Raw genomic sequence first — 56815 nt, forward strand, 5'->3', positions numbered from 1 at the left:
GGTTTGAAGGATATGTTGGAACATGTCACGCCTTGCGAGATGCCGATCTGACGGGGAGCAGCGCCAAATTGCAAATGCCGACTTTGTGTCTGGTGGGGGATCAGGATGGATCCACGCCGCCAGAAATGGTGAAAGAAACAGCTGACCTTATTCCAAACAGCAGTTTTGCCATTATCGAAAAGGCGGGACATATTCCCTGTGTAGAACAGCCTGCTTCACAAATTAAAGTGATGAATGAGTTCTTGCAGCAAAATGGACTGCCGGGAGGACAGGTATGAATAATAATCGCTTCCAACAGGGGCGAGAGACACGCAAATCTGTATTGGGTGAAGCCCATGTAGCGCGTGCGGATGCTAATAGTACTGAATTTGATCAGCCCTTTCAGGAGCTGATTACGGAAAGCGCATGGGGGACAGTGTGGTCGCGGGACAACTGGACCAAGCGGGAGAGATCCATGGTGACCATTGCCTTGCTTGCAGGGTTGGGTCATCTGGATGAGGTTGCCATGCATGTGAGGGCTGCTGTGAATACAGGGGCCACAAGGGATGATATCCGCGAAGCGATGCTACATGTGGCAATATATGCGGGGGTTCCTGCGGCAAATAGCGCCATCAAAGTAGCGAAAACAGTTTTTGCCGAATTGGATCGGGAAGACACAGAAAATAAACGGGAAAAGTCATGAGCAACGAAAAAAGGGAAAGCGGTGCTTTCTTTCAGCGCGACCGTCGCTGGCAACCACCCGCCTACACGCCGACATATAAAACCAGCATCTTAAGATCACCGCAAAAGGCATTGTTATCATTAGATAATACTGTTAGTGAAATGACAGGTCCGGTTTTTGGTCACAATGATATTGGTGAATTGGACAATGATCTACTTTTGAATTTCTCCCAAAATGGAGAACTGCCGATTGGTGAGCGGATTGTCGTTCATGGACGCGTCATCGATGAACGTGGCGTTCCGGTGCCGGGTGCATTGCTCGAATTTTGGCAGGCAAATGCTGGTGGTCGTTATCGCCATAAGAAAGAAACCTATCTAGCACCGCTGGATCCTAATTTTGGCGGTTGCGGCCGCACTATTACGGATGAAAACGGTGGATATTGTTTCCGGACCGTCAAGCCAGGCCCTTATCCTTGGCCAAATGGCGTGAATGACTGGCGTCCGGCTCATATCCACTTTTCAGTATTTGGGCATGGTTTTGCGCAGCGCCTCATCACCCAAATGTATTTCGAAGGTGATCCTCTCGTATGGAGATGTCCTATCGTTCAGGCAATTCCAGACGAAGCAGCGATTAAGCAGCTTATCGCACCGCTGGATATGGGAAATACCATTCCAATGGATAGCCTTGCTTATAAATTTGACATTGTCCTTCGCGGGCGCAGATCCACGATGTTTGATAACCGGCGGGAGGGGAACTAATGACTCAGCCACTTGATTACCTGAAAGAAACCCCGTCGCAAACTGCTGGCCCTTACGTTCATATTGGATGCACGCCGAACTTCACCGGGATCACCAACGTCTTCAAAGAAGATTTAGGTAGCCGGATGGTCAATGATCAAACAGAAGGGGAGCGTATTACGGTTCGCGGCACTGTTTTTGATGGTATGGGAGCACCAGTTAAAGACGCTCTTGTCGAAATCTGGCAGGCAGATACAAAAGGTCTGTACAACAGCCCAGACGAAAAACGTGGTCAGGCGGATCCCAATTTTGCAGGTTGGGGCAGATGTCCGGGTGACATGGATACCGGCGAATTTACCTTTGAAACGGTGAAGCCTGGTGTTGTTCCGTTTAAAGACGGCCGCCCAATGGCACCACATATCACTTTTTGGGTGGTCGCGCGTGGTATTAACATTGGCCTGCACACCCGTATGTATTTTCCAGAAGAAGAGGCGGCGAATAAGGCTGATCCAATTCTAACACGCATTGAACATCAATCACGCGTTCCTACATTGATCGCAACGAGGGAAGAGGATGGCTATCGTTTTGATATTCATCTTCAGGGCGCGCAGGAAACCGTGTTTTTCGATATCTAAGGACGTGTATTAAATGACAAAATTTATTCCCTTAAAGCAGGCAGTAGAAGAGAACCTGCATGATGGTGACACTGTCGCCTTTGAGGGGTTTACCCATCTTATTCCTCACGCGGCGGCCCATGAGGCTATTCGTCAAGGTTTTAAGGATCTGACATTGATCCGGATGACCCCTGATCTGGTTTATGATCAGATGGTGGGAATGGGAATGGTGAAGAAAATGATCTTCTCTTACGCCGGTAATCCCGGCGTCGGGCTGTTACGGCGGGTTCGCGATGCCATTGAAAACCAGTGGCCAGCTCCGCTTGAGATTGAGGAACATTCCCATGCTGCTATGGCCAACGCATATGAGGCAGGCGCTGCAGGTCTGCCTTTTGCAGCCCTTCGTGGTTACAAAGGCGCTGGTCTGAAAGAGGTGAACCCCAACATCCGTGAAGTTACTTGTCCGTTCACGGGTGAAATCCTTGCAGCAGTTCCTTCAGTCCAGCCCGACATTACTTTTATCCATGCACAGAAGGCCAATAAAAAGGGCGATATTCTGGTTGAAGGCATTATCGGTGTTCAGAAAGAAGCCGTTCTTGCCGCCAAACGTGCGGTGGTAACCGTTGAAGAAGTGGTGGATGACTTTGATGATGTTCATCCTAACTGTTGTGTTCTGCCAAACTGGACAATAGATGCGATTTCTGTGGTGCCGGGGGGAGCTCATCCTTCCTATGCTCACGGCTATTACATCCGTGACAATGTGGCCTATATCGATTGGGACAAAACCGCAGCGGATCGCGATCGTTTTCAGGAATGGATGAAAGAGCATGTGCTTGATCAGGACGAAAGTGTATTTGAGGCACGTATCTCAGGACTAAAGGGAAACTAAAATGACAGAGATTAATTTTACTCCCGATGAGATGATGACAATCGCGGCGTCCCGTGCTCTTGGGAATAACGATATTTGTTTTGTTGGTATCGGTGCGCCTTCAGCGGCGTGTAACGTTGCCCGCCTGACCCATGCGCCAGACATCACGCTGATTTATGAAAGTGGAACCATTGGCACAGCACCAGATGTCCTTCCGCTATCCATTGGGGACGGGGAGCTGTGTGATACAGCGGTGACCACTGTTTCTGTCCCCGAAATGTTCCGCTATTGGCTACAAGGTGGCCGAATTAGTGTTGGGTTTCTGGGGGCAGCTCAGCTTGATAAGTTTGGCAACATCAACACAACAGTGATCGGTGATTATGGTGATCCGAAAACACGCCTGCCGGGCGGTGGCGGGGCGCCTGAAATTGCCTCTTCCTGCGGTGAGATTTTTATCACCATGAAGCAATCCTTGCGTGGCATGGTGGATAAAATCGACTTCTTTACGTCTTTTGGACATGGGGAAGGCGGCGATCATCGTCAGCGTCTTGGTATTGAGACAAAAGGGCCAACTCTGTTAATCACTGATCTTGCTGTTTGGCGTCCGGATCCAGTGACTAAGGAATTCACAGTCGTGTCTTTGCATCCGGGTGTGACCCGTGATCAGGTGCAGGCGACTTGCGGATGGGAAGTTTCCTTCAGGGATGATCTTGAAGAAACCAAATGGCCAACAGAAGAAGAGCTTTCAACGCTTCGCGATTTGAAAGCGAGAACTAAAGCAGCCCATGAAGGGGCAGCTGCTTAAAGCGGATGAGTGTTAAGGCATGACAGTTTCGGTATTTGAACATCCCTACTTGAAGGAGCTTCTTGGAAACGAAGCTGTCTCCGCTTTCTTTTCTGTTGAAGCGGATGTTAAAGCAATGCTTCAGTTTGAAGCAGCGCTTGCAAAAGTAGAAGCGGCGCAAGGTATTATTACTGCCAAAGCGTCAGAAGCTATTTCTGTGTGCCTGGGCAATTTTACTCCAGATCTTGAGCAGTTGAACTCAGCTGTTGCAAGAGACGGCGTTGTGGTTCCAGAGCTCATTCGGCAAATTCGAGTGAAACTTCCTGTAGAATTTCAAGCAAGCTTGCATTTTGGAGCAACCAGTCAGGATGTGATCGATACCTCCCTTGTTCTTCGATTGAATAAAGCGATTCTTCATTTACTGGGGGATTTTGATGTCTTTCTAGAGAAGTTGGCGGAATTGAATACTCGATTTGGAGATCGGGAAATAATGGGAAGGACCCGGATGCAGCGGGCGTTACCCATTCCTGTATCTCATAGAATTGATGCCTGGAGGCGACCGCTTGAGCGTCTTCGCAGACAGGCAGAAACTCTTATAGAGGAAATCAATCAGCTGCAATTTGGCGGGGCAGTCGGAACGCTTGACAAGTTGGGCGCAAAAGGTGCTGATGTACGAAATGCTTTAGCGCGTGAATTGGGGCTGAATGACCCCGGATATTGTTGGCATACAGACAGAACAACCCTGATTAATTTGGTAAATTGGCTGAATCTTGTTGCTGGTGGTCTTGGCAAGATAGGTCAAGACGTGATACAGATGTCGGTGAATGAAGTGAGAGAAGTGTATCTAATTGGGGGTGGTTCTTCTTCAGCAATGCCGCACAAGCAAAATCCGGTTTTGGCCGAGATTTTAGTGTCGCTTGCGCATTTCATTGGGGTAAATAGTTCGGCGATGCAGCATGTTATGCAGCATGAGAATGAGCGATCAGGCTCAAGCTGGACATTGGAGTGGATGACAGTCCCACAGATTGTGGTGTCGGCCTCCGCAAGTTTGAAGAACGGGATCAGGTTGCTGGATCAGATTGAGGATATCCCTGATATGGCCAGCTAAAAACCCGAAAGCAACCGAACGCAGCAAAATAAGCGGCGAACAAAATCAATTTTGGAAAAACTACGCGAACTAATAACCGTACGGGAGAGAGCGAAATGAAATTTACGAAAAAGATGGGTACACTGTTGGCTGGTGTTACTCTGGCAGCACTGACAGCAGGTAGTGTTTCTGCTGCTGATATTACACTAAAATTCCATCACTTTTTGAGCCCGAAATCTTCAGCTCACAAGAACATGATTGTTCCTTGGGCGGAAAAAATCGAAAAAGCCTCAGGCGGTCGCGTAGATATCGAAATCTACCCGGCGATGTCTCTCGGTGGTAAGCCGCCGCAACTTCCGCGTCAGGTCCGTGACGGCGTTGTAGATTTGGCCTGGTTTGTAAACGGCTATGCTGGTGGTCTTTATCCGCGCACAGAAGTTTTCGAGCTTCCTGGTGTTCACCAAGGTGATTCTTCTGCGACTAACCGTGCGATGCTGGAAATGTTCGATGAATATCTTTCCCCAGAATATAAAGGTATTGTTCCGATGACATTACATGTGCATGGCGGTAACGCGTTGCACATGGTGGATAAGGAAGTCCGCTCTCCTGATGATGTTAAGGGTGTGAAACTGCGTATTCCATCCCGCACAGGTGCATGGGTTCTTGAAAGCTTGGGCGCTGCACCAGTTAAGACATCCGTTCCTGAACTGCCATTGGCCCTGTCCAAGAAAGTTGTTGAAGGTGCTTTGATTCCGTTTGAGATCATTCCGCCACTCAAAATTCAGGAACAGACCCAGTACCAGATCGAAGGCCCTAACGGCATGCGTTTCGGTACAACAACCTTCCAGATCGGCATGAATAAAGGTACTTGGGACGGCCTTCCTGAGGACATCAAGAAAATCTTCCGCGAAAACTCAGGCATGGAATGGCACAAAGAAGTCGGCACGGTTTGGGATAACGCTGAAGCTGGCGGTATTGGCGTTGCGACAAAAGCAGGCAACAAGCACATCCAGCTGACTCCAGCTGAATGGGCGAAATTTGAAACAGCGATGGCCCCAGTGGTTGATCGTTGGATCAAAGAAGTTTCCGCGAAAGGTATTGACGGGCAGAAGCTCTATGATACAGCGGTAGCTACAGTTAAGAAGTACATGAAGTAAGTAGACGAAATGACTGGTAATCTGTCAGGTTGGGCAAGGGTTCATACCCTTGTCCATCGCATATGTGAGGGCTGGGCCCTTCTCGGCGGCATCATATTGGGCATTGTCGTCTTGATTAATGCCTATTCCATTATTGCTGATTTGTTGTTTGGAACACCGTTTCCCGGGGATTTCGAATTGACAGAAATGGGGGTCGCTATAGCGGCGTTCAGCTTCCTTCCTTATTGCCAGATTACCGGCTCCAATGTGACGGCGGATCTTTTCACAATGAACGCTGGTCGGGCGGCAGTCGCCGCGATGACGTTGTGCGCTAGTGTTATCGCCGTTACTTTCGCGATCTTTATGATTTGGCGAATGAATGCGGGCTTGCACGATTATCTTGAATATGAAGAGGTAACCGGCATTTTGAGCATTCCTATTTGGTACGGTTTTGTTCCGGCCTTGATTTCTCTTGTTTTGTTGGGCGTGGCATCTGTGATGTCTCTGGCTGACATTTTCGGCATCCATCGCAGAGCGTAAGTTAGGAAATCCCCGTGGAACAGAATTTGTTCATTGGCCTGATCGGTCTTGGCACACTGATAGGCCTTATTGTTATCCGTGTCCCAATTGCTTACGCCATGATTGTGGTAGGTGCAATAGGGACAGCAATTCTAAACGGTCCAGAGATCCTTCTCAGTCAGATGAAGGATCTGGCATGGGCGCAGTTTTCCGTTTATGACCTGTCGGTTGTGCCGATGTTTATCCTGATGGGTAACATTGCGACCCGGGCGGGCCTGTCCAGTGATCTATTTCGTGCAGCAAATGCTTGGCTTGGCCGATTTCGCGGTGGTGTCGCCATGGCGGCGATCGCGGCGTGCGCCGGATTTGGATCTGTTTGTGGCTCCTCATTGGCAACTGCTTCGACCATGGGTCAGGTGGCCCTTCCGGAGTTGAAGCGCTACAAATATTCAGGTGAACTTGCTACAGGTACATTGGCAGCGGGTGGCGTGTTGGGTATTTTGATCCCGCCATCTATTGTTCTGGTGATCTATGCGGTCATCGTAGAGGCAAACATCGTTACCATGTTCATGGCGGCCTTTATCCCGGGTATTCTGGCGGTAATGCTGTTTTTGCTCACCATCGCGCTTTATGTTCGCTTGCGTCCAGAGGCCGGCCCAAAAGGTGAGGTCATCACACGTGAGGAGTTTATTTCCGCTACATTGGCTATGGTACCTGTCCTTATCATCTTTGGATTGGTGATTGGCGGTATTTATTTTGGTTTCTTTAACCCAACGCCAGCCGCTGCCGCTGGTGTGTTTCTGGTGGCGATTTATGGTATCGCGCGCCGGGTTGTTGGGTGGCAAGATCTGAAAGCAGCGCTTATGGAAACCGCCAAAACATCAGGTATGATTTACCTCATTCTGCTGGGCGCTGAACTTCTCAAGATCTTTATGTCGCGCGGCGGTGTGCCTCAGGCAGCGGCTGAATTGATGCTGACATCAGGTATGGACGCTCATTTAATCCTGATCCTTCTTCTGGCGGCTTTGATTGTCCTTGGGTGTCTTATGGATAGCCTCAGCATGATCTTGCTCGCCATTCCATTTTTCTGGCCTGTGATTTCCGGTCTTGATTTTGGAATGACAGAAGACGATTTGAAAGTCTGGTTTGGTATTCTGGCGCTTATCGTGGTGGAACTTGGGCTTATAACCCCGCCCGTTGGGATGAATGTATTTATCATATCGGCGCTAGATAAAGAGACCCCCATGAGCAAGACCTTTAAAGGGGTGGCGCCTTTCTTTGGGGCAGAACTTGTAAGGGTTGGCCTGTTAGTCGCTTTCCCTTCAATTACTCTTTGGCTGCCCGGCTTTTTGCAAAGCCTGTAGAATACGTTCTGCAGGCTGAACCGGTTTAGCTCCTTCCGCTTTCACGCGATATGCGGAAGGAGATTGCCCTGTCCCCGTTCTAAAAAATTTCGAAAAATGTGCAGGGTCATTAAATCCCAAATCATAAGCCAACTCTCCAATGGAAATGCGCGTGTAGACCAACGCTCTCCGCGCTTCCAGAAGCAGGCGTTCCTGGATGAGTTCAGAGGCTGGCTTTCCCAAAACCTGTCTGCATACCCGTGTTAGATGGGGCAGAGTAATATGTTGCTGGTCTGCATAGAATTTAGCCTTGTGCTCTGATCTGAAAGATACCTCTACATTTTCCATGAATTGTTGAACCTGGATTTGTTTTTTTTCCAGTTTATCTGGGTGAGACGTATGGTGAGGCTTATGGTTTCGCGCGATTTCAAGCGCGAGCAACACGGTAAGGTGTTGCAGTACCTCAGGGCGTCCCTGAAGGGAGCGTTTATGCTCTTTTGAGATTTGTTTAAAGTAAAATGACAATGTGTCGTCGGCATTTGCAAGCAGTGGTTTTTCAAGCTGAGTGGAGAATTCAGGCAGGGTCTGCAAGCCGACACGGAGTTTCTGGTAGGGAACAGTTATCACATACCCTTTGGTATTCTGGATAAATTCGAAACCGTGTACTGCGTTCGTTGGGATCGAAATAACATGATCGGATTGAAGGTCATATCGCTGGCCGTCAATTGTCATCTCACCACCGCCAGCTTCAATCCAGAAAAACTGATGAAGCGCGTGATGACGATGAGGGGAAATGACCCAATTATGCCCGGAGGATCGTGCCGCAATGGATTCGCAATGCAGGATATCTGGAAACCCAGAGCGACGCTCTTCGCCATATAAATGGTAATTTGGTATCATATATCCCCTCCCTAATGTTCGAAATATACAAAATGTCGATCGAATATGCCATTCAGAAGTTAAGGAGAAGCACTATTATTGAAACAGGATGGAAATAAATCAAAACAGGTGAAAAATGCGTACTCAAGTTGCCATTATTGGCGGTGGCCCTTCCGGCCTGCTGCTCTCTCAAATTCTGCACCTCAAAGGAATTGATACTGTCGTTCTGGAGAAGCATAGCGAAGAATATGTGCTTGGGCGTATTCGCGCCGGTGTGTTGGAGCAGGGCTTGGTTGACATTTTGCGGGCAGCAAATGTCGGTGCGCGCATGGATCAGGTTGGTCAGGTGCATGAGGGGTTTGAAATCTCTCATATGAACGGATGTCAGCGGATCGACCTTGAGAAGCTGACCGGTGGCAAAACGGTCATGGTTTATGGTCAAACGGAGATCACAAAAGATCTGTATGACGCAAGACGCAAAATGGACGGTAAAGTGATAACTAATGCCGAAGATGTTGCGTTACATGATTTGGAGACAACCTCTCCATCCGTGACCTATAAAAAGGACGGGGTTACTCAGACCATCCAGTGTGACTATGTGGCGGGCTGTGATGGCTTCCATGGTGTGAGTCGCAAATCCATTCCGTCAGATATTCTGCGCGAATATGAAAAAGTTTATCCGTTTGGTTGGTTGGGAATTTTATCAGAAACGCCGCCTGTTTCTGATGAGTTGATCTATTGTCAGCATGATCGCGGCTTCGCATTATGTTCCATGCGAAATGAGAATTTAAGCCGTTACTATGTTCAATGTTCACTTAACGACAAGGTTGAGGAGTGGAGCGATGAGCGATTTTGGGAAGAGCTGAAGCGGCGTTTGCCAGAGTCTGCAGCCGATCGCATTGTCACCGGACCCTCAATAGAGAAAAGTATTGCACCACTTCGTTCATTTGTGGCGGAACCACTAAGCTATGGACGTTTGTTCCTGGCAGGTGATGCGGGTCATATTGTGCCGCCTACAGGGGCCAAAGGTCTGAACCTTGCCGCCTCAGATATCCACTACCTTTCAGAAGCATTGATTGCAAAATATGACAGTGGGGAAGAACAGCTCCTTGAGCAATATTCAGAAACCGCACTGAAGCGCATCTGGAAGGCAATGCGGTTCTCCTGGTGGATGACGACCCTTCTTCACAAATTCCCTGAAAATGAGGGGTTTGGGGACAGAATCCAGCAGACAGATATTGATTATCTATTCTCATCTGAAGCGGCGCAGGTCTCACTTGCAGAAAACTACGTTGGGCTTCCCTATTAGGAAATGACGTCAGTTCGGCCGATGTCATCTGGATAGTTTCCTACCAGAATTCGGTCGATTTTACCGCCTTTGTTCTTCATCGGCATGATGAGGCGGCACCAGAGGGTGCGGGCATATTCTTCTTCATCATTGATATAGGAATGTTCGCTATAGACCGGACATTCCTTTGTCGCACTCAATGAATATTGTGTAATGGAAATGTCTTTTTGAACGCCGTCGAACTCGCTTGTCCATCTTCCGTTCATTTCGTGTCCAAATCTATTGGCAATGCGCGAACCATAGACCCGATACTTGAAATCGCTGAAGTCGTCATTTGGCTCCATTAACAGGACATATCCCATCGCCTTAATGAAATCTGCAGGGTTGATCCAATCATAGGTGGGGATGCTGTCACTACCCCGCATTTTTTGCCAGTAGTTCCAGAGTATTCTGTGTTCTTCAGCCGCAAAATTCGTGTCTGATACGGTGTCGGGGTCTATGTAGCATGACCGGTAAATATCACCCTCATGGGCGACAGTTTTTTCTTCAACCGCATCCAATCTTTCGCTGGGTGAGGTCGGGCCAGAGTAGTTCTTGAAATTCAAGTCTGCTGTCATGCTAATTGCTTATTGGAATGAGCCATTCGATATACTCTTATACAACAAATATTAATAAAATGTGGTGTAAAATAAAACACCTAAACACCCTTGTGTTTTTCCATATAAAAAGCATATTCTTGAGCAACTAATTTTGCCGCAATAATCCAATTAAATTAAGGACCAAGCATGAAATCGGATCCTCGTCAGAGTGCTCTTGACTATCACCGTTATCCGGAACCAGGAAAACTCAAGATTTCTCCGACAAAGCCGATGGAGACCCAATCCGATTTGGCGCTCGCTTATTCTCCGGGGGTTGCTCATCCTTGCATGGAAATCGCCGAAAATCCCGCTGCCGCTGCAGAATTGACCGCGCGAGGAAATCTTGTTGGTGTGATATCCAATGGCACGGCGGTTCTGGGGCTTGGCGCAATTGGTCCTCTGGCCTCAAAGCCGGTGATGGAAGGTAAGGCTGTTCTTTTCAAGAAATTTGCGGGTGTTGATGTTTTTGACATCGAATTGGATGAAAGAGATCCGGAAAAGCTCGTAGATATTATCGCAGCAATGGAGCCGACTTTCGGTGGTGTCAATCTGGAGGATATCAAGGCACCTGAATGTTTCATCGTTGAAAAGCTGTGCCGGGAGCGGATGAATATTCCTGTCTTTCATGATGATCAGCATGGAACTGCAATTTGTGTGGCCGCTGCGGTTTACAATGGCCTTCGGGTTGTCGGTAAAAATATCGAAGATGTCCGGCTTGCCGCATGTGGTGCAGGCGCGGCGGCCCTTGCTTGCTTGAAGCTGTTGGTCAGTATGGGACTTCCAAAGGAAAATATCATCGTTAGCGATATTCACGGCGTGGTGTATGAAGGTCGTGAGATTGAGATGGACCCCTATAAATCTGATTTTGCCGTTAAGACCGATAAACGTAAATTGGCGGAAGCTGTCGAAGGCGCCGATATTTTCCTCGGCTGCTCTGGTCCAGGTGCGCTGACCAAAGATATGGTTGCCACAATGGCGGACAAGCCAATTATTATGGCGCTGGCCAATCCAACACCAGAAATTCTGCCGGAAGAAGTGAAGGAAGTACGCCCGGATGCTGTGATTGCGACTGGTCGATCCGATTATCCAAATCAGGTCAACAATGTCCTTTGCTTTCCATATCTTTTCCGTGGGGCCCTAGATGCAGGGGCTACAGAAATTAACGAAGAAATGAAAATTGCGGCGGTGAAAGCCATCGCGGATCTTGCAAAAGCAGAACAGTCTGAAGTCGTGGCGCGCGCTTATGGTGGTGTGCAGCATTCTTTTGGACCTGAATATCTTATTCCAACTCCATTTGACCCTCGTCTGTATGTGGAGGTTTCTTTTGCCGTTGCCAAGGCCGCAATGGACAGTGGAGTTGCCAGCCGTCCGATTGAAAATCTGGACCAGTATTACGAACAGCTGACAAATTTTGTTTATCGAACTCAGTTTGTTATGAAGCCGTTGTTCGATGTGGCCCGTACACAGAAAATGCGTGTCATCTATGCAGAGGGTGAGGATGAACGCGTTCTCTCCGCTGTACAAACAGTTGTGGATGAGAGATTGGCGAGCCCTATCTTAATCGGTCGTCGTAAGGTGATTGAGTATCGTCTGGAAAAAATGGGGCTCCGTTTGAAAGCGGACGAAGATTTTGAAATTGTAGACCCTGAAGATGATCCAAGGTACCGAGAATATTGGACGTCCTACCATGAAATTGCCGAACGCAATGGTGTGGATCCGGATACAGCCCGCGCGCACATCCGTACCAACACAACAATCATTGGGGCCATGGCGGTGCACTTAGGGCATGCAGATGCAATGGTTTGCGGAACCTATGGTAAATACAGCAAACACTTCCGCCGGGTCTCGGGCATTATTCCTTTGCGGCAAGGGGTTCGTTATGCGTCAGCTTTGCATTTGCTGATCCTAAACGGTCGCCCTCTGTTCTTCTCCGACACTCAAGTTCGCGAAAGTCATACGGCGGAAGAACTCGCGGAATTGACAATTCTGGCGGCGGATGAAGTGCGCCGGTTTGGCATTGAGCCCAAAGCGGCACTCATCTCCCATTCCAACTTTGGATCTTCTGATATTCCAAGTGCGCTTCGTGCCAAAGAGGCGGTGAAGATCATTCGCGAAATTGCGCCAGATTTGGAAGTCGAAGGAGAGATGAAAGCGGACACAGCTTTGGTGCCAGAAATTAGAGAAGCGCAGTTTCCTAATTCCAGATTAAGCGGTGTCGCCAATCTGCTGATCATGCCAGATCTGGAATCAGCCAATATTGGTTATAATATTGCGAAAAGCCTGGCCCATGGTATCGCCGTTGGGCCGATCCTTATCGGTATGTCGAAATCTGTTCATATCACAGTGCCATCTGTAACAGTGCGGGGTCTGGTCAATATCACAGCTATCGCGGCTGTGGATGCCCAGCATCATCAGGCTGGTGATATGATGCCTGGACCCATTTGCCGCCGCAACAGCATGATGGGCGAAGAGTAGAGCGCATGAACCAGCTGCCTGAACAACATACAGGCCGCACAGAAGCGGAGGAGCGGGAAGAGAGTGCCATCTCTTACGGGCTGAGTGATGATACCGTCCAATTGATCCGTGAGTCGTTAAATTCAGGAAATCACGTTCTTGTCCGTCAGGAGTTAGCTGAACTTCACGCCGCCGACGTCGCAGACCTTATTGAGCAACTAAAACCTGCTTTGCGTGTCCAGTTGATGGAAGTGGCAAATGATCTGGTTGACGCGGAAGTGTATTCTGATCTTGACGAAACCGTTCGTGATGATCTGGTTGAAGAGATGGATCCCGCCGAGATTGCGGAGCTGGTAACAGATCTGGAACTGGATGATGCGGTCCATGTTCTTGAGGATCTTGAACATAAAGAGCAGCAGGAAGTTCTAAAAGAGCTGTCCGCAGAAGATCGTGTTGTTATCGAAGAAGGCTTGTCTTATCAGGAAGATACAGCCGGCCGTTTGATGCAACGTGACCTGATTGCGGTGCCGGAATATTGGGATATTGGTCAGACAATTGATTTTCTTCGTGAAACAGAGGATCTGCCTAACGAATTTTACGAGATTTTTGTTGTTGATCCGCGTCACAAACCCATCGGAACAATTCCACTTGATAAAGCGATGCGAAGTCGCAGGGCTGTCCCTGTAACTGACATCATGATTAAAGAACAGACTCTGATCCCTGTGACGATGGATCAGGAAGAAGTGGCCTATCTGTTCCAACAATATCGCCTGACGTCAGCCGCTGTTGTAAATGAGCGCGGCGGTCTGATTGGCATGATTACCATTGATGATATTGTTGATGTTATCAATGAAGAAGCAGAAGAAGATATCCTGCGCCTCGGTGGTGTCGCAGAAGATAATCTTTTTGGATCCATCTTGGAGACGACAAAGACGCGCTTTACGTGGCTTCTTGTGAATTTGGCGACCGCGATTTTGGCTTCAATTGCCATTGGTTTTTTTGATCAGGCGATGGAAAAGGTAATCGCATTGGCTGTTCTGATGCCTATTGTGGCGAGTATGGGCGGGAATGCTGGAACGCAGACCTTGACGGTTGCTGTTCGGGCGCTCGCCACAAGAGAGCTGACAAGCAATAACGTCGGCCGAATAGTGAGTAAAGAGGCCTTGGTTGCGACACTTAATGGAAGTGTGTTTGCCCTCCTGATCGGGGGAGTGGCCTGGGCCTGGTTTGGGGATTTTAATATCGGCTGGGTCATTTCTGTGGCAATGGTCATCAACATGTTCGCCGCAGGGGTTGCGGGCATGGTTGTGCCAATCACTTTGGATAAATATGGTGTTGATCCAGCCGTAGCCTCCAGTGTGTTCGTGACCACAATTACAGATGTGATCGGCTTCGTTGCCTTTCTCGGTATTGCCAGTCTTGCGCTTTTGTAATTATCGCGCCCATTCCAGATTTTGTGGTCCGGCAACCCGGCCTTTCCATCTGTGGCTGCTGGCAAAATGCTGAAAGCCGTTAACCAGATCATTCATTTTGTCTGCTGACCAGCTTATTCCAATTGTGCGGCTGATATCGACGCCTTCAACCGGTGTCATAACCATGCTGGAGGCATGCAAGATATCGGGCATCACGCAGATACCTACTCCTTCGCTTACCAGGCTTATGGCTTTGTCGTCTTCATTTGTTCTAAAAACAATGTGCGGGTTAACACCTGCGCGTGCAAAAGTTCTGGTGACCTCCGTTTCTGTCACGCAATGGCTGCGGTGGATAAAATCGCGGCGCGACAATACCTGCATAGGAATAACGGCGCGACTGGCAAGTGGGTGATTGCGGGCCATGGCCAAAACACATTTTGTGGTGAGTAGTTTTTCAAACTGAACCTTACCTTCTGTAGATGGCGGCAAGCCAATTGAGATATCGACGCGGCCCTCATCAAGCCAACCTTCCAGTTCTTCAGCACTTCCTTGTTTCAGGGCAATTTGGACCTCAGAATGGGATTTCTTATAGTCAGACAGAAGCCGTGCAATCTGTTTAATGGGAAGCAGGGGGTGAATGCCGACCTGCAGGCGCTGTGTGGCGCTATGATCAGACGCGTCCATCTTTGCCGCGTTACATTCATATATGATTGTGCGAGCACGCGGCAGAAGGCGGCTGCCAGCAGCGGTAAGAGTAATTCTACGTTTATCGCGATTAAACAGAGGGGAGCCCAGCTCTTCTTCCAGTTTTTTGATGCCGGTTGAGAGGGTGGGTTGACTAACAAATGCGCGCTCCGCAGCGCGTGAAAAATTCTGTGTCTCTACGACTGCCAAAAAATATCGAAGTTGATATAGATCCATAATTATTCACAGTATCAATAGTTTTGATTTAAATAAACGATTTTATCAATATTGCCGAAATGCGGTATAGTTCCTTTAAGGACTGGAGGAAACAAATGCCGTTTAATAAGGCAGCGCAAAATCCGAATTTTGAAGCGGTGGTACGGGACAGCTTTGCCCGTCAGCCTTTTATGGAGCATGTGGGTGCCCGCATGACTGCGATCGAGCCCGGTATTTGCGAAATATCTCTAGATCACGACAAGGCGCTTACTCAACAGCATGGTTTTTTTCATGGCGGTCTGGTGGGATCCTTAATTGATTCTGCTGCGGGATATGCCGCTTTTTCGCTGTATCCGGAAAAAAGTACTGTTCTGACTGTTGATATGAAAGTGAACTTTCTGAAGCCTGCGAAAGGCAAGTTGTTGTCTGCCCGAGCTGAAGTTGTTCGTGGAGATGGGAAGATATATCACCTTAAAGGCGATGCTTTTTGCATGGAAGGTGAGACGAAAACCCACTGTGCAACTGGTGTGTTTACAATGATGTGCTTTTTGGGGATGGATGACGCGCCAAATTTGGGGCGGGAGAGTTGAAAATGACAGATCAATCTCTTCTGAATAAAATTCAGCCTTTGTTTGAAAGCCGCGAATTGCTGAGCCATTTATCTGTTAGTTTAGGTAAGGTTGATGCAGGGCAATGCGAACTTGTTTGCCCCCTGACAGAAAGTGGAGCAGCAACTGATCTTTTTGCAGTTCTAGGAGAAGGCGCCGTGCAATTGGCTGCCGCCACAGTTGTAAAGGGAGATATCCGCTATGAAATGGCGGAAATGAAGTTGAATATTCTCGGCGCTTTTGAGGGTGATCAAATCCTGGCTCAAGGGCGCGTTTTAAAATCTGGTCGTAGTTTAATTGTGGCCGAAGCAGATATCTTTGTATTGAACGGAGCCAGTCGTGAACATTGTGCGATAGTGATGTCCACACTGGTTGCTACCTCTTAATTTGTATGGAAAGAAGGAAATTCCATGTCTAGCTTTCATTATCCAACATTGAATTTTGATCTTGGCGAAACAGCCGACATGATCCGCGATACTGTGGCAAGTTTTGCGGCGGCTGAAATTGCACCGCGCGCCGCTGAAATCGATCAGAGCAATGAGTTTCCGATGGATCTGTGGCAGAAGATGGGTGACCTTGGTCTTCTGGGGATTACGGTGGAAGAAGAATATGGCGGAACAGGCCTTGGATATCTTGAGCATATTATTGCTGTTGAAGAAATCAGCCGTGCATCTGCCTCCGTTGGTTTGTCTTATGGTGCCCATTCCAACCTTTGTGTGAACCAGATCCGTCGTAACGGTAATGAAGAGCAGAAACACAAGTATCTGCCGAAACTGATGTCAGGTGAGCATGTGGGATCCTTGGCGATGAGTGAACCTGGTGCTGGTTCTGACGTTGTGTCCATGCGCCTTCGTGCAGAGAAAAAAGGTGACCGCTACATCCTGAACGGTAACAAATTCTGGATCACAAACGGCCCAGACGCTGATGTTCTGGTCGTATATGCAAAGACAGACCCTGAAGCCCACCAAAAAGGCATCACAGCCTTCATTATTGAAAAAGGTATGAAAGGCTTCTCAACTGCACAGAAGCTGGACAAACTTGGTATGCGTGGCTCCAACACATGTGAGTTGGTGTTCGAAGATTGTGAAGTTCCAGAAGAGAATATCCTTGGTAAGCTCAACGATGGTGTCCGTGTTCTGATGAGCGGTCTGGACTATGAACGTGCCGTTCTGTCCGGTGGTCCGCTGGGTATTATGGATGCGTGTATGGATGTTGTTGTACCTTACGTGCATGAACGTGAACAGTTCGGTCAGCCAATTGGTACCTTCCAACTGATGCAGGGCAAAATTGCGGATATGTATTCCACAATGAATGCTTGTAAAGCCTATGTTTATGCAGTCGGTAAATCCTGTGACCGCGGTGAGACAACACGTAAAGATGCAGCGGGCGCAATTCTTTATTCTGCGGAAAAAGCGACATGGATGGCACTGGAAGCTATTCAAGCGCTGGGTGGAAATGGTTATATTAACGAGTTTGCGACAGGTCGTTTGCTGCGTGATGCGAAATTGTACGAAATTGGTGCTGGTACCAGTGAAATTCGCCGCATGCTGATCGGCCGCGAGCTGTTCAACGAAACTGCTTAAAGTTTTGGGATTGGCGCAAGTAACAAGAAATATCGAATGATGGAGAAACAAATGAGTGACGATCCTATTGTGATTGTAGGTATGGCCCGTACACCAATGGGCGGCTTTCAAGGCGATCTGGCCGATGTAAAAGCCCCGCAGTTAGGTGCCATTGCGATTGAAGGCGCTATGAAACGCGCCGGTCTTACAGGCGATGACATCGACGAAGTTGTCATGGGTTGTGTGCTTCCTGCGGGTCTTGGTCAGGCACCTGCGCGTCAGGCGTCCTTTGGTGCGGGTATCCCGGACACAGTTGGCTGTACAACAGTGAACAAGATGTGTGGCTCAGGTATGCGTGCGGCGATGTATGCCTATGATGCGATTAAAGCGGGCAGCAGCAATGTTATGGTTGCCGGTGGCTTTGAAAGCATGACAAATGCCCCATACATCCTGCCAAAAATGCGTGGCGGTATGCGCCTCGGTCATGGGGAAGTGAAAGATCACATGTTCCTGGATGGTCTAGAAGATGCCTATGAAGAAGGTCGTCTGATGGGCTCTTTCGCGGAAGAAATGGCAGGTCAGTACCAGTTCACCCGCGAAGCTCAGGACGCCTATGCGATTGAATCTCTGGCGCGTGCCAAGAAAGCAACGGAAGATGGGACATTTGACCCTGAAATCGTTCCTGTAACTGTCAAAACACGTAAAGGTGACGTAGTCATCGAACGTGACGAGCAGGCACTTAAAGGTAACCCAGAAAAAATCCCAACATTGAAACCAGCCTTTGCTAAAGACGGTACAGTAACAGCGGCAAATGCTTCTTCCATTTCTGATGGCGGTGCTGCGCTTGTTATGATGCGTCAGTCTGAAGCAGAAAAGCGTGGTCTGAAACCAATCGCTGTTTTCCACGCGCATTCAACAAATGCCCGCAAACCATCTGAATTTACAATTGCCCCAATCGGCGCAATTTCCAAAGTGATGGATAAAGTCGGTTGGACAAAAGACGACGTTGATCTTTTCGAGATTAACGAAGCCTTTGCGGTTGTTGCTATGGCAGCGATGAAAGATTTGGGTCTGGACCACGATAAAGTAAACGTTCACGGCGGTGCCTGCGCTTTGGGTCACCCGGTTGGTGCTTCCGGCGCGCGTATTGTGATCACGCTCCTGAATGCCCTGCAGAAATATGGCAAAAAACGCGGTGTTGCGGCTTTGTGTATTGGTGGTGGTGAAGCCACTGCCATGGCTGTAGAGCTGGTAGCCTAAATTTATCAAGTAATCGCCAGACGGTGAGGAAGTAAGACATGATTTTGAGCGAAGAACAAACCATGATCCGCGATATGGCGCGGGGTTTTGCAACGAACCGTCTGGCGCCGAATACAGTCGCTTGGGAGCAGGCTGCGGCCGTTCCCAAGGACGTATTCGATGAAATGGGGGCGCTTGGCCTCATGGGGATGACAATCCCTGAAGAATATGGTGGAGCAGGGACAGATTATGTCTCTTACGCACTTGCCTTGATGGAAATCGCAGGCGGTGACGGCGCCATTTCAACAGTTATGAGCGTTAATAACTCCCCTTGCTGCGCAGCCATTATGAAAGATGGCACCGAAGCGCAGAAACAGAAATATCTAACACCCTTGGCAAAAGGCGAAATGATCGGTGCGTTCTGTCTGACAGAACCCCATGCCGGTTCAGACGCTTCAGCCCTTAAAACCAAGGCAGTTCGCGATGGCGATGATTTCATCATCAATGGCACAAAGCAGTTTATTACATCTGGCAAGATCGGCGGTGTCGCCCTAGTGTTTGCCGTGACGGATCCAGCCGCTGGCAAAAAAGGCATCAGTTGCTTTATCGTTCCAACGGATAGCGATGGGTATCGTGTTGCGTCTATAGAGCAGAAATTGGGCCAGAAGGCATCTGATACCTGTCAGATTGCACTGGAAGATGTGCGGGTGCCTGCAGGAAATATGCTGGGCGCTGAAGGGGCGGGCTACCGCATTGCCCTTGCTAACCTTGAAACAGGGCGCATTGGTATTGGGGCGCAAAGTGTCGGTATGGCAGCTGCAGCCTTGAAGCATGCCATTGAATATTCAAAAGAACGCGTCTCTTTTGATCAGCCGATTATTCAGCATCAGGCAGTTGGCTTCCGCTTGGCTGACATGGCAACCAAAGTCGAAGTTGCCCGCCAAATGGTCATTCATGCGGCCAGCCTGAAAGATGCAGGCCTTCCCTGTTTGACCGAAGCCAGTATGGCAAAACTTTTCGCCTCAGAGATGGCCGAAGAAGTTTGCTCGGGTGCTATTCAGACATTGGGTGGTAACGGCTTTATTGCTGATTACCCAGTTGAAAAAATCTATCGCGATGTTCGTGTCTGCCAGATTTACGAAGGTACTTCTGATATTCAGAAGATGGTCATTGCACGGAACTTGGCGGCGTAAGGAAAGATGATGGGCGCGCCAATTGACTTCTATTTTGATTTTTCATCCCCTTACGCGTATCTCGCAAGCCGGATGATTGGGCCTGTCGCTGAAAAGCATGGGCGTGACGTCAATTGGCACTCTTTCATGTTGGGGGCGGCGTTCAAGGGTGAAAATACAGGGCCCTTGACAGTATATCCGCGTAAAGGGGCTTATTCAGTTCATGATTTTTATCGGACCGCCCGGAAATATGACATTCCGTTTCAGATGCCAGAGGACTTCCCCAAAATAACCTTGGGGGCATCACGTGTATTCTATTGGCTATCCAATGAAAATAAGGAACTGGCCCACAAATTTGCTGTAGCTGTTTTTGAAGCATATTTCGTCAATGGCCGGGATATCTCGGAGAGGCAAGTTGTTCTTCAAATAGCGGAAGAATGTGGGTTATTTGCCAAAGAAATTGGTGACGTCATGGACGATCCAGAGGTGAAAGAAGCCTATAAGGCTTCAGTGGAAGAGATCGTCAATACCAAGGATATTTTTGGCGCGCCTTTCTTTATCGTCGACGGGGAGCCGTTTTGGGGCGCAGATCGTGTCGTTCAAGTGGATGAGTGGTTGGCAACAGGAGGCTGGTAGGCTTTCGGTTAAGGTTTGCCAAGTAATAGGAAAATCGGCCCCACCCAAGCAGGGCCGATATAAAAAAGCGGACTTCTAGTAGAGGAAATATCCGCCATCAACGAGGAAAGTATCGCCTGTATGGTAACTGCTGGCACCAGACATAATGTAGACGGCAATGCCGCCGAAGTCCTCAGGGTTGCCCCAGCGACCTGCCGGGATGCGTGGCAGAACGTTGTCAGAAAATCTGTCCCAGTTAAACAGCGGGTCCGTCATGGCGGTTTCAATCCAGCCAGGCAGGATAGCGTTCGCGGTGATACCAAGCGGTGCGAACTCAACAGCCATGGCTTTCAGCATGGAGATAAGTCCACCTTTGGTCGCGGCGTAATGCTCATTACGGGCAGCACCAGAGATCGCAGCAAGGCTGGCCGTTCCCACAAGACGCCCGCCCGGATCACCGGCTTTAGCGCGTTCCGCCATATGTTTAGCAGCTTCTTGCAGCGTGTAAAAGGCGCCATCCATGTTGATGCCCATGACGCGCTTCCACTCGTCATCTTGCATATCAAGGAAAGATTGTCCTCGTCCGCTTACACCGGCATTGGCGAAACATCCGTCAACGCGGCCGTATTGAGACAGAGTTTCAGCAAAGCAATCCTGAACTTCTTTTTGATCGGCGACATTACAGACGAGGGACGAAACTTTCGTTCCAAACTCTTTCAATTCTTCAATCGCATCGGCGTTTTTCTTCTCGTTTGTTCCCCAGATGCAAACGTCACCTCCCGCGGCGGCAATGGCTTTAGCCATTCCAAGTCCGATACCACCGTTACCACCGGTGATCAGAGCGACTTTTCCGGAGAGATCAAATGCGTTGTAGGCCATTTATGGCTCCCTTACTTTTTTATGGTTATCGATCAAGGCGTATCACAAAGCCTGTCGGAGGCCAAGAATTTGATAGCTAGCGCCCTTAGAGAGTGTGCTGACTATTTCGGTGTTTTCTTCATTTCTGCAAAAAGGAATTTTGCGTAAATGTCTGTTTTAAAAAGCAATCTAAATACGAGGAGCGATGACTTCAAAGCCAATGCTGCACATATGCAGTCGCTGGTGGATGATCTTCGCGAAAAAGTCTCTGACGCCAAACTTGGGGGTGGTGAGAAGGCCCGTGACAAACATTTGTCTCGCGGAAAACTGTTGCCGCGTGAACGTGTGCGCAAACTCCTTGATCCGGGATCCCCGTTTCTGGAGCTTAGCCAGCTTGCTGCCTATGACATGTATGGCGGGGATATCAATTCGGCCGGTATCATTACGGGGATTGGTCGCATTCAGGGCCGCGAATGTGTTGTTGTTTGTAACGATGCGACAGTTAAGGGTGGTACTTACTATCCAATGACAGTGAAGAAACACCTTCGCGCGCAGGAAGTTGCAGAACAAAATAATCTGCCTTGTGTGTATCTGGTGGATAGTGGCGGGGCCAACCTTCCAAACCAACAGGATGTGTTCCCGGACCGTGAACATTTTGGCCGTATTTTCTTCAATCAGGCGAACATGTCCGCGAAGGGCATTCCTCAGGTTGCTGTTGTTATGGGTTCCTGTACTGCGGGTGGAGCATATGTGCCGGCCATGTCAGACGAAAGCGTCATCGTTCGGAACCAAGGTACGATCTTTCTGGGCGGACCGCCTTTGGTGAAAGCGGCGACAGGCGAGATAGTTTCTGCAGAAGATCTGGGCGGTGCGGATGTTCACTCTCGTACTTCCGGTGTAACGGACCATTATGCTGAGAATGATCTGCATGCGCTTGAAATTGCCCGCAATATTGTCGGCACATTCAATCGTCCAAAACCAATGTCTTTGGATATTCGTAAACCGGTCGATCCGCTTTATGATCCAAAAGAAATCTATGGATTGATCCCGCAAGATACACGTCAGCCATTTGATGTACGTGAAGTGATTGCCCGTGTGGTCGACGGCTCTGAATTTGATGAGTTCAAGAAGCTGTACGGAACAACTTTGGTAACTGGCTTTGCCCATTTGCATGGTTATCCGGTTGGTATCATTGCCAATAACGGTATTCTCTTCTCAGAATCCGCTGTGAAGGGCGCTCACTTCATTGAGCTATGCTGCCAGCGCAATATCCCACTTGTGTTCCTGCAGAACATCACTGGCTTTATGGTGGGACAGAAATATGAAAGCGGCGGTATCGCGAAAGATGGTGCGAAACTGGTAACAGCTGTTGCCACCGCTAAAGTTCCAAAATTCACTATGGTTTTTGGTGGCTCTTTTGGTGCCGGTAACTATGGCATGTGTGGCCGTGCTTACAGCCCGCGTATGCTCTGGATGTGGCCAAACTCACGTATCTCCGTGATGGGTGGTGAACAGGCAGCTTCTGTTCTGGCAACGGTTAAACGTGACGGTATGGAAGCGCGTGGTCAGAGCTGGAGCGCAGAAGAAGAAGAAGCCTTCAAAGCGCCAGTTCGTGAACAGTATGAAGTTGAAGGTCATCCATATTTCGCAAGTGCGCGTCTGTGGGATGACGGTATTATTGATCCGGCAGATACACGCCGTGTTCTTGGACTTGGGCTATCAGCATCATTGAACGCCCCAATTGAGCCAACCAAATTTGGCCTCTTCAGAATGTAAGGATGATAAGATGAGCGAAGAATCTGCTGTATTGCATTTCTCAACTGACGGCATTGCAACCGTTACGCTGAACCGTCCGGATCTGCACAATGCGTTCGATGAAGAACTTATTGAACGTCTGGGTGATATGTTCGAAGACCTGGGCCACCAGGAAGGTGTTCGTGCCGTTGTGGTTGCCGCTGCTGGGAAAAGTTTCTGCGCCGGTGCGGACCTGAATTGGATGAAACGGGCCGCTGGCTTCACCGAGGAAGATAACCGCGAAGATGCGCTTGCGTTGGGCCGGATGCTGAAAAACCTGCACAACATTCCAAAGCCAACCATCGCTCTCGTTCAAGGAGCCGCTTATGGTGGCGGTGTTGGACTTGTCGCTGCTTGTGACATCGCGATTGGTGTGAAAGCCTCTAAATTCTGCTTGTCAGAAGTGAAGTTAGGCCTGATCCCAGCCGTAATTTCTCCATATGTGGTGGAAGCCATGGGTGTTCGTGCCTGCCGTCGTTACTTCCTGACTGCAGAACTGTTTGGATCGGAAGAAGCCCATCACAATGGTCTGCTCCATGAAGTCGTAGAAGATGTTCATCATCTGGCGGAAGCACGTGATCGTGTGTTGAATCAGCTTCGTGCCAATGCTCCAGATGCGATGGCCGACGCAAAAGATCTTGTCTACACGGTCGCAGGACGCCCAATTGCACAAGACGTTATCAATGAAACCGCAGACCGCATCGCGGCCCGTCGCACAACAGATGAGGCTAAGGAAGGCATTACAGCATTCCTTGAAAAACGCAAAGCTGCATGGAATAACTCCTGATATAGGTGGATTAACCGGTGTTTCGAAAAATACTAATTGCAAACCGCGGTGAAATTGCCTGCCGCGTAATGGATACAGCCCGCAAAATGGGCATTAAAACCGTTGCTGTTTATTCAGAGGCAGATGCGACGTCTCGTCATGTACAGATGGCGGATGAAGCCGTTCTTCTTGGCCCTGCGGAAGTTTCAGAAAGTTATCTAAAGGCGGATAAAATTCTGGATATCGCGAAAATGACAGGCGCGGAAGCAATCCACCCTGGATATGGCTTCCTGTCAGAAAATGCTGAATTTGCTGATAAGTGCGAAAAAGAAGGTGTTGTCTTTATTGGTCCACCTTCTGATGCAATTCGCGCCATGGGTCTGAAAGATGCCGCGAAAGCCATGATGGAAGAGGCTAACGTGCCTGTTGTTCCTGGCTATCACGGTGAAGATCAAGATCCTGATATGCTGGCAAAAGAAGCTGAAAGAATTGGATATCCGGTTCTGATTAAAGCCGTTGCAGGCGGTGGTGGTAAAGGGATGCGTCGTGTCGATAGCGCGGCAGAATTTCCGGATGCCTTGGGCGGTGCGCAACGTGAAGCAGCAAATGCCTTTGGTGATGACCGTGTTCTGATCGAAAAATTCTTGGTCAAACCACGCCACATTGAAATTCAGGTTTTTGCTGACGGGCAAGGCAACGCAGTTCATTTGTTTGAGCGTGATTGTTCCCTTCAGCGTCGTCATCAGAAAGTCATTGAAGAGGCCCCAGCACCAGGTATGCCAGTTTCCATGCGTGAAGCCATGGGTGCGGCAGCCGTTGCTGCAGCAAAAGCTATCAATTATGAAGGCGCAGGTACCGTTGAATTTATCGCTGATGTGAGCGATGGCCTGAAAGAAGACGGTTTCTTCTTTATGGAAATGAACACCCGCCTTCAGGTGGAACACCCTGTGACGGAACTGATCACCGGTCAGGACCTTGTGGAGTGGCAATTGATTGTTGCTTCCGGCGGCGCATTGCCAGTAACTCAGGATGAATTGTCCATTTCCGGTCATTCCTTTGAGGCTCGCCTTTATGCTGAAGATCCACATAATGACTTCCTCCCGGCGACAGGACCGCTACTTCGTCTGCGGGCACCGGCAGAGGTTAATGGTGTGCGTGTGGACACTGGTGTTCGCGAAGGCGATAATGTGACTCCGTTCTATGATCCGATGATTGCCAAACTCGTTGTTTGGGATGAAAATCGGGACGCGGCCCTTCGAAAGTTGGGCGCGGCTCTTGGCAATTATCAGGTGGCAGGTCTGGTGACAAACCTTGAGTTTCTGAAAAATGTTGCAGCAAGTAAATCTTTTGCAGATGCGGATCTGGATACTGGGTTTATTGATCGTTTCCGCGATGAACTCATCCCTGAAAAACCACCGGTAACCAATCATCATTTGGCGCTGGTATCCTTGTGGCAGGTTCTCACCGAAGCGGAAGAGAAGGCGGCGATTGCGGCTGACAGCAACGACCCTTACTCCCCTTGGAATGATACGTCTTCATGGCGCATGAATGATCGTGCCCATCACGATTACACATTTGCTGGGAATGAGGGTGACATTGATGTGATGGTATCTTCCGAAGATGGGAAATACATCATTGATGTCGCGGGATCTGAAATCCTGAGCTCAGCAACCTTGCTGGAAGATGGATCTTTACGGGCCGATCTGGATGGCCATATTGTTCAGGCAAGTGTTGTCCGTGATGATAACCGTTACATTGTCATCTTTGATGGCAAGCAGGTTGAGATCAATCGTGTTGTGAATGATTTTGATGGTACGGGTGATGATGGTGGCGCGGGTGCGATTACATCGCCAATGCCAGGTAAGATCATTCAAATGGCTGTCGCTGCTGGTGATACCGTTGCCAAAGGCGATACGCTGGCTGTTATGGAAGCCATGAAAATGGAGCATTCCTTGACGGCTGCTGCTGACGGAACCGTTGCCGAAGTCTATTACGAAGTGGGCGATCAGGTGGATGAAGGTGAACTTCTAATCCGTCTGGAAGCAGAAGAGGAGGGGTGATGACTTCCTTCCCGACAATTGCACGTATTTTCGAAGTTGGAGCCCGTGATGGGCTCCAAAACGAAAAGGAACAGATCCCAACGAATATCAAGCTGGAATTGATCGACCGCCTTGTCGATGCTGGTGTGACGGCTTTAGAAGCTGGTGCTTTTGTGTCCCCAAAATGGGTGCCTCAGATGGCCGACACAAAGGACATCATGGAAAAGTTGAGCCGTAAAGAAGCTGTTTCCTATGCGGTTCTGACCCCGAACATGAAAGGCTTTGACGGCGCCGTTGCTGGTAACGCAGATGAAATTCTGTTGTTTACAGCGGCGTCCGAACAATTCAATCAGAAGAATATCAACTGTTCTATTGATGAAAGTTTTGAACGTTTTGCACCTGTAGTGGATGCTGCGAAAGCGGCAAATATGCCATTTCGTGTGAGCGTTTCCTGTTCTTTGGGAAGTCCTTTTGGTGAAGAAATTACACCGGCACAAGTGGCCTCTGTTGCAAAACGCGCCTATGCACTGGGGGCCTATGAGATTTCAATTGCCGATACCATTGGTGTGGGAACACCAGTGCTCACCCGTCAGGTTTTAGAAGCTGTGGCTAATGAAATCCCAGTGGATGCCATCAGCGTACATCTTCATGACACCTACGGTCAGGCGCTTGCCAATATTCTGGCGGCTCTTGAACTTGGTATTAACAAGATCGACAGCTCTGTTGCGGGGCTTGGCGGATGTCCTTATGCACCTGGCGCAACAGGGAATGTTGCAACTGAAGATGTTCTCTATATGTTAGAGGGGATGGGAATCGATACAGGTATTGATCTTGAGAAGATGGTACGGACCGCTTGGTTCATTTCCGGCTTCCTTGGACGTCCTCCGGTTTCCAGCGTCGCAAAAGCATTAAAGAACAAATTCAATATCGATGACAGTACATCTTGTTAAAGTTTGTGTTGGTGTAACCTCAATCGATCAGCTGCGCTCCTCTCAGGAGCGAAGGCTGATCGGTGGACCTTTATGCCATGCAACAAAGCAGCGTCCCCAACGGGAAGAAGAACTGCTGGCCGGCGGATCCCTCTATTGGATCATTAAAGGCAATATCGCTGTTCGACAGCGTATCACAAAACTCGAACGCCTCTACGATCCCGACGGAGAGAAATGCGGCCTTATTCTGGATCCAGAACTTGTGGAAACAGAACTGGTTCAACGCGGACCCCATCAAGGCTGGCGTTATCTTGAAGAAAAAGACGCCCCGCGTGATCTTCGGGATATCGTTGATGAAGCCAATCAGGATGAAGATACTGAAGGCGAAATGTCGCCTGAGATGGCGGCGGAGCTTAGAGAGCTGGGGTTGTTGTAAACCCCAGCCCGATAAAGGCTTAACCTTCTTTTGTGATCCAAACCGCGGTGTCGTGGAATGCGGCCCCGCCATTTGGTTTGGCTGCATCTGATCCCACCAGAATGTTGATCCCCACCTTTTCGATAAAGAACTTGCTGGGCCAAATGCCCTCTGAAATCACCACATCAGGTTGCAGGCCATCAAAAATCTCAGCGTGGATAAGTATGGATCCTTGCTTGTTTCCCATGCGAACAACATCGTCATTTTCAATGCCAAGTCTGGCCGCAGCTTCGCTATGGATCATCACGGTAGGCTTCTTTTCCCGTTTTAGTGAAGAAGGCGTTGCTGTGAAACTGGTGTTCAGGAAATTGCGGGCAGGGGCCGTTACCAGACGGAACGGATGTTCCTCGGTTGCGTTTTGAATAACATCCCAATGCCCCGGCATATCGGGCATCCCCGCAAAATCAGGGCCTGCGATCGACCAGTCAGGTGAAAAGTGATATTTCCCATCCTGGTGTCCAAATCCATTTAAGAAATGTGCATCCTGAAACGGAATTTGCTTGTCCAGGAAATTGGTTTTCTGATGCGCTTCGATGGAGGGCATACCAGAATCTACCAGAGTTTGCTCAATCAATTCGACTTCCGTCATGTCAAACCCGCGATGTTTTGCGCCTAGGCGCTTGGCAAGTTCACATACGACCCAGTGGTTGGATTTGCATTCACCTAGCGGTTCGATAACCTTCAACCCAAGGCTGACATGGCTTTGACCGCCGCCTTGATACACATCGTCATGCTCTACGAAGGTTGTCGCTGGTAACACAATGTCCGCCATTTTTGCTGTTTCTGTCATGAACTGTTCGTGGACACAAACAAACAGGTCTTCACGGGCAAAGCCTTTATGAACTTTGGCGAGATCTGGGGCGATATCCATCGGATTGGTGTTTTGAATAATCATCGCCGTCACAGGAGGGCCATCCCCAAGATCCTGCTTATCGCCCATAAGGATTGGTCCAATCCGTGATTGATCCAGCATACGAATGGACGGATCGCGGACATCCAGACCTTCAATAAGATCTTTGTTCCAGCCGAAAATAGCTCCATTTGTGTGGAAAGCACCGCCACCTTCATATTTCCAGCTACCTGTCACAGCGGCAATGGAAAGAGCTGCGTGCATGTTGACCGCACCATTACGGCTGCGGGAGAAACCATATCCAAGACGCAGGAAAGTTTTCTTCGTCTGTCCAATGGCTTCGGCAAAGTCTTCGATTTCCTGTACCGGTAGGCCAGTAATTTCTGCGGCCCATTCAGGTGTTTTATTTTTTAGATATGCTTCTAGCTTATCGTGATCTTTGGTGTATTTCTCCAGATAGTCGCGATCTTCAAATCCATCGCGGAAAAGGATATGCATCACAGCCGTTGCAAGCGCACCATCAGTGCCAGGTTTCAGCATTAGGTGGGTGTCTGCCGCCATTGCCGTCGCATTGCGGTATGGGTCAATCACAACAATTTTCGCGCCGTGTTCTTTACGGGCGCGGGTGGCGTGGGTCATGACATTGATCTGGGTATGAACCGCATTGGTTCCCCAAATGACCACCATATCAGATTTCGCCATTTCGCGAGGGTCTGCCCCGACAAATTTACCGGCCCCTGCTTTCCATCCTGCGCGGGCGAGGTTGATACAAATCGTGCCGAAAAAGCCGCTGTATTTTTTCGCATGGCGCAACCGCTCCAACCCGTCGCGGTGAACAAGTCCCATAGTGCCAGCGTAGTAGTATGGCCAGACAGTTTCAGATCCGTACTTTTCTTCACGCTCAAGAAATTCTTTCGCGACTGTGTCCAGTGCTTCATCCCAGCTGATCCGTTCAAACTGACCACTTCCCTTTGAGCCGGTTCGCTTCATAGGGTGCATCAAACGGTCAGGGTGATGAGTGCGTTCTGCATAGCGCGCGACTTTGGCGCAAATAACGCCAGCTGTGTAGGTGTTGTCTTCTGAACCCCGAACACGGCCAATTTCCTGTTTTCCTAACTTTTCAATCTCCAATGAACAGGTGGAGGGGCAATCATGTGGGCAGGAGGAAGGCCTAATTTCAATATTATCAATCTTGTTCATTCGCTTTTACTTCTTTCAGACCTGAGGGCGCCCAATCCACATAAAGTAATCAGTCCGGGGAAGCACTGCAATACACGTTTAGATAATCAGGAAATTGCCACTAGAAGGTGCTGAAAAGGCTGGAACTGAACAATGGGTCAGGATATATCCTGAAATAGAAATTGTTGATGGGAAAGTACTGATCATTGAAGAAGATACTGAAGAGTGACGGAATGAAGGCGATTATTAGTCGCTTTGCAGCTGGATATATCTGGCTCGTCTATCGCACCAGTCGCTGGCAAGTGATCAATGCAGAGCTTCCCCATCAGTTTATTAAAGAGAAAAAGCCTTTCATCATGGCCTTCTGGCATGGGCGATTGTTGATGATGCCAACCTGTGTAACAGATGGTGCCAAAGCGCATGTTATGATTTCCCACCATGGTGACGGTGAGTTAATTGCCCGAACAATTGAGCACTGGGGACTTCATAGCGTAAGAGGGTCCAGTTCCAAGGGAGCTTTGGGGGCTATCAAGGGGATGTTACAGATCATCCGCAAAAACGAGATATGTGTGATTACACCCGATGGACCGCGGGGGCCGCGTATGCGGGCGCAGGATGGTATTGCACGCATTGCCTCCATGTCTGGTGTGCCGGTTTTTCCATCGGCTTTTTCTACATCGCGGGGACGACGCTTGAAGTCTTGGGACAGGTTTATGTTGGCAAAACCTTTTAGCCGCGGGGTAATTATCTGGGGGGATCCGATTTATGTTCCAAAGAAACTGGATGATGAAGGATTGCTCCGCGCGAGAAACGAAATTGAAAGTAGTTTGAATTACATAACTCAAGAGGCAGACCGTCTTTGCGGCCAAGTGCCGGTAGAACCAGCCGAAGAAGTAATTGATCCCACTCAGGGCGAAAAGGTCAAATAGAGTATGTATCTGTCTTTGTATAATGGACTGTTGAAGCTGGTTTCTCCTGCTATTCATCGGCATTTGAAGAAGCGGGTTGCTGAAGGCAAAGAGGATGAAACGCGTCTTGACGAAAGGTTAGGAGAGCCATCCCGAAACCGTCCTGCCGGTGAATTGATCTGGATGCACGCGGCCTCCGTCGGTGAATCATTGTCAGTACTTCCCCTGATCAATGTACTACTCTCACGAAATCCGGAAAGAACTGTTCTCATTACAACAGGTTCAGTCACATCTGCACGCCTGATGGAAGAAAGGCTGCCAACAGGCGCAATTCATCAATTTGTTCCTATTGATACAAAAGTGGCGGTACAGGGTTTTCTAGATCATTGGCAACCGCAACTGGCAATTTGGGTTGAATCAGAGATTTGGCCCAATCTGATTTCGGAAACATCTCGTAGAGGTATTCCGATGATGCTCATAAATGCGCGGATAACGTCCAACAGTTTTTCCATGTGGCGTAAAACAGGAGGTTTGATCAAACGGATCCTTCGTAAATTCGATTATATACATGCACAATCGCAGCTGGCTGCTGATCGTTTGGAATATCTGGGAGCCAAGGATGTTGAAGTTTTAGGAAATCTGAAATTCTCTTCACCGCCCTTGCCTTTCCATACTGAACGCTTCCGTGAAATGACACGTCAGACAGAGCGTCGCAAAATCTGGTTGGCAGCAAGCACCCATAAAGGGGAAGAGGCTATTGCCGCGGCCACACATTTGGCTTTGTCCCCGAAAATTAAAGGACTTCTGACAATCATCGTGCCTCGCCATCCCGACCGGGCTGATGAGATCATGGACAAACTCCAGGAAGCCGGGTTCAAAGTTGCCCAACGTTCAAGGCGCCAGAATATTGAGCCCGATACGGATATTTATCTTGCCGATACAATGGGGGAGATGGGTCTTTTCTATCGCTTGGCAGATGTTGTCTTTGTGGGCGGTTCCTTGGTTGATAAGGGCGGGCAAAATCCATTGGAGCCAGCCAGACTAAATTCTGCGATTATGTTTGGGCCTTATATGAGTAATTTTAACGAAATTGCTACTGATCTGCTGCAAAATCGAGCGGCCCTGCAAGTTAAAGATGGAACTGAACTGGTACAGGCAGCATATAGTCTTATATCAGAGGTTAAGGTTCGAGGAGCTCTCGCCGAGCGCGCAGATGAAGTTGTGAAATCTGGTGAAGCGGTGCTTAGTAAACTTGTCGTTGAAATTGAAAAGACATTATCAGGAAAAGAGTAGGTGAAAGCGCCCAAATTCTGGAATAAAGGATCAGGTTCTATTCTGCAGCAGTTGCTGAGGCCTCTCAGTGCAGTTTATGTTGTGATTGATCGTATGAACCGGGCGCGTGTTATGCCTCAGTCAGTGTCGATACCTGTGATTTGTGTGGGGAACGCTGTTGCTGGCGGGGCAGGGAAAACACCTGTTTCAATTTCCATCGCCAGATTTCTGATCGCCAAAGGCTGGAAGGTTCATTTTCTCTCCCGCGGGTATGGGGGGAGTTACAAGGGGCCGACAAGAGTTGTTCCTGATGTACATGGAGCAAATGAAGTCGGTGATGAGCCCCTTATTTTGGCGAATACTGCGCCTACTTGGATAAGTCAGGATAGGGTGATTGGTGCAAAAGCCGCCGTTGAGGCCGGTGCTGAAGTCATCATTATGGATGACGGATTTCAAAATCCATCCTTACATAAAGACATAAGTTTCCTGGTGGTAGATGGCGGTTATGGTCTAGGAAACGGGTCACTATTGCCTGCAGGCCCTTTACGGGAGACCTGGGGAACTGCTCTGGGACGGGCAGACGCCGTAATTGTTGTAGACCCCTCTCCAATTACAAGTGATCTCAATTGTGATGATAAGCCCAAGTTTAACGCGCAAATTGTGCCACTGGATCTTCAAACCGAAATCGTAGGGCAGAAGGTTATAGCCTTTGCGGGGATTGGGCGGCCTGAAAAATTCTTCAAAAGCCTTCAAAATATAGGTGCTGATGTGATAGAAAGCGTCGAGTTTTCTGATCATCATAAATTCTCACAGGATGATATTATGAAGCTGGTGGAAAGGGCTGCCAATCTGGAGGCAGCGCTTGTCACCACTCGAAAAGATTATGTTCGCCTGTCACCTGAAGCAAAACTTATGACCACTGTATTTGATATTGATCTGACATTTGAGAAGCCACAAAGATTGCAAACTTTGCTTGCGGAAAAACTGGGTGATCGTGAGCATGTCTAAAAATCAAAAAGAAGTTAAACTTAAGCATAGGCTTGAATATGTCGGTGTACGTTTTGCCTTTTGGATGTTTCGGGCATTGGGCAAAAATCGTGCTTGTAATTTAGCGGCTTGGGTGGCGTGCAAAGTGGGGCCTTTGTTGTCCGCACACAAAACGGCACGAAATAACATTGAACAGGCTATGCCAGAGCTAAGTTCCGAACAAATTGACAATATTCTTCATGATATGTGGGATAATCTGGGCCGAAATATTGGTGAACTTCCCTTTATCAGAGAGATAACTCTTACTTCCCCGGATGTGGATGTTGAAGGTATTGAAATCCTTGAAGAAATAAAGAAGAGCAAAACACCAGTGCTTTTTTTGGCTGCCCATTATGGCCCTTGGGAACTTTGTGCGGCTGCGTGCCGTTATTGCGATAATGACGTTCACATCGTTTACCGCGCGGCGAACAATCCATTGGTTGACGATTATTTCCAGCAAAACCGTGAAGTTCCCGAATGCTCCTTTATTCCTAAGGGGAAGAGAGGGGCCAGAGCGTTGTTAAAAGCGCTGAAAGACGCGGGAGGTGTTGTGCTTTTGAACGATCAAAAACAAAACACAGGCCTGCCCATTCCTTTTTTTGGTCGCGAGGCAATGACGGCTACTGCGATTGCTGATCTTGCTGTTCGGGACCGATATCCGATTATTCCTCTGCGAGCTGAGCGCCAAGAAAATGGCCGTGTGAAACTATCTATTCTACCCGCGTTTTACGCCCCGACAGAGGGAGAGCGACAAGAGAAAGTGGTCGAGCTACTGACACAGATCAATGGAATCTATGAAGATTGGATCCGTGCGCGACCCGACCACTGGTTTTGGGTTCATAATCGCTGGTAGGAAGCGCTTTAGGCGGAAACTTTCTGTCCCGCTTCAGACTTTTTTCCAGCATTCTCCAAAATTTCGAGAGCGATTTTATCTGCAACAACGTCTGTTGGTTTTTGCTCAGCCTCAGCCCGTGCGAAAATATCAAGAAGCGTATCATGAATGTCCGAGACTTGTTTCATAGCAGCATCACGGTTGAAGGTTGGCCCCTCATGACTGATGAGGATAATACCACCAGCATTGATGACATAATCCGGCGCATACAGAATACCTCTTGCCCGTAACGCTTCACCCATTTCAGGTGTTTCAAGCTGGTTGTTGGCAGAGCCTGCCACGATGCTCGCTTTTAATTCAGATAATGTATTTGGGTTAATGGCGCCTCCGAGCGCACATGGTGCAAAAACATCGGTGTCCACTTTGTGAATTTCATCTGCAGGAACTGCTGTTGCGCCAAGTTCCTGAACCGCACGTTTAACGCTGTCTTCGAAAATATCAGCGACAAGCAATTCTGCACCTGCTTCATGAAGATATTGGCACAAGATGTATCCAACATGCCCCAGGCCCTGAACGGCGACTTTAACGCCCTCTAGATTGTCTTTACCGAGTTTGTGTTTCACAGATGCTTTGATGCCATTGAATACGCCCCAAGCTGTAGCTGGTGAAGGATCACCGGCACCGCCTTCAGAAATGCCAGCAATGTGAGGAGTTACGCGCCGGGCTACTTCAAGATCCGCAACGGAAGTGCCGACATCCTCTGCTGCAATATATGATCCGTTTAAGCGGTCAACTGCCCGGCCGAAAGCCTCAAACAGCGCTTCACTCTTATCCGAATGAGGATCTGCAATAATAACAGATTTGCCGCCGCCCAATTTTAGACCGGCAAGTGCGGATTTATAGGTCATGCCTCGGGATAACCTTAATACGTCTTTTAAGGCTTCTTCCTCTGACGTGTAATTCCACATACGCGTTCCGCCCAGTGCTGGGCCAAGCGTCGTGTCGTGGACTGCTAGTATGGCTTTCAAGCCTGTTTCTTTGTCGTTGAAGAACAGAACAGATTCGTGCTCATCGAAGTCAGGAGAACTAAATACTTTCATAATTTCCTCGCAGAATTTTCCCTGTCAGTACTAATGAGGTTTTGCTTTTTGGCGAGAAAATCAACGCTTTTCGGAAGTGTTCCTAAAATTCGCACGAAGATTACGAAAAATATTCAAAATTGGTAATATGCTAATTTTATTTCGCGAAGTCAGGAAATATTTAGAGTGGGTCCCCTTTCGAGGATTTGGTGGATTTTGTTGGAAACGATTCAAATTACATATTGTATGTAGAGAACATTTTGTCTGCATCGAACCCGATTGTCAGCATTCCAAGCATTTCTTTAGTGCCATGTTTTTTGATCGGTAGTGAGACCTGAATTTGGAATTTTCGAGTGGAGTGATCAAACATGATGTCTGAAATATACTGTGCTTGATCATTTATAAGCGCTTGATGTGCAGCTTCATCTCCCTGCCAATAATCGCTTGTCGCCATGTTCATGGCGACGTTGAACCCTTTGTTGTCAGTTACAAAAATCTCCGTAACTGCCTTCTGTTCCAGTGCCAATTCCCTTAGCAGGTTAGATAGAGGATTTGACAGTATTTCCTTCATTTTGCCGGTTTGTTGGCCTTCTGTCACAGCTAGTTTCCAGGATTTGTCTTCCTGATGTAACTTATTGATATCAGAATATGCGGTTGTTTTTTTTAATTCGCTTCGTATTTGCGAAACGAGTTTGTCCGCTATCGATTCTGCCCTTCTTGTTAAAAGAAGTTCCTCTTGGGTGTTCGTGGACCACAAATCATCTACACATTTTGAAAGTGCCGCATTGAAACTGGTAATGAATTCAGGGTTACGTGAAACAAACTCTTTTGAAAAATAGGCGACTAAAGGGACATACCTTACGAAACTCGTTGAAAACTCTACAGATTCAACCTTAGCCTGATGGAGAGCTTGCGAAAATGTCACTTCATCAGCCAAGGCATATTTAATTCGGTTGCTCAGCAGCAATTTTGCAAGAGATATGGTATTTGGTGCGGGTTTATTATTCGCCAGACCTTTTTCTTTCATCCAGGTTTCTTCATTGGAACCCAGAACAGCAGCTATTTTGTGCCGTTCCGGCTGTGCAGGAAGGCCGGATGAAGCAAGGTGGTAAAAATTCCACCTCTCCAAGTGAAGGGGATCTGTTGCGATAGAATATTCTTCAAGCTCTTTGTCAGGAATGCTGAGGAAAAACCCGTCAATACTCCCATGTTTGAGGAGTTCTTTATTTCTTTTCCTGGGAGCCAATGAAATTTTATATGGTCTACTAATTGACCGGAAAATACATTCCAGGGTCTGAGGAACGCTGCCGACGAGTTCACTACCTTGTAAGTAATGGTAGGGTGGCTGAACGTGTGTATTTATCGTGATACCGTTACTGTCGGCATTTGTAGTTGAAGAATACAGAACGCTTAAAACTAATGAATTTCGCAATAATCGTAGTTTGTCCATGTTACCTCGTCGGATGATGAACGTTCGTATCTTCTCACACGTTATATTAAATATAGGTAAAATAAATTTAAATGTTATGAGGTGCCGTTTGCAGTGTGGCTTTTTCTAGATTTTTCCGATCACCTCGCGCGCAATTGCCAAACTTGAAGTAAGTCCCGGACTCTCAATACCGAAAAGATTTACAAGCCCCTTTATTCCATGGATATCACTTCCTTCGATCCTGAAATCCATATGGGGGTCGGTTGGAGACTGGATTTTTGGACGTATGCCGCTGTAGGCGGGGATAAGGCTGTTGTCAGGAAGATCTGGCCAGTATTTACGGATCGCGTCATAAAAACTGTTACCGCGGGCTGGGTTTACTTCGTAATCCAGTTCCTTTACCCATTCCTGATCCGGTCCAAATCTAATTTGTCCGGCCATATCCAATGTGACATGAACCCCTAAAGAGGCAGATTGTGGTACGGGATAAATAAGCCGTTTAAATGGTGAAGCGGCGTTCATTGTGAAGTAATTGCCCTTTGCGAGATATCTAGGTGGAATAAATTGCTCAGCAAGACCTTTGATATTGCTCGCGACATCTTGGGCGAACAAGCCTGCGCTGTTAATCAGTTGACGACATTTGAGTGTGTGGCCACCTGCCGTCACTTCAAACCCATCATTACAAATGGTCGCGGCTTCAAATGGAGTGTCATAGGCAATCGCTCCACCGTTTGCTTCGATCTCTCCGACCAAAGATAGCATATATTGGTGGGTATCAATAATGCCGGTTGAGGGGGAGAGAAGGGCCTTTTCACATTTGAGATGAGGTTCTAAACCAAACACCTCTTCTTTGGTGAGCCATTTCAGGTCATTAACACTATTGTCTTCTGCCTTGGCCTTAATCTGTTCCAATGTTGAAATCTCATCTTCATTGGTTGCAACTATCAGTTTTCCAAGATTTTTGTAAGCAACGCCATGGGCATCGCAATACTGATAGAGCATCTTTTTCCCAGCAACACATAGTTTCGCCTTTAAGCTATCCTTCGGGTAATAAATGCCTGCGTGAATAACCTCGCTATTTCTAGATGAGGTCTCTTCACCAAAATGGTGGTTTTTTTCAAGGATAACGACATCACGCCCTGATTTGGCAAGTTTACGGGCGATTGCAAGACCAACCACTCCCGCACCAATGACCACACACTCAACAAAATCACTCATGATAAGTCTCCAAGAAGATAGAGGGCCTATCTTAAGCAGCCTCATTTTGGACTAAAGGAAAATCGTTACTCACAAAAGAGTGAAGTCTGAGCTGTGTAATTCTTGTGAAAAAAGATTAGACTTTTATCATGATCAAATTTCTTTCAAGAATGGCGTGGCTGTTTGTGCCCTTATTGACCTCTGCAAGTCTTGCCTGGGCAGATCCAGATTTCTGGAAGTATGAGTGGCCTAAAACTGATTTCACGAAAACGTCGGTTAGTTTTGTAGAGATTTTGTCAGGCGGGCCTCCAAAGGATGGGATTCCAGCTATCGATAACCCGCGTTTTATCTCCGTGAAGGATGCTGTTCATCTAAAGCTGACTGAGCCGGTAATAGGGGTGTCCATCAATGGTGATGCCAGAGCTTACCCTTTGCAAGTATTGATGTGGCACGAAATTGTTAATGACAAAGTGGGAGGCGTGCCGATCTCGGTCACTTTCTGTCCACTCTGTAATGCATCTATCGTTTTTGACAGAAGGTACAGGCATCCTGAGAAAGGAGACTTGATCCTTGATTTTGGGACAACGGGTAAGCTCCGGAACTCTGATCTTGTGATGTATGACCGGCAAACGGAAAGCTGGTGGCAACAATTTACGGGTAAAGCAATAGTGGGGGAGCTGTTGGGGGCCGAACTTGAAAGATTACCGGTCCGTATCGAATCGTTGCTTAAATTTAAGGAACGACACCCAGATGGAAAAGTTCTGATCCCTAGCGGAGATATTGAGCGTGCTTATGGGATCAATCCATATGAAGGGTATGACAAACTTTCACGACCATTTTTATATTCTGGGAAAATGCCAACGAATATCGCGCCCTTGGCCAGAGTGGTGACGGTGGGCGAGCGTGCCTGGTCTTTGGACTTCCTTCGTCAGAAAAAAACATTTGAGACAGAGGATGGCTTAATCATCACTTGGGAGAAAGGGCAGAATTCTGCGCTTGGCGCGTCCGAAATCGGCGAGGGGGTGGATATCGGCAATATCACCGTCCAGAGACACGAATCTGGAGCGTTGATAGACGTTGTTTACGGAGTTGACTTTGCGTTTGCTTTTCACGCCTTTCATCCAGATGTGGAGATTGTAACTCAATAAATCCTACTAGACCTTGATTTTTCTCACTTCTTTATGGTTAATGAAATTCCTGTTTTTTTTTGGGAAATAAGGCGCTTGTCATCTAGGGAACGCTGGTTTAATCCTGAATTTAATATTTTGGAGTTTGATTCACAAAAGAGATCAAATTGCCTTGGATAACAGGAGTAGGGTGTGACAGTTACTGCCGATGCAGCAAAGCCTGCTAGCGATGCACAAAGCACACGTGCGCATATTATCGTCATAGGGAATGCAAAGGGGGGATCCGGTAAATCCACCACCGCCATGCATGTCATCGTCTCGTTGCTGACAATGGGTTACCGAGTTGGTGCTATCGACCTCGACGGTAAGCAAAAAACACTGGGCCGCTATATTGAAAACCGGCAGGATTTTGTATCAAAGAAGCAGCTTGATCTCCCAATGCCGTCGCTCAAAGTGATCGAACCCAGCCAAAAGAAAAACATGGATGAAGCGCAAAGCGATGAGCGCTCCCGCTTCGTAGCGGCCCTGCAAGAGCAGGTGTATAACAATGATTTTGTTGTTGTAGATTGTCCTGGTGCTGACAGCTTCATCGCTAAATTGGGCCATTCATTTGCGGATACTTTGCTCACTCCAATGAACGACAGTTTTATCGATTTGGATCTATTGGCGACTGTTAACGAGAAAACCTACGATGTGGAGCGCCCGAGCTGGTATAGCGAAATGGTGTGGGAGCAGCGCAAGCGCCGGGCAATGATTGATAAACATCAGATCGACTGGATCGTTATGAGAAACCGTTTGTCTCATACGGATGCCCATAACAAACGCAACATCGAACAAATTCTCGATAAACTGGCAAATCGGATTTCCTTCAGATCTGCAGCCGGTTTTGGCGAACGTGTAATTTTTAGGGAGCTGTTCCTAAAGGGGCTGACTGTTCTTGATTTAAGGAATAAGGGCGTTGGTATTCGCATGTCCATGAGCCATGTAGCCGCCCGGCAGGAAATTCGCCACTTGGTGAAGTCTTTATCACTCCCCAATGTGGGTGATCGTATCGAGTTAATATAACCTATTTGGTGATTTTTTATAAGATAAATTCAATTAAAAGAAGAAAAATCACCAAATTGTGAAATTCATCACATCGATTTTTTCAAAATTTAGTCGTTTAAAATCAACGTGATAAATTTGATTTAAGCCAGATTGTGACCAAAATCACCTCCCCAATATGGCTGTATATCTAATATTAAGAAATTCTGATTATAAGTATAGAGTATTAGGTAGGCCAATAGTGGTTGGCAAAGTAACGCACACTTCTATTGGTCAGTAATTTTTACTGTAGGAGGAGCGTATGAAGAACTTGCTTAATCACATTCGACCAGCAAACAGCCATTCACTCATGCGCTCTGTCATTTCTATTGGACTTTCAGTGCTTGTTGTTGCGGCCATGACAGTTTCATTTCAAGTGACAGACGCATCAGCCCAAAACGCATGTTTTGATCGGGGCGCGCTGGTGAAACATCTGGACGGCAAATTTAAAGAGGCACCAGTTGCCGCTGGCCTTGCAGCCAATGGAAGTGTACTGGAAGTCTTTACAAGCCCGGACGGAGTGACCTGGACCATTGTTTTAACACAGCCTGGCGGAGCCACTTGTGTTATGGCATCTGGCGAGTCCTGGATGGGGTTCAAGATGAAGAAAAAGGATAAGCTTAGCTGATTTCTATGGCTAAACACGATGTCCAAAAGAAAAGCGCTTCCCTTTGGTCAGGAAGCGCTTTTTTAGTCTAAAAATCAGGACAATCTATTCCGGCCTGTACAAGATTGCTACGAAGGTTTGCTTTCACAAGCTCGAGCCGGGTTTCATCAGGTGCCTCGCATCTAGCCACAAGAACTGCCTGAGTGTTGGAGGCACGAAGAAGCCACCAACCTCCTTCAAAATTAACACGAACACCGTCTACTGTAGAAAAGTCAGCACCGGCTTCCTCTAGTTGCGATTTCAACGTTTCAACAGCTTTAAATTTCTCTTCATCGGAGCAGGCAAATCGGATTTCGGGTGTGTTAATTGCAACGGGCAAATTGTCGAGCATCTCATCAAGAGTATCGTCACAATTCCCCAGCATATTTAAAAGGCGAATGCCCACATAAATGGCATCGTCATAGCCATAGTAGTGATCATTGTAGAAAATGTGACCACTCATTTCTCCTGCGAGGGGAGAGGCCAGTTCCGCCATTTTCGTTTTGATTAACGAATGACCCGTTTTCCACATAACAGGCGATCCACCCAGGTTGGCAATTTGATCAAAAAGAAGTTTGCTGGCTTTGACATCTGCGATGATAGAGGCGCCTGGTGTTTTCTGAAGAATTTCGCGGGACAGAATAGCGAGCAACTGATCGCCCCAAATGATGTTCCCGCGGCTGTCTACTGCGCCAATTCTGTCCCCATCTCCGTCAAAGGCAATGCCAAGATCAGCGTCGAGACCCTTTACAGTTCTGATAAGGTCTTGAAGGTTTTCTTCGACGGTTGGATCAGGGTGATGATTAGGGAAGTTACTGTCAATTTCATCAAATAAAAGAATGTGACGCCCTGGTAGTTTGCTAACCACTTTACGAAGGGCTTCACCTGTCACACCATTTCCGCAATCCCATACAACGGTAAACTCCGATGGATAGACGTAATCATCCAGTACGCGTTCTACATACTTATCCAGCATTGGATGTTCGGTTACAGAGCCGTTATTTGCAGGGGGTAGTCCATTTGAAACGACAGGTCCCATCTTTTGGATATCTTTACCAAAAAAAGGTTTGCCGTTCATGATCATTTTAAAGCCATTATGGCTGGGCGGATTATGTGATCCTGTGATCATGATCCCATTTTGTGTTTCCAGTTTATATGTGGAGTAATAGAGCATGGGCGTTGGCCCCATGCCGACGCGGATCACATCTACACCTCCATCGGTAAGACCATTGATCAGTTCTTTTTCCAAAACCGGAGAAGAAGCCCGACCATCGTAACCAACGCAAACCTTGTTATCGCCCGCTTCAATCATGAAGGTGGCAAAAGCGCGCCCAATTGCGTACGCGTCTTCGTTAAAGAGCGTTTCATCAATGATGCCGCGAATATCATATTCCCTAAGGATTGTTGGGTGAAATTCGTGTTTGAAAAGGTCAGTCATTTCATTTCCCTTCAATCTGGGAGGGGGTTGGTCGTCCCACACACATATATTTGAAGCCGAGCGTTTCCATTTCTTCCGGCTCATAAATGTTCCGAAGATCAACCAGGACGGGATCTTTGAGCAATGACTTGATCCGCTTTAGGTCAAGAGCACGAAATTCATTCCATTCTGTAATAATCACGACTGCATCAGCGCCTTCAGCCGGCTCGTAAGCGTTTTTACAAAATGAGACATTGTTGAATATCTCTTCTGCTTCCTTCATCCCTTCAGGATCATAAGCGTGGATATTCGCGCCAGCCTTCTGAAGGCTTTCAATTATATCGATGCTAGGGCTTTCCCGCATGTCATCGGTATTGGGTTTGAAGGTCAGGCCGAGGATGGCGATCTTTTTGCCTTGGGCATTCCCGCCGAGCATATGGACCACTTTGTCTGCCATCTTCGATTTTCTATCCTCGTTAAAATCAATAACGGTTCCAACAAGCTGTGTGGGAACTCCATATTCTTTTGAGGTTTCGTACAATGCGCGGGTATCTTTTGGAAAGCAGGATCCGCCAAAACCTGGGCCTGGATGCAAAAACTTAGATCCAATTCGCCCATCCAAGCCAATGCCTTTGGCTACATCATGGACATCGGCCCCAACTTTTTCGCAGAGGTTTGCCATTTCATTGATGAAGGTGATTTTGGTCGCAAGAAAAGCGTTTCCTGCATATTTAATCAGTTCAGAACTTTCGCGTGATGTGAATAAAATAGGTGTCTGGATTAAGGAAAGAGGGCGATAAATCCCCTCCATCACTTTACGTGCCCTTTCTGACTCTGTCCCTACAACCACACGGTCAGGGCGCATGAAATCCTCAATGGCGGCACCTTCTCTCAAGAACTCTGGATTGGACACCACATCAAATTTATTTTCGTCACAAACGTCGCTCAGGATTTTCGAAACTTCAGCGCCGGTTCCAACCGGGACGGTGGACTTGGTGACAACAACGGTATAGTCAGTTATTGCTTCGCCAATTTCTTTTGCCGCCGCATAAACATAGGTCAAATCAGCTTTGCCATCACCACGCCGACTTGGTGTTCCCACACCAATAAAGACAGCGTCGGCGTCGGCCACAGCTGCTCGCAGATCCGTGGTGAAGGTCAGGCGACCCGCTTTCACGTTTTTGGCGACAAGCGTGTCCAGACCAGGCTCGTAAATTGGCATGACGCCATCTTCCAGGAGCTCGATTTTCTTTGCGTCCTTATCAACGCAAATGACGTCGTGTCCAAATTCAGAAAAACAGGCGCCGGACACCAGTCCAACATAACCGCTGCCAATCATTGCTATGCGCATGGCAATTACCTATAGTTTAGAGTGTTTCGCTTACTTGTTTGACAATTTCCTTGAAGTCAGCCCCAATATCATCCCGCGCCAGTGCAAATGCCAGATTGGCATGTAAGAAGCCGATTTTATCACCGCAATCAAAGCGGGTTCCATCAAAGCGTAGACCGTAAAAAGGTCTGTTTTCAAGCAGTTTGGAAAGAGCGTCTGTCAATTGGATTTCATTACCTGCACCGCGAGCCTGATTTTCGAGAAGATCAAAAACGGTTGGCTCCAGAATATAGCGGCCGATCACGGCAAGGTTAGAAGGGGCGACAGATGGATCCGGCTTTTCAACCAGGTTTGTAATCTCGACGGTTTTGCCGTCATCATATCCTGGGCTTAAGATACCATATCGGGAAGTTTGCTCTTTTGGGACTTCCATTGCTGCCAGAATATTGCCACCACCGAGATTATCGCGGGCGTCTATCATCTGTTTAAGGGCAGGTGTATCGCTTAAAATAAGGTCGTCGGCCAAAATGACAGCAAATGGTTCGTCGCCGACAAATCGCTTTGCACACCACACGGCATGTCCAAGCCCCAAGGGTTCTCTCTGGCGGGTGTATGCAACTGCACCTGTGCTTGGCAGGCTTTCGGTCAGTTTCTCCAATACCGCATCCTTGCCACGTTCAATAAGAACCTGCTCCAGCTCGTAAGACCGATCAAAGTGATCTTCTATCAGAACTTTCCCGCGGCCTGTGACAAAGATAAATTCTTCAATGCCAGCTTCTCGTGCTTCATCTACCGCATACTGAATAAGCGGCTTGTCTACCACTGGAAGCATCTCTTTTGGCATGGCCTTGGTGGCAGGCAGGAAGCGCGTTCCAAGACCCCCTACAGGAAAGACAGCTTTACGTACTTTGTTTTGCATCTAGACCCCTCGACGCAATAGAAAATTGCGATTTTAATGCAATAGATCAGTGGGACATGCAAGCGTCATTAGGTTAAGATTTTATGAGAATGTCTCTCGCTTGGTTTATTTTTGTGGTCATGTAGGCCGATCCTCCCCGGTCTGGATGAAATTTTTTAACAAGTCGGCGATGGGCCGCTTTAATTTCCTCAAGGGTTGCTCCGGCCGAAAGTTCAAGGATTTCATAGGCCTCATCCTTGCTCATGCCTTTGTTTTTAACGGTTCCAGAATGGGTTTCATGTTCGTCCGTTTTACTTTCGCCTGCGAAATATCTGTTAAGATACGCTTGTAAAATTGCAACGCTTTTTTCATCCCGTTCTAACTCTTTAAGGAGTTGCTGCAATTCATCATAACTAAGATCAGATAGCTTTTTCCCGGCAAAAACGCCTTTGTTGATGCTCGCATTCATTTCACCACTATCATGATCAAGTGTCGCTTCCAGCCAGTCCGTGGAAACACCACTTTGTTGCCCTGGATTTTGAGTGCTGGAGGAGAAAAAGGGCTTGTTCCTAAGGCAGAAAAGAGCCGCGGCACCGAACCCCATTGCATATTGATAGCGCGCTGTAACAGCGAAATAGGCTGCGGCGGATGAAAAAAGCACCAACCCCACAATTCTCAATGCTTTAAGCAAGGTAGAGGGTTTGGCGGACGCGATAGCTTGTCCCCCAACGATCAATGCCAGCAAAAGGGCTGCACCAAATATAAAATATCCAAGCATATTCCGTTACTTCAGCTGTTCGAGGAGTAGCGTAACATCTGAACCCTTTTTTCGTCCATAATCACTTAACGCTTTTCTGCCACCAACCGCATAGATTGCGACAGCTTTGAGCAGGTCTTTCAAACGATCTGCGCTTTTTTCATCAAAATGACAAAAAGCTCCACCACTCAATCGGGCCATTTGACGAAAGCAGTTTTCAGCTGTGGGCTCGTACCCTTCTTGAAAAATAAAAATAGGAATGTTCTTTAGGCCCATTTCACCCGCCAGATGACAAAGGTCATCAACGTCTTCTTCAACACAATCCCCAACGAATACAAGGGCACTAATGGACTTATCTTCATGCTGCTGAAGGGCATGTTTCAGAACCTTTTTAATCTGTGTATATCCGCCCAGGCAGTTTACGCGCGACATGGGACCTGTAAGGGAGCGACTGTCTTTTGTCCATGGTGTCGCTTTAAACTCTCCATACCCACGAAAGAAGGAAATTTGCAGGGAGAGGGTGCCAACGTCTGCAACTTCATTGAACATTTCCCTTTGAATGTGACTGGCACGATCCCATGTTGGTTGTCTGCTGGCTGTGGCGTCCAGAGCAAATATGAGCCGTCCTTCCCCGGCCCCTCCACGGGCCACTGGCGTGGATTGAACCTTTTTTAAAAAGGCATCAATGTCTCCATTGCTCTTGTCGTCTTGGGTAGTCTTAAGATCACGCCCCATAATTGAATTCCTGTTTTACCTTCCCCATGGAAAAAGGTAGGAAGTATTGTAACACATTTCAAACCTTACCGTCCAAAATCACAAGGACCCATACATTGACCAAGTCTGATCTCAAGCCTTTCCCTTATTGGTGGGAGAGTGGTTTATTTACCGCTGACGCAGAAGATATGGGAAAAAGCAGATGGGACGTTGTTGTCATTGGAGCAGGTTATACAGGGCTTAATGCTGCGCTAACCTTAAAAGAAAATGGCTTGGATGTTTTGGTTCTTGAAGCGGGTCGAATTGGTGAAGGGGCAAGTGGCCGCAATGGTGGAATGCTTGGCCGGCTACTGATCCCAGGTCTTGGAGAGCTGTGTGATGAGCATGGTGAAAGGAAAGCGACCGAGCTTTACCGTGAAGCATGCCAGTCACTAGATTTTACTGCGGATCGCGTAAAGAATCTTGGGATTGAGTGTGATCTCGAATTGGCCGGGCGGGTGTTCCCGGCAGCTAATCAGCGCCATCTGGACGCTCAGAAACGCGGAGGTGATCTTCGGACACGGTTGCTGGGTACCGAAGAAACTCTATTAAATCAAAATGATATTCAAGCTGATCTTAATTCCCCGCTATATGTTGGTGGCATTTCACAGCCAGACACTGGGAGCCTCCACCCCGGAAAATACGTGACTGGTCTTGCTGAAAAAGCAGCTGAACAGGGCGTGGATATTTGGCAGAAATCAAGCGTTACTCAAGTTAATGAAATTCATAACGGGTTTGAAATCATTCTTCAGGGAAGAAGTATTCGCGCAGAAAACATACTAATGGCGACAAACGGCTATCATGGCTTTTTGCATGCAGAGTTTTATCACCGTATTATCCCCATTGGTAGCAGTGTTATTGTGACCGAAGAAATGGAAGCAGAACTGGTGCGCAATGCCATGCCCACAGGAAAGGCGATGGCGGATAGTTTTAAAGTGCTCAACTATTTCAGGCCGACACCAGATGGACGACGCTTGTTGATTGGGGGCCGACCTTCAATTTTCAAAACCCCACTTCAAAAACAAGCTGGAATTTTGGAAGAGCGCCTTAGGAAGATTTTTCCGGACCTTCCCGAAATCAGAGCAGAGTATGTCTGGAGCGGAAATGTTGCATACGGCTTTAATTCCCTGCCACATATCGGGCAAATGAAGGGAATTTACTTTGCTTCGGGCTATGGTGGGTCGGGGGTCGCCATGTCTGGGTATATGGGACATAAAGCGGCTCTTAAAATATTGAATAAAAGCGATCATGAAACTGCATTTGATGATCTGCCCTTTGAAACCCGCTTTTATTACAACGGACAGCCATGGTTCCTACCGCTTGCAATGCTTGGCTATAAAATAAAAGACAAGTTGGGAATGTAAGCATGACGACTTTCATGGGTTTACCCTTTCAGTCTTATTCGAAAATACTGTATCTGGCGTGGCCAGTCATTCTTGCCAATTTGTCAGTGCCCCTTCTTGGAGCCGTGGATACAGCGGTAATTGGTCACCTTCCTGACCCAAGTTATTTGGGATCAGTGGCCATTGGTGCCATGATCTTCAGTTTTATTTATTGGGGATTTGGATTTCTTCGGATGGGAACCACCGGTTTCGTGGCGCAGGCCGCCGGGGCAGAAGATATTCCCGAAGTGAAACTATCTGTTTCTCGCGCCATCCTTGTTGCACTCGGACTTTCTGCTGTCATTCTGGTTATCCAAGTGCCTCTTATTCAATTTGCTTTGCAAATGGTGGAAAGCAGCCCTGCCGTTGAAACTGGTGCACGGGAGTATTTTGATATCCGGATCTGGGGGGCGCCAGCGGCGTTGATCAATTACTGCCTGATTGGCACATTTATTGGCCTTGGAAAGACGAAGCTCGCCCTCGCGACACAGATTTTCATGAACAGTATGAATATCGTGTTGGATCTGGTTTTTGTTATTGTTCTGGATATGAAAGTGCCGGGTGTCGCCTTGGCCACCGCGATTTCAGAATATGCTGCGGTTGGGGTGGGGGCTCTTTTGCTGCTGGCTCATTTAAAGACACAGCATGGCTTATTACCGAAAAGTCAGATTTGGAACCTTGCGGCACTTCGCAAGATGATTGCTGTGAACGGAGATATTTTCGTTCGGACGATCTTGCTGATTTTCACTTTTGCATTTTTTACAACTCGGGCCGCATTGCAGGGAGAAGTTGTTCTGGCTGCGACAGCCGTACTCATGAACTTTATGCATTTTCTGGCTTTCGGACTGGATGGTTTTGCTCATGCAGCGGAAAGTCTAGTAGGTCAATCAGTTGGCGGAAAAAACAAATCTGCGCTGGATGAAGCCGTAAAAGCGAGCAGTGTGCTTGCGGTGATCGTCGCGGGGCTTTATGCCGTCATTTATTGGATCGCGGGGGAAGGGATCGTCAACCTTCTAACCGGTATCGAAGAAGTGCAGGCTATTTCATATGAGTATCTAGGCTGGATGGTTCTCATGCCACTGCTTGCTGTGTGGTCTTATCAATTGGACGGGATCTTTATCGGGGCCATGCGCACAAAAGAAATGCGCAATGGCATGGTGTTGTCTTTTGCAGCCTATATGGCGTCGATCTTGGTCTTGCCGCCTTATTTCGGTGTCCACGGATTATTTGCCGCCATAGGGGTGTTTATGATTGCAAGGGCGGTCACATTGGCAATGGTTTATGGCAGGGTCAGGCAGGCGGCTGCCCTTTAAATAACCTGTCCTTTATTCGCCAAGCTTGTTGCGTAACTGGATAGAGGGCCGGGATCAGCGCAATGATCAGCATAATGCGGACCACATGCATTACCGAGACGAAGGCCACATCAATGCCCAAAGCAAGCGCCACCAATGCCATTTCAGCAAGCCCACCCGGGGCAAGAGCTAGCACTAATCCGGGGATCGAAACCGAGATGAGGCTGGTTGCTTCATAAGCCAGGAAAACGACAACAACCATCATCAGGGACGTGGAAACACAGCTGATAAGAATGATACGCCGGACCTCCCGGAAACTGCTTCCTAAAAAGCGAAGTCCGATCGCTGTTCCGATAACGAGTTGGGCCGCATATACAAGGATCATTGGCGGTTCAGAAGACGAAATATCGACAACATGCAGAGCTGCGACGACGACGAGAGGCCCCATTAGATGAGGAGCCGGTAATTTGAGCTTTGTCCCACCAAAATATCCGACAACCCCTGCTAATGCCAAAAGAACATAGTCTTTTAGCTGGGTGGGATCCCCCCAGATGCTATGCGTTACTGCATTGCCGGTATTCTCGAAAGTGAGGCCATAGTTAAAGACCAGCGGAATAACCATAACCAGCAGCAGAATGCGGGTCGCATGAACAAGGGCAATGGTGCGTCCATCTCCCCCTGCGGCCTCACCTGCTTCATACATAATGTTAAACCCACCGGGTGAAGCCGAGAAATAAGAAGTGATGCGATCGAAGTTGCAGAATTTGCGATAGAAGACATACACCACTCCCATCGACAGAAAAATACTGAGAACCAAAAGTAATAGACCGCCTGACCACCCGATCAGACTTTGAACAGTATCTGCGGAAAAACTGCTTCCTAGCATCACACCAAGAACAGCTGTCATAACCTTTCGCAATGTTGCGTCCACATGCATCTGAACTCCACGAACTGCAAATACCGTGGCAATACACATGGATCCCAACATCCAAGCGAGAGGCAGGTCCAACAAAAAGAATATCCCGCCGCCTATGGATCCTATAAGAAGGGATTTTCCTGTTTCTTTCATTTATTCTTATCCAGTAGAATCTCTTCCTGAAAGTCAGGATAGTCTTCGCGGTAGTTTTGCAATTTTTCTATTCTGCTATTTCTGATTAATTTATCTGTATTTTCAACAATATACCGGTTTAAGTTAATTTTATCAGTTAGCTTATGCATGACTTTAACCTGTACTGCTTCTTGGGTAAGCGGCAGGCAATTGTGCCAAGATCGGGAAAAGGGAATTTCCTTTAAGACAGCAGGCTGATTATTGAAGCTAAGGTATCCGCGTCTTCCAATATATGCGTGAATTGAGTGATGATGACCAGTGAGGTCACAATTGAGGTTTATATTTGAAAGCTTTGAATATCTATAGTTGACCCCGACAGCTTCGCTTTTGTGCATGACATCCAATTGTTCCGGTGTAAGCCAGGTGATGTGGCAGGAGGTGGATGCGCCTTCCATCGGAAGTAAGGTTGCGGGGATCGCCCCATATCCTGAAATGTGAGGTGAGTAGGCGGACACAAAGTTATCCAGCCTTGTATAAGTCACCGGAATTTCTGAAGTCTCGATCCCGGAAAATTTACGAATGAGTTGTTCGGGAGCAGCGTTTGAACCGCAGGCAAGGACTGGGGTGCGATTTGTTTCAGGCGTGTATGCATCAAGTCGTTGGATGCGCCCGTTTTTCAATATGTAGGAGTGCAGCGGGCGCAAATAGGGATACCCAAGCGCCCGCTTCACTATGTCACTGTCTTTCGTCACGGGATCAGCTGACCAAGTGCATGCCACCATCAACCATGAGAAGCTCTCCGGTGACAGGTGCGGTGCCAAGAACAAACCATAGAACCGCGTCGGCAATATCTTCGGGCTGCGATACGGTTGCCAATGGGACTTTTCGCATCATGGCCTGTCTGTTCTGTTCGTAATTTTCCTCACCCCAGCCTTCACGAAGCCAGCGAGTTTCAATCATACCTGGGCAAATCGCATTAACCGTGATTTCTGGCCCCAATGCGCGAGCCAATCCTTTTGTCATGGAATTGAGGCCCCCTTTTGAGGCGACATAAGCAAGGGAGGAACCGTGACCATGAGTTCCCGCGACAGATGAAATCATCACGACCCGGCCCGCACCGGAGGCTTTCAGATGAGGGGCGCAAGCACGTGTCATTTGAAAGGGACCAATTGTATTTACTGCGTAGATATCTTGGAAATCTTGCGCATCCAGTCCATCCAGATCGCCGTGAGGGACAAATTTTGTACGGCCTGCGTTGTTAATCAGCGCGTCAATACGTCCCCATTTTTGAACGGCGGCCTCTACCATTGCTCGGCAGTCTTCGTCTTTTGAGACATCGCCTTGGAACAGAACAACATCAGCGCCTTTGTCGGCGGCAGTTTTCGCAGTTTCTTCAGCTTCGCTTTTACTTTTTGTGTAATTGATCAAGACATTATAGCCTTTTTCCGCAAGAGCAATTGCGATAGCGGCCCCTGTGCCCGTAGCGGAGCCAGTAACGATGGCGACTTTTTTGTCAGACATGCTGGTACTTTCCTTTTATTATTGTTTTATATCGGCGGGTATCTAACTCTAACTGATACGGGTTCTGTTTTCCATATTCACTGTTATTTTTCTTGAAATTGGAGGCCCAGAGCTGTAGCCACATTCTTCTTTTAATTTTGTATTCCGAGGAAAAGCATGAAGATCGAGTATTCATCAAAGGTAAAAGCTGCCATGGATAACGGCAAACCTGTCGTTGCCCTTGAATCCACAATCATCAGTCATGGTTTTCCTTACCCAGAGAATATTGCGCTTGCCAATGAAATGGAAGCAGTGATCGAAGCAGAGGGCGCAGTGCCGGCTACAATCGCAATCATCGACGGTGTGATCAAATGCGGCCTGGAAGAAGCGGAGCTTAAGAAACTGGCATCCTCCGGTGACGTAATGAAATGCTCCGTTCGCGATCTACCACTCGTCATCAGTGAAGGGAAAACCGGCGCGACGACGGTTGCTTCTACCTCTTTTATTGCGGCAAAGGCAGGTATCAAGGTTTTTGCAACGGGTGGAATTGGTGGCGTTCACCGTGCCGAAGAAGGGGGTAACGGATTTGATATTTCTGCGGACCTTCTGGAGTTATCGCGGACACCTGTTGCAGTTGTCGCGGCGGGAGCGAAATCCATTCTTGATCTTCCTGCCACCATGGAAGTCTTGGAAAGCTATAGCGTACCTGTTATCGGATATGAAACTGATGAGTTTCCAGCCTTTCATTGCCGTACAAGCGGGTTGAAATTGCCAGCTTCGGCTGGTGATATGGACGCTCTTGGTAAGATGGTTGCGGCCCATTTTGATATGGAGTTGCCATCAGGCCTTCTTGTTTGCAATCCAATTCCTCATGAAAATGCCATGAGTGAAGAAGAGGTTGAGGGGCTGATTAAGGCCGCGCAGGAAGAAGCGATTAATGCTGGGGTTAAAGGGGCTGCGATGACGCCTTACATCCTTGGTGCGCTGAACAGATTATCCGGCGGGAAAACGAGCGAGGTGAACCATGCCCTCGCTCTTAATAATGGTAAGGTTGCCGCAAAGCTTGCGGCAATCCTCGGTTAGCCTTTATTTGGAAAAAGTGTCTTAGCGACGATAATGCCCGTTACCATTGCGACAACAAAAACCGCAATCTTTGGACTGGCATACGCAAGTGAACTGATCGCAGGTCCGGGGCAGAGGCCACCAATGCCCCAACCGGCACCGAAAAGACTTGCACCGATAAGCAAACGCTTGTCGATGTCAGAGCTTTTAGGCAGATAAAATTTATCGCCAAAAATGGGGTGTGGGCGTTTCAGGATTATATTGAAGGCAATTACGGTAACAACAAGGCCGCCGCCCATAACGAATGCAAGGCTTGGATCCCAGTTGCCTGCGATGTCGAGAAAACCGACAACTTTTGAAGGGCTGAGCATTCCAGAAAGTGCAAGGCCATAACCAAACAGTAAGCCTGCTGCAAGTGCAATAACGAGAAACATGGGTTTAGCCTCCTGTAACGGTGCGAATAACAAAAACAACGATTCCGGCGACCAACATAAAGGTCATGACGGAGGCGAGAGAGCGGATGGATAAACGGCCAAGACCGCAGATGCCGTGACCACTGGTGCAGCCCGATCCGATGGTTGTGCCAAGGCCAACCAGAAGGCCACCTGCGACCAATGCCGCATAATGAAGTTCTTCACTCAAGTTATACGGGTTGATATTGATGTAGCTGATATCGCCGCCCAGAACCGGGAAGAGAACAGCGCCGCCGATCAGTCCTAACAGGAACAACCAGCGCCATTTCCGGTCAGATGCCGGGGCGGGGGGGATAAGGCCTCCCAAGATGCCACTGATGCCAGCGATACGGCCGCCAGCGAGCAATAGCGTTGCTGCTATGCCGATTATCAGTCCCCCTGCGAGGGACAGGAAGGGTGTAAAGTTTTCCATTTAAATACTCCACTCAGGATCATTGAATAAGGGATTTCCCTTTGCTCCCAGTTCTTTAAAAGCTTCATAAGTGCTTAGGTACACTTGGCCATTTTGATGTTCTTTGAAGAAATGAGTTTCCTTTAGCCTGTCCATCACGGGGCCTTTCACTTCGGCAAAATGAATTTCTACATTTTGCTCCGCCAACTCCTCATGCAGCATTTCAAGTGAATGCAAGGCGCTGCCATCGATGGAGTTGATAGCACTGCAAATGATCAACACGTCAGTAACTTCTTTGTTCGCCGCTACCTGATTGAGGATGAAATTTTCCAAATAACTTGCATTGGCAAAAAACAGGCTTTCATCAATGCGCAGTGCCAATAGGTGAGGGTAGGTTTTTACCTTATGGCGTTTGATGTTCCTGAAATGCTCTGTGTCGCCAACCTGACCGACAATGGCAATATGGGGACGACTACTACGCCAGAAGTGCAGGCTTAAGGATATTAGAATACCGATGGTAAGTCCGGTTTCAATGCCCCCAAACAGCACGGCTATAAAGGTCGCACCTTCTGCTATACCATCCGCTTTGTCATAGGAAAGGTTTTTAATGAACCCTTTTATATTCACCAGCTCCAAAATGGCAACCAGAATAATCGCCGCCAATACAGTTTTGGGAACGTAGTAGAAGAGCGGTGTGAAGAAGGCGAGTGTCAATCCAATGAGGCTGGCTGTGATGATCGCGGCAAGCTGCGTATTTGCACCTGCTGAGAAATTTACAACTGAACGGCTAAAGCCACCACAAACAGGGCTGCCACCAGTAAATCCAGCGCCGAGATTGGCAAAGCCCAACCCCCAGGCTTCCTGATTAACTTCAAGTTTCTGACGTCGTTTGCTGGCAAGTACCTTGGCAATTGCCACACTTTCCACATAGCTGATCAAAGTGATAAGAAGCGCAGAAGGAGCGAGCTGTTCGATAATATCAAAGCTAAAGCCGGGCATTGAAAGGCTCGGGATGCCTTCCGGAATTACACCAATGACCTTTACTCCAGCTGCTTGATCCAGTCCGTAAGACATCACGACTGATGTCATTAGAACAAGCACCATCAACGGGCCCGTTTTTGAGAGGCCGGGTGCCAATGGGGCAAGGGCGGGGATTTTGGAAATCAACCCAGCGAGATATTTCTTTGCCAGATATAATAGGCTGATACTTACAGCGCCGATGGCAAGCGAGGTGCCGTTAATGCGTTGCCATATATTCTTGAGGCCATCCTCCTGCACAAAGTCGCTAAACAGCAACTTGGTTTCAAATCCAGCAAAAGGGGTAAGCTGACTGAAGGCGATCAAAATAGCGGCGGCGCTTGTAAAACCAGCCATCACAGGATGACTTAGGAATTCGGTCAGAAAGCCAAGTTTCAAGGCGCCAATAATTAAAAACAGAACGCCGATCATCACCGAGAGGACCAGTGCGGCAGCTAGATATTCTTCTGTGCCTTGCGCCGTGATAGAGGACAGCGCGTGAGCCACCATCAAGGACGCAACGGCGACAGGGCCAACGGCCAAAGTGCGACTGCTGCCAAACATGGCATACATGATGGGCGGTGCAATGCTCGCATAGAGACCAATTTCAGGCGGTAGACCTGCAAGGGCGGAGTAGGCCATTGCTTGCGGGATCAGCAGGATCGCTGTGATGATGCCCGCCGTTAGATCACCACTAAATGTTTTCCGCTCATAGGTCCTGAGCCATTCAAAGGCGGGTATGATGCGAGATAAGGAGATATTCATTCGTCCTCAACATCCTTGCAATATAGCTCATAAAGAACAGTTATGATGTTCTTTGCTTCTTCACCTTCTAGTGAATAGTAGATGGTTTGGCCATTACGGCGCGTGCTGACGAGGTTGTCCTTACGCAATAGAGCAAGCTGCTGGGAAATGGACGCGGGACGCATTTCCAAAGCATCTGCCAGTTCACTGACAGACTTTTCGCCTTCACCCATTTGGCACAGTAACATCAGCCGTGTCTCGTTGGACAAAGCCTTCATTAAAGTGCCGGCGCGAGTGGCTGCTTGTTTCATTTGATTTATATTCATACTTGCATATCTATAGATTTATAGATATATAGTCAATAGAAATTGAGTGTGACGATGGAAAAAATAGCGAGGGTGCAAATGAAACCTGAAATTAAAGCGTTCTTTCATGAGCCAACATTTACAGTGACTTACGTGGTTGCTGATCCCCAGACTTCTAAATGTGCTATCATTGATAGTGCGCTGGATTATGATCCGAAATCAGGTCGTACAGAAACCATCGCAGCGGATGAAGTGATTGCCTATGTGCAAGATAAAAATCTGTCTGTTGAGTGGATTTTGGAAACCCATGTGCACGCAGATCATCTGACAGCAGCTCCTTATCTCAAGGAGAAGTTGGGCGGCACTGTCTGTATTGGGGACAACGTTCCTGCAGTACAGAAAGTGTTCAAGGGTGTCTTTAATGCAGAAGCTAAGATGCCGGTAGATGGGTCGCAATTTGATCAACTTCTCAAGGATGGTGAAGTTATCAAATGTGGTGATCTTGATATTGAGGTGATCTACACACCAGGCCATACCCCCGCATGTGTTAGCTATGTTATCGGTGATGCGGTCTTTGTTGGCGATACGATGTTTATGCCTGATTTCGGAACGGCCCGTTGTGATTTCCCGGGTGGGGATGCAGCGCAGTTGTATGCATCAATCCAGAAAATTTTGGCGATGTCGGACGAGACACGTTTGTTTATGTGTCATGACTATGCGCCTGGTGGTCGTGAATATCTGTGGGAAACAACGGTTGGTGAGCAAAAAGCCAAAAATATCCATGTGAACTCTGGTGTGGATGAGGCTTCATTTGTCGAAATGCGGACTAGTCGTGATAAGGAACTGGACATGCCAGTGCTTATCTTGCCATCCGTTCAAGTTAACATGCGTGCTGGTGATTTCCCAGAGCCAGAAGATAACGGTGTCTCATACTTGAAGATTCCGCTTAACGCGCTCTAATCAGAGTTAGTTCTGAGCAACTCTCAGGAGGTTTCCAGTTTCTGGTGTTACGATGAAGCAGGAAACTTCCTGGCGTTGCAGCGTTTTGCAAACATTGCTTGCCTGGCCCTTTGTAAAGCCATGCATTTGTGCCCGGTAGATAGTTGTTCCGTCATGAGTCACGCGACGGATATTATATAGGCCGCTATCCATCATCCCGTCTGTTAGATTTCTTGCCATCTCAAGCTGGTCTCGTGCACGTGTGGCGCGGGAGAAGGCGCCAACCTGAATGCCCCAGTTTTTCGCTGAGTTGACCGCAGGTGCTTTTGGGGCTTCTTTCGTGGGTGTTACGATCTCGCGCTGGTGAGCAGAGGCAACCTGAACAGTGCTACGCGTGTGGCCAGAGCCATAGGCGATTTGCGCGGGCCGCATGACCGGGAGCGGGATCACAAATGGACGAATGGTTTCCATTTTTGCAAAACCCTGATCCAGAAGTTTTTGCATGTGGCGGTCGCGGCTTTTTGCAGTTCTCCCGCCAAAAATAACACCGATTAGGCGGTTGTCGCCGCGCTTTGCTGAGGCTACAAGGTTGAAGCCAGAGGCCCTAATATACCCAGTTTTAATGCCATCAGCGCCTGCATACTTCCCAAGAAGGTTATTGTGGTTCTTGAAGGTTTTGCCTTTGTAGTTAAAGCTCTGCAAGGACATGTAATTGTAATACTGAGGGAAGTCATGGATAAGAGCGGCACCCAGAATGGCCATGTCGCGCGCTGTGCTTTTCTGGCGCCGATTTGGCAGTCCGCTTGCGTTTCTAAAACTTGTGCGGGTCATCCCGAGCTTCTGCGCTTTCTCCGTCATCATGTTTGCAAAGACTGCTTCAGTCGGAGCCATGGCTTCTGCCAGTACTGTGGCGGCGTCATTGGCTGACTTTGTGATCAGGCCTAGCATTGCGTTTTTGACAGTAATGTAGCTGCCTTTCTTTAGACCAAGTTTGGTGGGGGTCTGGCCTGCGGCGCGCGCTGATACTCGAAGTTTCTGATCTATTTTCAGTTCGCCACGGCTCAATGCGTCGAAAGTCATGTACAGTGTCATGATCTTTGTTAGAGAGGCCGGGTAAAGTTTCTTGTCCGCGTGGCGGGAAGAGAGAACTTGCCCCGTGCGGCTGTCAATGACGACGGAAGAATATCTGGAGGCTTCTGCGTTCGGTGAGATGAAAGAGGTGGCGACAATTGAAAGGGCAGCCAAAGCAGCAACCTGAAGAGACTTCAGTGAAAAACCTTTAGAAGTATTTCCTGTTTTGACCCTGCTTGGAAGCATATGTCGACTCTCTCGTATTAAATCTAAGCTGCACTCAAAGACACTTCTTTAGACATGGCGCAACACCTGAAACGCAAAACTTTTCAGGATTCTAGAAAATGTAGCGAATCCTGTCCATTAAAAACCGGCAAATAACAATATCTTTTGTGTTAAGTGGTGATCGATGCCACCAGTTACGCACTAGT

Annotated in this window: 56 protein-coding genes (1 of these 56 cut by a window edge); 35 read left to right on the top strand and 21 right to left on the bottom strand. The window is 48.1% G+C overall.

Features of this window, described 5'->3' with window-relative positions; all coding sequences use genetic code 11:
- The 10 genes from pcaD to GUA87_RS08120 form a co-directional block, all read left to right on the top strand.
- Nucleotides 1–278 carry the end of a 3-oxoadipate enol-lactonase gene (gene pcaD / locus GUA87_RS08075; RefSeq protein WP_193716052.1) on the top strand. Its footprint begins 532 nt before the window's first position, so 278 of the gene's 810 nt are visible here — the last part of the coding sequence; its start codon lies beyond the left edge, outside the window; its stop codon occupies nucleotides 276–278.
- Nucleotides 275–682: a 4-carboxymuconolactone decarboxylase gene (gene pcaC, locus GUA87_RS08080; RefSeq protein ID WP_193716053.1), complete on the top strand. Its 408-nt coding sequence runs from the start codon at nucleotides 275–277 to the stop codon at nucleotides 680–682. The genes pcaD and pcaC overlap by 4 nt, the downstream gene beginning before the upstream one ends.
- On the top strand, nucleotides 679–1419 hold the full coding sequence (gene pcaH / locus GUA87_RS08085) for a protocatechuate 3,4-dioxygenase subunit beta (protein ID WP_193716054.1): 741 nt from the start codon (nucleotides 679–681) through the stop codon (nucleotides 1417–1419). The genes pcaC and pcaH overlap by 4 nt, the downstream gene beginning before the upstream one ends.
- The gene (pcaG, locus tag GUA87_RS08090) at nucleotides 1419–2033 is read left to right on the top strand and encodes a protocatechuate 3,4-dioxygenase subunit alpha (protein WP_193716055.1); all 615 of its coding nucleotides are present in this window, start codon (nucleotides 1419–1421) and stop codon (nucleotides 2031–2033) included. The genes pcaH and pcaG overlap by 1 nt, the downstream gene beginning before the upstream one ends.
- A 13-nt stretch (nucleotides 2034–2046) precedes the next feature.
- Nucleotides 2047–2901, top strand: coding sequence for a CoA transferase subunit A (locus GUA87_RS08095; protein ID WP_193716056.1), 855 nt, complete (start codon nucleotides 2047–2049; stop codon nucleotides 2899–2901).
- Between the two features lies 1 nt (nucleotide 2902).
- Nucleotides 2903–3685: a CoA-transferase subunit beta gene (locus tag GUA87_RS08100; RefSeq protein WP_193716057.1), complete on the top strand. Its 783-nt coding sequence runs from the start codon at nucleotides 2903–2905 to the stop codon at nucleotides 3683–3685.
- A gap of 19 nt (nucleotides 3686–3704) precedes the next feature.
- Entirely contained in the window at nucleotides 3705–4772 is a 1068-nt protein-coding gene (locus tag GUA87_RS08105; RefSeq protein WP_193716058.1) for a 3-carboxy-cis,cis-muconate cycloisomerase, read from the top strand.
- 95 nt (nucleotides 4773–4867) lie between these two features.
- Nucleotides 4868–5908 carry a TRAP transporter substrate-binding protein gene (locus tag GUA87_RS08110; protein ID WP_193716059.1) on the top strand — a complete coding sequence of 347 codons (1041 nt, stop codon included), beginning with the start codon at nucleotides 4868–4870 and terminating at the stop codon, nucleotides 5906–5908.
- A gap of 9 nt (nucleotides 5909–5917) precedes the next feature.
- Nucleotides 5918–6427, top strand: coding sequence for a TRAP transporter small permease (locus GUA87_RS08115; protein WP_193716060.1), 510 nt, complete (start codon nucleotides 5918–5920; stop codon nucleotides 6425–6427).
- Nucleotides 6428–6441: 14 nt separating this feature from the next.
- Nucleotides 6442–7770: a TRAP transporter large permease gene (locus tag GUA87_RS08120; protein WP_193716061.1), complete on the top strand. Its 1329-nt coding sequence runs from the start codon at nucleotides 6442–6444 to the stop codon at nucleotides 7768–7770.
- On the opposite strand, the gene GUA87_RS08125 is transcribed toward GUA87_RS08120, so the two are convergent.
- Nucleotides 7729–8649 carry a helix-turn-helix domain-containing protein gene (locus GUA87_RS08125; RefSeq protein WP_193716062.1) on the bottom strand — a complete coding sequence of 307 codons (921 nt, stop codon included), beginning with the start codon at nucleotides 8647–8649 and terminating at the stop codon, nucleotides 7729–7731. The two genes, GUA87_RS08120 and GUA87_RS08125, sit on opposite strands and share 42 nt — an antisense overlap.
- Before the next feature lie 115 nt (nucleotides 8650–8764).
- On the opposite strand from GUA87_RS08125, the gene pobA reads away from it, so the two are divergent.
- Nucleotides 8765–9937: a 4-hydroxybenzoate 3-monooxygenase gene (gene pobA / locus GUA87_RS08130; protein WP_193716063.1), complete on the top strand. Its 1173-nt coding sequence runs from the start codon at nucleotides 8765–8767 to the stop codon at nucleotides 9935–9937.
- On the opposite strand, the gene GUA87_RS08135 is transcribed toward pobA, so the two are convergent.
- A complete protein-coding gene (locus tag GUA87_RS08135) occupies nucleotides 9934–10533 on the bottom strand; it encodes a PAS domain-containing protein (protein ID WP_193716064.1) in 600 nt (199 codons plus the stop codon). The genes pobA and GUA87_RS08135 overlap by 4 nt on opposite strands.
- A 168-nt stretch (nucleotides 10534–10701) precedes the next feature.
- Here GUA87_RS08135 and GUA87_RS08140 point away from each other — a divergent pair, with 168 nt between their 5' ends.
- Together GUA87_RS08140 and mgtE are read left to right on the top strand one after the other, a co-directional pair.
- Complete coding sequence (locus tag GUA87_RS08140) at nucleotides 10702–13029, top strand: NADP-dependent malic enzyme (RefSeq protein ID WP_193716065.1); 2328 nt, start codon at nucleotides 10702–10704, stop codon at nucleotides 13027–13029.
- A gap of 5 nt (nucleotides 13030–13034) precedes the next feature.
- On the top strand, nucleotides 13035–14441 hold the full coding sequence (mgtE, locus tag GUA87_RS08145; protein ID WP_193716066.1) for a magnesium transporter: 1407 nt from the start codon (nucleotides 13035–13037) through the stop codon (nucleotides 14439–14441).
- On the opposite strand, the gene GUA87_RS08150 is transcribed toward mgtE, so the two are convergent.
- Nucleotides 14442–15341 carry a LysR family transcriptional regulator gene (locus GUA87_RS08150; protein ID WP_193716067.1) on the bottom strand — a complete coding sequence of 300 codons (900 nt, stop codon included), beginning with the start codon at nucleotides 15339–15341 and terminating at the stop codon, nucleotides 14442–14444.
- A 95-nt stretch (nucleotides 15342–15436) separates the two neighbouring features.
- Here GUA87_RS08150 and GUA87_RS08155 point away from each other — a divergent pair, with 95 nt between their 5' ends.
- The 6 genes from GUA87_RS08155 to GUA87_RS08180 are packed head-to-tail and all read left to right on the top strand — an operon-like array spanning nucleotide 15437 to nucleotide 20537.
- Complete coding sequence (locus tag GUA87_RS08155; RefSeq protein WP_193716068.1) at nucleotides 15437–15910, top strand: PaaI family thioesterase; 474 nt, start codon at nucleotides 15437–15439, stop codon at nucleotides 15908–15910.
- Entirely contained in the window at nucleotides 15907–16314 is a 408-nt protein-coding gene (locus GUA87_RS08160) for a PaaI family thioesterase (RefSeq protein WP_193716069.1), read from the top strand. The genes GUA87_RS08155 and GUA87_RS08160 overlap by 4 nt, the downstream gene beginning before the upstream one ends.
- Before the next feature lie 24 nt (nucleotides 16315–16338).
- Nucleotides 16339–17511 carry an isovaleryl-CoA dehydrogenase gene (locus GUA87_RS08165; protein WP_193716070.1) on the top strand — a complete coding sequence of 391 codons (1173 nt, stop codon included), beginning with the start codon at nucleotides 16339–16341 and terminating at the stop codon, nucleotides 17509–17511.
- A gap of 36 nt (nucleotides 17512–17547) precedes the next feature.
- Nucleotides 17548–18750, top strand: a complete 1203-nt coding sequence (locus GUA87_RS08170) for an acetyl-CoA C-acyltransferase (RefSeq protein ID WP_193716071.1) — start codon at nucleotides 17548–17550, stop codon at nucleotides 18748–18750.
- A gap of 38 nt (nucleotides 18751–18788) precedes the next feature.
- Complete coding sequence (locus GUA87_RS08175) at nucleotides 18789–19922, top strand: acyl-CoA dehydrogenase family protein (protein WP_193716072.1); 1134 nt, start codon at nucleotides 18789–18791, stop codon at nucleotides 19920–19922.
- A 6-nt stretch (nucleotides 19923–19928) separates the two neighbouring features.
- Nucleotides 19929–20537 carry a 2-hydroxychromene-2-carboxylate isomerase gene (locus GUA87_RS08180; protein ID WP_193716073.1) on the top strand — a complete coding sequence of 203 codons (609 nt, stop codon included), beginning with the start codon at nucleotides 19929–19931 and terminating at the stop codon, nucleotides 20535–20537.
- 75 nt (nucleotides 20538–20612) lie between these two features.
- On the opposite strand, the gene GUA87_RS08185 is transcribed toward GUA87_RS08180, so the two are convergent.
- Nucleotides 20613–21395: an SDR family NAD(P)-dependent oxidoreductase gene (locus tag GUA87_RS08185; RefSeq protein ID WP_193716074.1), complete on the bottom strand. Its 783-nt coding sequence runs from the start codon at nucleotides 21393–21395 to the stop codon at nucleotides 20613–20615.
- A gap of 147 nt (nucleotides 21396–21542) precedes the next feature.
- Between GUA87_RS08185 and GUA87_RS08190 the strand changes: the two genes are divergently transcribed.
- Genes GUA87_RS08190 through GUA87_RS08210 form a run of 5 tightly spaced genes read left to right on the top strand, consistent with a single transcriptional unit; the run spans nucleotide 21543 to nucleotide 27338 of the window.
- Nucleotides 21543–23150 carry a carboxyl transferase domain-containing protein gene (locus tag GUA87_RS08190; RefSeq protein ID WP_193716075.1) on the top strand — a complete coding sequence of 536 codons (1608 nt, stop codon included), beginning with the start codon at nucleotides 21543–21545 and terminating at the stop codon, nucleotides 23148–23150.
- A gap of 10 nt (nucleotides 23151–23160) precedes the next feature.
- Nucleotides 23161–23955 carry an enoyl-CoA hydratase-related protein gene (locus tag GUA87_RS08195; protein ID WP_193716076.1) on the top strand — a complete coding sequence of 265 codons (795 nt, stop codon included), beginning with the start codon at nucleotides 23161–23163 and terminating at the stop codon, nucleotides 23953–23955.
- A 17-nt stretch (nucleotides 23956–23972) separates the two neighbouring features.
- The gene (locus GUA87_RS18075; protein ID WP_193716077.1) at nucleotides 23973–25994 is read left to right on the top strand and encodes an acetyl/propionyl/methylcrotonyl-CoA carboxylase subunit alpha; all 2022 of its coding nucleotides are present in this window, start codon (nucleotides 23973–23975) and stop codon (nucleotides 25992–25994) included.
- Nucleotides 25994–26923 (top strand): hydroxymethylglutaryl-CoA lyase, encoded by a 930-nt coding sequence (locus GUA87_RS08205; RefSeq protein ID WP_193716078.1) that lies wholly within the window; start codon nucleotides 25994–25996, stop codon nucleotides 26921–26923. The genes GUA87_RS18075 and GUA87_RS08205 overlap by 1 nt, the downstream gene beginning before the upstream one ends.
- Nucleotides 26904–27338, top strand: a complete 435-nt coding sequence (locus tag GUA87_RS08210; RefSeq protein ID WP_193716079.1) for a DUF1489 family protein — start codon at nucleotides 26904–26906, stop codon at nucleotides 27336–27338. The genes GUA87_RS08205 and GUA87_RS08210 overlap by 20 nt, the downstream gene beginning before the upstream one ends.
- 19 nt (nucleotides 27339–27357) lie before the next feature.
- Here the strand turns inward: GUA87_RS08210 and GUA87_RS08215 are convergent, their stop codons facing one another.
- Complete coding sequence (locus GUA87_RS08215) at nucleotides 27358–29427, bottom strand: molybdopterin-dependent oxidoreductase (RefSeq protein WP_193716080.1); 2070 nt, start codon at nucleotides 29425–29427, stop codon at nucleotides 27358–27360.
- Between the two features lie 212 nt (nucleotides 29428–29639).
- Here GUA87_RS08215 and GUA87_RS08220 point away from each other — a divergent pair, with 212 nt between their 5' ends.
- The 4 genes from GUA87_RS08220 to GUA87_RS08235 are packed head-to-tail and all read left to right on the top strand — an operon-like array spanning nucleotide 29640 to nucleotide 33465.
- A complete protein-coding gene (locus GUA87_RS08220; RefSeq protein WP_193716081.1) occupies nucleotides 29640–30335 on the top strand; it encodes a lysophospholipid acyltransferase family protein in 696 nt (231 codons plus the stop codon).
- A gap of 3 nt (nucleotides 30336–30338) precedes the next feature.
- The gene (locus GUA87_RS08225; protein ID WP_193716082.1) at nucleotides 30339–31607 is read left to right on the top strand and encodes a 3-deoxy-D-manno-octulosonic acid transferase; all 1269 of its coding nucleotides are present in this window, start codon (nucleotides 30339–30341) and stop codon (nucleotides 31605–31607) included.
- Nucleotides 31608–32594 (top strand): tetraacyldisaccharide 4'-kinase, encoded by a 987-nt coding sequence (gene lpxK, locus GUA87_RS08230; protein WP_193716083.1) that lies wholly within the window; start codon nucleotides 31608–31610, stop codon nucleotides 32592–32594.
- Nucleotides 32587–33465: a lysophospholipid acyltransferase family protein gene (locus GUA87_RS08235; RefSeq protein ID WP_193716084.1), complete on the top strand. Its 879-nt coding sequence runs from the start codon at nucleotides 32587–32589 to the stop codon at nucleotides 33463–33465. Before lpxK ends, GUA87_RS08235 begins: the two co-directional genes overlap by 8 nt.
- Before the next feature lie 8 nt (nucleotides 33466–33473).
- Here GUA87_RS08235 and GUA87_RS08240 read toward each other — a convergent pair whose 3' ends face one another.
- The 3 genes from GUA87_RS08240 to GUA87_RS08250 all read right to left on the bottom strand — a co-directional run bounded on the left by GUA87_RS08240 (nucleotide 33474) and on the right by GUA87_RS08250 (nucleotide 37170).
- On the bottom strand, nucleotides 33474–34544 hold the full coding sequence (locus tag GUA87_RS08240; RefSeq protein WP_193716085.1) for a Leu/Phe/Val dehydrogenase: 1071 nt from the start codon (nucleotides 34542–34544) through the stop codon (nucleotides 33474–33476).
- A gap of 214 nt (nucleotides 34545–34758) precedes the next feature.
- Nucleotides 34759–35973, bottom strand: a complete 1215-nt coding sequence (locus GUA87_RS08245) for a hypothetical protein (RefSeq protein ID WP_193716086.1) — start codon at nucleotides 35971–35973, stop codon at nucleotides 34759–34761.
- Nucleotides 35974–36078: 105 nt separating this feature from the next.
- Entirely contained in the window at nucleotides 36079–37170 is a 1092-nt protein-coding gene (locus GUA87_RS08250; RefSeq protein ID WP_193716087.1) for an NAD(P)/FAD-dependent oxidoreductase, read from the bottom strand.
- A gap of 131 nt (nucleotides 37171–37301) precedes the next feature.
- On the opposite strand from GUA87_RS08250, the gene GUA87_RS08255 reads away from it, so the two are divergent.
- From GUA87_RS08255 to GUA87_RS08265, 3 genes are all read left to right on the top strand, one after another.
- Entirely contained in the window at nucleotides 37302–38297 is a 996-nt protein-coding gene (locus tag GUA87_RS08255) for a DUF3179 domain-containing protein (RefSeq protein ID WP_415774794.1), read from the top strand.
- Between the two features lie 171 nt (nucleotides 38298–38468).
- The gene (locus tag GUA87_RS08260) at nucleotides 38469–39341 is read left to right on the top strand and encodes a division plane positioning ATPase MipZ (protein WP_193716088.1); all 873 of its coding nucleotides are present in this window, start codon (nucleotides 38469–38471) and stop codon (nucleotides 39339–39341) included.
- Nucleotides 39342–39621: 280 nt separating this feature from the next.
- Nucleotides 39622–39987, top strand: coding sequence for a hypothetical protein (locus GUA87_RS08265; protein ID WP_193716089.1), 366 nt, complete (start codon nucleotides 39622–39624; stop codon nucleotides 39985–39987).
- Between the two features lie 67 nt (nucleotides 39988–40054).
- Here GUA87_RS08265 and pgmG read toward each other — a convergent pair whose 3' ends face one another.
- The 5 genes from pgmG to GUA87_RS08290 form a co-directional block, all read right to left on the bottom strand.
- Nucleotides 40055–41443 (bottom strand): phosphoglucomutase/phosphomannomutase PgmG, encoded by a 1389-nt coding sequence (pgmG, locus tag GUA87_RS08270; protein WP_193716090.1) that lies wholly within the window; start codon nucleotides 41441–41443, stop codon nucleotides 40055–40057.
- Between the two features lies 1 nt (nucleotide 41444).
- On the bottom strand, nucleotides 41445–42773 hold the full coding sequence (locus GUA87_RS08275) for a UDP-glucose dehydrogenase family protein (protein ID WP_193716091.1): 1329 nt from the start codon (nucleotides 42771–42773) through the stop codon (nucleotides 41445–41447).
- A gap of 16 nt (nucleotides 42774–42789) precedes the next feature.
- A complete protein-coding gene (gene galU, locus GUA87_RS08280) occupies nucleotides 42790–43671 on the bottom strand; it encodes a UTP--glucose-1-phosphate uridylyltransferase GalU (RefSeq protein WP_193716092.1) in 882 nt (293 codons plus the stop codon).
- A gap of 73 nt (nucleotides 43672–43744) precedes the next feature.
- Nucleotides 43745–44428, bottom strand: coding sequence for a J domain-containing protein (locus GUA87_RS08285; protein ID WP_193716093.1), 684 nt, complete (start codon nucleotides 44426–44428; stop codon nucleotides 43745–43747).
- Nucleotides 44429–44434: 6 nt separating this feature from the next.
- Complete coding sequence (locus GUA87_RS08290) at nucleotides 44435–45142, bottom strand: VWA domain-containing protein (RefSeq protein WP_193716094.1); 708 nt, start codon at nucleotides 45140–45142, stop codon at nucleotides 44435–44437.
- Nucleotides 45143–45237: 95 nt separating this feature from the next.
- Here GUA87_RS08290 and GUA87_RS08295 point away from each other — a divergent pair, with 95 nt between their 5' ends.
- Entirely contained in the window at nucleotides 45238–46524 is a 1287-nt protein-coding gene (locus tag GUA87_RS08295; protein ID WP_193716095.1) for an NAD(P)/FAD-dependent oxidoreductase, read from the top strand.
- Between the two features lie 2 nt (nucleotides 46525–46526).
- Nucleotides 46527–47855 (top strand): MATE family efflux transporter, encoded by a 1329-nt coding sequence (locus GUA87_RS08300; RefSeq protein ID WP_227711808.1) that lies wholly within the window; start codon nucleotides 46527–46529, stop codon nucleotides 47853–47855.
- On the opposite strand, the gene GUA87_RS08305 is transcribed toward GUA87_RS08300, so the two are convergent.
- The 3 genes from GUA87_RS08305 to GUA87_RS08315 are packed head-to-tail and all read right to left on the bottom strand — an operon-like array spanning nucleotide 47833 to nucleotide 50403.
- A complete protein-coding gene (locus GUA87_RS08305; protein ID WP_193716096.1) occupies nucleotides 47833–48903 on the bottom strand; it encodes an AbrB family transcriptional regulator in 1071 nt (356 codons plus the stop codon). The two genes, GUA87_RS08300 and GUA87_RS08305, sit on opposite strands and share 23 nt — an antisense overlap.
- On the bottom strand, nucleotides 48900–49664 hold the full coding sequence (locus GUA87_RS08310; RefSeq protein ID WP_193716097.1) for a hypothetical protein: 765 nt from the start codon (nucleotides 49662–49664) through the stop codon (nucleotides 48900–48902). The genes GUA87_RS08305 and GUA87_RS08310 overlap by 4 nt, the downstream gene beginning before the upstream one ends.
- Nucleotides 49639–50403, bottom strand: coding sequence for an SDR family NAD(P)-dependent oxidoreductase (locus GUA87_RS08315; RefSeq protein WP_193716098.1), 765 nt, complete (start codon nucleotides 50401–50403; stop codon nucleotides 49639–49641). Before GUA87_RS08315 ends, GUA87_RS08310 begins: the two co-directional genes overlap by 26 nt.
- A 156-nt stretch (nucleotides 50404–50559) precedes the next feature.
- On the opposite strand from GUA87_RS08315, the gene GUA87_RS08320 reads away from it, so the two are divergent.
- Nucleotides 50560–51465: a pseudouridine-5'-phosphate glycosidase gene (locus tag GUA87_RS08320; protein WP_193716099.1), complete on the top strand. Its 906-nt coding sequence runs from the start codon at nucleotides 50560–50562 to the stop codon at nucleotides 51463–51465.
- On the opposite strand, the gene GUA87_RS08325 is transcribed toward GUA87_RS08320, so the two are convergent.
- From GUA87_RS08325 to GUA87_RS08340, 4 genes are read right to left on the bottom strand one after another with little or no spacing between them, the layout of a single operon-like run.
- Nucleotides 51462–51878 (bottom strand): DUF6691 family protein, encoded by a 417-nt coding sequence (locus tag GUA87_RS08325; RefSeq protein ID WP_193716100.1) that lies wholly within the window; start codon nucleotides 51876–51878, stop codon nucleotides 51462–51464. The two genes, GUA87_RS08320 and GUA87_RS08325, sit on opposite strands and share 4 nt — an antisense overlap.
- 4 nt (nucleotides 51879–51882) lie before the next feature.
- On the bottom strand, nucleotides 51883–52329 hold the full coding sequence (locus GUA87_RS08330; RefSeq protein ID WP_193716101.1) for a YeeE/YedE family protein: 447 nt from the start codon (nucleotides 52327–52329) through the stop codon (nucleotides 51883–51885).
- Nucleotides 52330–54090: a SulP family inorganic anion transporter gene (locus GUA87_RS08335; RefSeq protein WP_193716102.1), complete on the bottom strand. Its 1761-nt coding sequence runs from the start codon at nucleotides 54088–54090 to the stop codon at nucleotides 52330–52332. It lies immediately after the preceding gene.
- Nucleotides 54087–54395: an ArsR/SmtB family transcription factor gene (locus GUA87_RS08340; protein WP_193716103.1), complete on the bottom strand. Its 309-nt coding sequence runs from the start codon at nucleotides 54393–54395 to the stop codon at nucleotides 54087–54089. The genes GUA87_RS08335 and GUA87_RS08340 overlap by 4 nt, the downstream gene beginning before the upstream one ends.
- A gap of 78 nt (nucleotides 54396–54473) precedes the next feature.
- On the opposite strand from GUA87_RS08340, the gene GUA87_RS08345 reads away from it, so the two are divergent.
- Nucleotides 54474–55334, top strand: a complete 861-nt coding sequence (locus GUA87_RS08345) for an MBL fold metallo-hydrolase (RefSeq protein WP_193716104.1) — start codon at nucleotides 54474–54476, stop codon at nucleotides 55332–55334.
- Nucleotides 55335–55340: 6 nt separating this feature from the next.
- Here GUA87_RS08345 and GUA87_RS08350 read toward each other — a convergent pair whose 3' ends face one another.
- Entirely contained in the window at nucleotides 55341–56630 is a 1290-nt protein-coding gene (locus GUA87_RS08350) for a D-alanyl-D-alanine carboxypeptidase (RefSeq protein ID WP_193716105.1), read from the bottom strand.
- Between the last annotated feature and the right edge of the window lie 185 nt (nucleotides 56631–56815).

The sequence above is a fragment of the Sneathiella sp. P13V-1 genome (assembly GCF_015143595.1).
GTDB lineage: Bacteria > Pseudomonadota > Alphaproteobacteria > Sneathiellales > Sneathiellaceae > Sneathiella.

Bases quoted from the DNA above. Each gene is read 5' to 3' on its own strand.
- GUA87_RS08265 (WP_193716089.1), top strand. From the start codon at position 39,622: ATGAAGAACTTGCTTAATCACATTCGACCAGCAAACAGCCATTCACTC.
- GUA87_RS08150 (WP_193716067.1), bottom strand. From the start codon at position 15,341: ATGGATCTATATCAACTTCGATATTTTTTGGCAGTCGTAGAGACACAG.
- GUA87_RS08205 (WP_193716078.1), top strand. From the start codon at position 25,994: ATGACTTCCTTCCCGACAATTGCACGTATTTTCGAAGTTGGAGCCCGT.
- GUA87_RS08115 (WP_193716060.1), top strand. From the start codon at position 5,918: ATGACTGGTAATCTGTCAGGTTGGGCAAGGGTTCATACCCTTGTCCAT.
- GUA87_RS08325 (WP_193716100.1), bottom strand. From the start codon at position 51,878: ATGTTTCTCGTTATTGCACTTGCAGCAGGCTTACTGTTTGGTTATGGC.
- GUA87_RS08105 (WP_193716058.1), top strand. From the start codon at position 3,705: ATGACAGTTTCGGTATTTGAACATCCCTACTTGAAGGAGCTTCTTGGA.
- GUA87_RS08250 (WP_193716087.1), bottom strand. From the start codon at position 37,170: ATGAGTGATTTTGTTGAGTGTGTGGTCATTGGTGCGGGAGTGGTTGGT.
- GUA87_RS08310 (WP_193716097.1), bottom strand. From the start codon at position 49,664: ATGGTGGCATGCACTTGGTCAGCTGATCCCGTGACGAAAGACAGTGAC.
- GUA87_RS08215 (WP_193716080.1), bottom strand. From the start codon at position 29,427: ATGAACAAGATTGATAATATTGAAATTAGGCCTTCCTCCTGCCCACAT.
- GUA87_RS08305 (WP_193716096.1), bottom strand. From the start codon at position 48,903: ATGAAAGAAACAGGAAAATCCCTTCTTATAGGATCCATAGGCGGCGGG.
- GUA87_RS08095 (WP_193716056.1), top strand. From the start codon at position 2,047: ATGACAAAATTTATTCCCTTAAAGCAGGCAGTAGAAGAGAACCTGCAT.
- GUA87_RS08155 (WP_193716068.1), top strand. From the start codon at position 15,437: ATGCCGTTTAATAAGGCAGCGCAAAATCCGAATTTTGAAGCGGTGGTA.
- GUA87_RS08350 (WP_193716105.1), bottom strand. From the start codon at position 56,630: ATGCTTCCAAGCAGGGTCAAAACAGGAAATACTTCTAAAGGTTTTTCA.
- GUA87_RS08110 (WP_193716059.1), top strand. From the start codon at position 4,868: ATGAAATTTACGAAAAAGATGGGTACACTGTTGGCTGGTGTTACTCTG.
- GUA87_RS08340 (WP_193716103.1), bottom strand. From the start codon at position 54,395: ATGAATATAAATCAAATGAAACAAGCAGCCACTCGCGCCGGCACTTTA.
- GUA87_RS08170 (WP_193716071.1), top strand. From the start codon at position 17,548: ATGATGGAGAAACAAATGAGTGACGATCCTATTGTGATTGTAGGTATG.
- pcaC (WP_193716053.1), top strand. From the start codon at position 275: ATGAATAATAATCGCTTCCAACAGGGGCGAGAGACACGCAAATCTGTA.
- GUA87_RS08225 (WP_193716082.1), top strand. From the start codon at position 30,339: ATGTATCTGTCTTTGTATAATGGACTGTTGAAGCTGGTTTCTCCTGCT.
- GUA87_RS08175 (WP_193716072.1), top strand. From the start codon at position 18,789: ATGATTTTGAGCGAAGAACAAACCATGATCCGCGATATGGCGCGGGGT.
- pgmG (WP_193716090.1), bottom strand. From the start codon at position 41,443: ATGACTGACCTTTTCAAACACGAATTTCACCCAACAATCCTTAGGGAA.
- GUA87_RS08290 (WP_193716094.1), bottom strand. From the start codon at position 45,142: ATGGGGCGTGATCTTAAGACTACCCAAGACGACAAGAGCAATGGAGAC.
- GUA87_RS08140 (WP_193716065.1), top strand. From the start codon at position 10,702: ATGAAATCGGATCCTCGTCAGAGTGCTCTTGACTATCACCGTTATCCG.
- GUA87_RS08330 (WP_193716101.1), bottom strand. From the start codon at position 52,329: ATGGAAAACTTTACACCCTTCCTGTCCCTCGCAGGGGGACTGATAATC.
- GUA87_RS08180 (WP_193716073.1), top strand. From the start codon at position 19,929: ATGATGGGCGCGCCAATTGACTTCTATTTTGATTTTTCATCCCCTTAC.
- GUA87_RS08235 (WP_193716084.1), top strand. From the start codon at position 32,587: ATGTCTAAAAATCAAAAAGAAGTTAAACTTAAGCATAGGCTTGAATAT.
- GUA87_RS08135 (WP_193716064.1), bottom strand. From the start codon at position 10,533: ATGACAGCAGACTTGAATTTCAAGAACTACTCTGGCCCGACCTCACCC.
- galU (WP_193716092.1), bottom strand. From the start codon at position 43,671: ATGCAAAACAAAGTACGTAAAGCTGTCTTTCCTGTAGGGGGTCTTGGA.
- pcaH (WP_193716054.1), top strand. From the start codon at position 679: ATGAGCAACGAAAAAAGGGAAAGCGGTGCTTTCTTTCAGCGCGACCGT.
- GUA87_RS08220 (WP_193716081.1), top strand. From the start codon at position 29,640: ATGAAGGCGATTATTAGTCGCTTTGCAGCTGGATATATCTGGCTCGTC.
- GUA87_RS08210 (WP_193716079.1), top strand. From the start codon at position 26,904: ATGACAGTACATCTTGTTAAAGTTTGTGTTGGTGTAACCTCAATCGAT.
- GUA87_RS08285 (WP_193716093.1), bottom strand. From the start codon at position 44,428: ATGCTTGGATATTTTATATTTGGTGCAGCCCTTTTGCTGGCATTGATC.
- GUA87_RS08345 (WP_193716104.1), top strand. From the start codon at position 54,474: ATGAAACCTGAAATTAAAGCGTTCTTTCATGAGCCAACATTTACAGTG.
- GUA87_RS08100 (WP_193716057.1), top strand. From the start codon at position 2,903: ATGACAGAGATTAATTTTACTCCCGATGAGATGATGACAATCGCGGCG.
- pcaG (WP_193716055.1), top strand. From the start codon at position 1,419: ATGACTCAGCCACTTGATTACCTGAAAGAAACCCCGTCGCAAACTGCT.
- GUA87_RS08245 (WP_193716086.1), bottom strand. From the start codon at position 35,973: ATGGACAAACTACGATTATTGCGAAATTCATTAGTTTTAAGCGTTCTG.
- GUA87_RS08195 (WP_193716076.1), top strand. From the start codon at position 23,161: ATGAGCGAAGAATCTGCTGTATTGCATTTCTCAACTGACGGCATTGCA.
- GUA87_RS08335 (WP_193716102.1), bottom strand. From the start codon at position 54,090: ATGAATATCTCCTTATCTCGCATCATACCCGCCTTTGAATGGCTCAGG.
- mgtE (WP_193716066.1), top strand. From the start codon at position 13,035: ATGAACCAGCTGCCTGAACAACATACAGGCCGCACAGAAGCGGAGGAG.
- GUA87_RS08190 (WP_193716075.1), top strand. From the start codon at position 21,543: ATGTCTGTTTTAAAAAGCAATCTAAATACGAGGAGCGATGACTTCAAA.
- GUA87_RS08165 (WP_193716070.1), top strand. From the start codon at position 16,339: ATGTCTAGCTTTCATTATCCAACATTGAATTTTGATCTTGGCGAAACA.
- GUA87_RS08185 (WP_193716074.1), bottom strand. From the start codon at position 21,395: ATGGCCTACAACGCATTTGATCTCTCCGGAAAAGTCGCTCTGATCACC.
- GUA87_RS08275 (WP_193716091.1), bottom strand. From the start codon at position 42,773: ATGCGCATAGCAATGATTGGCAGCGGTTATGTTGGACTGGTGTCCGGC.
- pobA (WP_193716063.1), top strand. From the start codon at position 8,765: ATGCGTACTCAAGTTGCCATTATTGGCGGTGGCCCTTCCGGCCTGCTG.
- GUA87_RS08300 (WP_227711808.1), top strand. From the start codon at position 46,527: ATGACGACTTTCATGGGTTTACCCTTTCAGTCTTATTCGAAAATACTG.
- GUA87_RS08240 (WP_193716085.1), bottom strand. From the start codon at position 34,544: ATGAAAGTATTTAGTTCTCCTGACTTCGATGAGCACGAATCTGTTCTG.
- GUA87_RS08125 (WP_193716062.1), bottom strand. From the start codon at position 8,649: ATGATACCAAATTACCATTTATATGGCGAAGAGCGTCGCTCTGGGTTT.
- GUA87_RS08315 (WP_193716098.1), bottom strand. From the start codon at position 50,403: ATGTCTGACAAAAAAGTCGCCATCGTTACTGGCTCCGCTACGGGCACA.
- GUA87_RS08320 (WP_193716099.1), top strand. From the start codon at position 50,560: ATGAAGATCGAGTATTCATCAAAGGTAAAAGCTGCCATGGATAACGGC.